This is a genomic window from Psychrobacter sp. MF31 (assembly GCF_012847335.1).
GTDB lineage: Bacteria > Pseudomonadota > Gammaproteobacteria > Pseudomonadales > Moraxellaceae > Psychrobacter.
In genome coordinates, this window is the sequence record NZ_JABBDX010000002.1 from 173015 (window position 1) to 230685 (window position 57671).

47 protein-coding genes and 4 tRNA genes (2 of these 51 running past the window's edge) are annotated in these 57671 nt (G+C 45.1%); 23 read left to right on the forward strand and 28 right to left on the reverse strand.

Annotation, left to right across the window (positions count from 1 at the left end; genetic code table 11):
- The 10 genes from tuf to HF322_RS03990 form a co-directional block, all read right to left on the reverse strand.
- Positions 1-395: the 5' portion of an elongation factor Tu gene (tuf, locus tag HF322_RS03945; RefSeq protein WP_169392111.1), read on the reverse strand. The gene continues 796 nt to the left of window position 1, outside the view; only the first 395 of its 1191 coding nucleotides appear in the window; its start codon is at positions 393-395; the stop codon falls past the left edge of the window.
- 267 nt (positions 396-662) lie between these two features.
- Positions 663-737 (reverse strand) — tRNA-Thr (locus tag HF322_RS03950).
- Positions 738-837: 100 nt separating this feature from the next.
- Positions 838-911 (reverse strand) — tRNA-Gly (locus HF322_RS03955).
- 60 nt (positions 912-971) lie between these two features.
- Positions 972-1055, reverse strand: a tRNA-Tyr gene (locus HF322_RS03960).
- Positions 1056-1101: 46 nt separating this feature from the next.
- Positions 1102-1177: transfer RNA gene (locus HF322_RS03965), tRNA-Thr, on the reverse strand.
- 160 nt (positions 1178-1337) lie between these two features.
- Complete coding sequence (trpE, locus tag HF322_RS03970) at positions 1338-2834, reverse strand: anthranilate synthase component I (protein ID WP_169392298.1); 1497 nt, start codon at positions 2832-2834, stop codon at positions 1338-1340.
- A 450-nt stretch (positions 2835-3284) separates the two neighbouring features.
- Positions 3285-4766, reverse strand: a complete 1482-nt coding sequence (locus tag HF322_RS03975; RefSeq protein ID WP_169392112.1) for an FHA domain-containing protein — start codon at positions 4764-4766, stop codon at positions 3285-3287.
- A gap of 111 nt (positions 4767-4877) precedes the next feature.
- Positions 4878-5708: an RsiV family protein gene (locus HF322_RS03980; RefSeq protein WP_169392113.1), complete on the reverse strand. Its 831-nt coding sequence runs from the start codon at positions 5706-5708 to the stop codon at positions 4878-4880.
- Between the two features lie 227 nt (positions 5709-5935).
- Positions 5936-7543 carry a peptide chain release factor 3 gene (locus HF322_RS03985; protein ID WP_169392114.1) on the reverse strand — a complete coding sequence of 536 codons (1608 nt, stop codon included), beginning with the start codon at positions 7541-7543 and terminating at the stop codon, positions 5936-5938.
- Positions 7544-7749: 206 nt separating this feature from the next.
- Entirely contained in the window at positions 7750-8682 is a 933-nt protein-coding gene (locus tag HF322_RS03990; protein ID WP_169392115.1) for a hypothetical protein, read from the reverse strand.
- 280 nt (positions 8683-8962) lie between these two features.
- Between HF322_RS03990 and HF322_RS03995 the strand changes: the two genes are divergently transcribed.
- From HF322_RS03995 to HF322_RS04010, 4 genes are all read left to right on the forward strand, one after another.
- Positions 8963-9376 (forward strand): Ohr family peroxiredoxin, encoded by a 414-nt coding sequence (locus HF322_RS03995; RefSeq protein WP_169392116.1) that lies wholly within the window; start codon positions 8963-8965, stop codon positions 9374-9376.
- Positions 9377-9522: 146 nt separating this feature from the next.
- A complete protein-coding gene (gene polA / locus HF322_RS04000; RefSeq protein ID WP_169392117.1) occupies positions 9523-12468 on the forward strand; it encodes a DNA polymerase I in 2946 nt (981 codons plus the stop codon).
- Positions 12469-12564: 96 nt separating this feature from the next.
- The gene (locus tag HF322_RS04005) at positions 12565-13353 is read left to right on the forward strand and encodes an SDR family NAD(P)-dependent oxidoreductase (protein WP_169392118.1); all 789 of its coding nucleotides are present in this window, start codon (positions 12565-12567) and stop codon (positions 13351-13353) included.
- A 185-nt stretch (positions 13354-13538) separates the two neighbouring features.
- Complete coding sequence (locus tag HF322_RS04010; RefSeq protein ID WP_169392119.1) at positions 13539-13871, forward strand: hypothetical protein; 333 nt, start codon at positions 13539-13541, stop codon at positions 13869-13871.
- A gap of 35 nt (positions 13872-13906) precedes the next feature.
- Here the strand turns inward: HF322_RS04010 and HF322_RS04015 are convergent, their stop codons facing one another.
- From HF322_RS04015 to hemH, 3 genes are read right to left on the reverse strand one after another with little or no spacing between them, the layout of a single operon-like run.
- Positions 13907-14863 (reverse strand): hypothetical protein, encoded by a 957-nt coding sequence (locus tag HF322_RS04015; protein ID WP_169392120.1) that lies wholly within the window; start codon positions 14861-14863, stop codon positions 13907-13909.
- A gap of 27 nt (positions 14864-14890) precedes the next feature.
- On the reverse strand, positions 14891-15730 hold the full coding sequence (locus HF322_RS04020) for a BPSS1780 family membrane protein (protein WP_169392121.1): 840 nt from the start codon (positions 15728-15730) through the stop codon (positions 14891-14893).
- 43 nt (positions 15731-15773) lie between these two features.
- Positions 15774-16793: a ferrochelatase gene (gene hemH, locus HF322_RS04025; protein ID WP_169392122.1), complete on the reverse strand. Its 1020-nt coding sequence runs from the start codon at positions 16791-16793 to the stop codon at positions 15774-15776.
- Positions 16794-17137: 344 nt separating this feature from the next.
- On the opposite strand from hemH, the gene HF322_RS04030 reads away from it, so the two are divergent.
- The 4 genes from HF322_RS04030 to HF322_RS04045 all read left to right on the forward strand — a co-directional run bounded on the left by HF322_RS04030 (position 17138) and on the right by HF322_RS04045 (position 21119).
- Positions 17138-18394, forward strand: coding sequence for a homoserine O-acetyltransferase (locus HF322_RS04030; RefSeq protein ID WP_169392299.1), 1257 nt, complete (start codon positions 17138-17140; stop codon positions 18392-18394).
- Positions 18391-19002, forward strand: a complete 612-nt coding sequence (gene metW / locus HF322_RS04035; protein WP_169392123.1) for a methionine biosynthesis protein MetW — start codon at positions 18391-18393, stop codon at positions 19000-19002. Before HF322_RS04030 ends, metW begins: the two co-directional genes overlap by 4 nt.
- 325 nt (positions 19003-19327) lie before the next feature.
- A complete protein-coding gene (locus HF322_RS04040) occupies positions 19328-19909 on the forward strand; it encodes a tetratricopeptide repeat protein (RefSeq protein ID WP_169392124.1) in 582 nt (193 codons plus the stop codon).
- Positions 19910-20078: 169 nt separating this feature from the next.
- Positions 20079-21119, forward strand: a complete 1041-nt coding sequence (locus HF322_RS04045) for a rhodanese-related sulfurtransferase (protein ID WP_169392125.1) — start codon at positions 20079-20081, stop codon at positions 21117-21119.
- A gap of 130 nt (positions 21120-21249) precedes the next feature.
- Here HF322_RS04045 and uraH read toward each other — a convergent pair whose 3' ends face one another.
- Positions 21250-21687 carry a hydroxyisourate hydrolase gene (gene uraH, locus HF322_RS04050; protein ID WP_223193158.1) on the reverse strand — a complete coding sequence of 146 codons (438 nt, stop codon included), beginning with the start codon at positions 21685-21687 and terminating at the stop codon, positions 21250-21252.
- 215 nt (positions 21688-21902) lie between these two features.
- Positions 21903-23129: a phosphoglycerate dehydrogenase gene (serA, locus tag HF322_RS04055; RefSeq protein WP_169392126.1), complete on the reverse strand. Its 1227-nt coding sequence runs from the start codon at positions 23127-23129 to the stop codon at positions 21903-21905.
- Positions 23130-23454: 325 nt separating this feature from the next.
- Here serA and HF322_RS04060 point away from each other — a divergent pair, with 325 nt between their 5' ends.
- Positions 23455-24906 (forward strand): FAD-binding oxidoreductase, encoded by a 1452-nt coding sequence (locus HF322_RS04060; RefSeq protein ID WP_169392127.1) that lies wholly within the window; start codon positions 23455-23457, stop codon positions 24904-24906.
- A 116-nt stretch (positions 24907-25022) separates the two neighbouring features.
- On the opposite strand, the gene HF322_RS04065 is transcribed toward HF322_RS04060, so the two are convergent.
- Entirely contained in the window at positions 25023-25637 is a 615-nt protein-coding gene (locus HF322_RS04065) for a BLUF domain-containing protein (RefSeq protein WP_223193159.1), read from the reverse strand.
- Between the two features lie 518 nt (positions 25638-26155).
- Between HF322_RS04065 and HF322_RS04070 the strand changes: the two genes are divergently transcribed.
- Complete coding sequence (locus tag HF322_RS04070; protein ID WP_169392129.1) at positions 26156-27799, forward strand: carbon-nitrogen hydrolase family protein; 1644 nt, start codon at positions 26156-26158, stop codon at positions 27797-27799.
- A gap of 111 nt (positions 27800-27910) precedes the next feature.
- Positions 27911-28450, forward strand: a complete 540-nt coding sequence (locus HF322_RS04075; RefSeq protein ID WP_169392130.1) for a protein disulfide oxidoreductase — start codon at positions 27911-27913, stop codon at positions 28448-28450.
- A gap of 81 nt (positions 28451-28531) precedes the next feature.
- Here HF322_RS04075 and ald read toward each other — a convergent pair whose 3' ends face one another.
- A complete protein-coding gene (gene ald, locus HF322_RS04080) occupies positions 28532-29647 on the reverse strand; it encodes an alanine dehydrogenase (protein WP_169392131.1) in 1116 nt (371 codons plus the stop codon).
- 666 nt (positions 29648-30313) lie between these two features.
- Here ald and ileS point away from each other — a divergent pair.
- Genes ileS through HF322_RS04095 form a run of 3 tightly spaced genes read left to right on the forward strand, consistent with a single transcriptional unit; the run spans position 30314 to position 34463 of the window.
- Positions 30314-33139: an isoleucine--tRNA ligase gene (gene ileS / locus HF322_RS04085; RefSeq protein WP_169392132.1), complete on the forward strand. Its 2826-nt coding sequence runs from the start codon at positions 30314-30316 to the stop codon at positions 33137-33139.
- Entirely contained in the window at positions 33132-33830 is a 699-nt protein-coding gene (gene lspA / locus HF322_RS04090) for a signal peptidase II (protein ID WP_169392133.1), read from the forward strand. Before ileS ends, lspA begins: the two co-directional genes overlap by 8 nt.
- Before the next feature lie 33 nt (positions 33831-33863).
- Positions 33864-34463 carry an O-acetyl-ADP-ribose deacetylase gene (locus tag HF322_RS04095; protein ID WP_169392134.1) on the forward strand — a complete coding sequence of 200 codons (600 nt, stop codon included), beginning with the start codon at positions 33864-33866 and terminating at the stop codon, positions 34461-34463.
- Between the two features lie 23 nt (positions 34464-34486).
- Here the strand turns inward: HF322_RS04095 and HF322_RS04100 are convergent, their stop codons facing one another.
- Entirely contained in the window at positions 34487-35170 is a 684-nt protein-coding gene (locus HF322_RS04100; protein WP_169392135.1) for a cold shock and DUF1294 domain-containing protein, read from the reverse strand.
- 209 nt (positions 35171-35379) lie between these two features.
- On the opposite strand from HF322_RS04100, the gene fkpB reads away from it, so the two are divergent.
- Positions 35380-35877 (forward strand): FKBP-type peptidyl-prolyl cis-trans isomerase, encoded by a 498-nt coding sequence (fkpB, locus tag HF322_RS04105; protein ID WP_169392136.1) that lies wholly within the window; start codon positions 35380-35382, stop codon positions 35875-35877.
- Positions 35878-35924: 47 nt separating this feature from the next.
- On the forward strand, positions 35925-36965 hold the full coding sequence (locus HF322_RS04110) for an NADP(H)-dependent aldo-keto reductase (protein ID WP_169392137.1): 1041 nt from the start codon (positions 35925-35927) through the stop codon (positions 36963-36965).
- 118 nt (positions 36966-37083) lie between these two features.
- Here the strand turns inward: HF322_RS04110 and HF322_RS04115 are convergent, their stop codons facing one another.
- Complete coding sequence (locus tag HF322_RS04115) at positions 37084-37896, reverse strand: 1-acyl-sn-glycerol-3-phosphate acyltransferase (protein WP_169392138.1); 813 nt, start codon at positions 37894-37896, stop codon at positions 37084-37086.
- Positions 37897-38177: 281 nt separating this feature from the next.
- On the opposite strand from HF322_RS04115, the gene hflX reads away from it, so the two are divergent.
- The 3 genes from hflX (at position 38178) to HF322_RS04130 (ending at position 41142) form a co-directional block, all read left to right on the forward strand.
- Positions 38178-39581 carry a ribosome rescue GTPase HflX gene (gene hflX / locus HF322_RS04120; RefSeq protein ID WP_169392139.1) on the forward strand — a complete coding sequence of 468 codons (1404 nt, stop codon included), beginning with the start codon at positions 38178-38180 and terminating at the stop codon, positions 39579-39581.
- Positions 39581-39841: an LrgB family protein gene (locus tag HF322_RS11775; protein WP_169392301.1), complete on the forward strand. Its 261-nt coding sequence runs from the start codon at positions 39581-39583 to the stop codon at positions 39839-39841. The genes hflX and HF322_RS11775 overlap by 1 nt, the downstream gene beginning before the upstream one ends.
- Before the next feature lie 503 nt (positions 39842-40344).
- Positions 40345-41142: a lytic transglycosylase domain-containing protein gene (locus HF322_RS04130; RefSeq protein ID WP_169392140.1), complete on the forward strand. Its 798-nt coding sequence runs from the start codon at positions 40345-40347 to the stop codon at positions 41140-41142.
- A gap of 126 nt (positions 41143-41268) precedes the next feature.
- On the opposite strand, the gene tsf is transcribed toward HF322_RS04130, so the two are convergent.
- The 9 genes from tsf to HF322_RS04175 all read right to left on the reverse strand — a co-directional run bounded on the left by tsf (position 41269) and on the right by HF322_RS04175 (position 53313).
- The gene (gene tsf / locus HF322_RS04135; RefSeq protein ID WP_188211218.1) at positions 41269-42147 is read right to left on the reverse strand and encodes a translation elongation factor Ts; all 879 of its coding nucleotides are present in this window, start codon (positions 42145-42147) and stop codon (positions 41269-41271) included.
- Positions 42148-42278: 131 nt separating this feature from the next.
- Positions 42279-43070, reverse strand: a complete 792-nt coding sequence (gene rpsB, locus HF322_RS04140; RefSeq protein WP_169392141.1) for a 30S ribosomal protein S2 — start codon at positions 43068-43070, stop codon at positions 42279-42281.
- Between the two features lie 318 nt (positions 43071-43388).
- The gene (locus tag HF322_RS04145; RefSeq protein WP_169392142.1) at positions 43389-43838 is read right to left on the reverse strand and encodes a chemotaxis protein CheX; all 450 of its coding nucleotides are present in this window, start codon (positions 43836-43838) and stop codon (positions 43389-43391) included.
- Between the two features lie 47 nt (positions 43839-43885).
- Entirely contained in the window at positions 43886-44335 is a 450-nt protein-coding gene (locus HF322_RS04150) for a chemotaxis protein CheX (RefSeq protein WP_169392143.1), read from the reverse strand.
- 29 nt (positions 44336-44364) lie between these two features.
- Positions 44365-44727 (reverse strand): response regulator, encoded by a 363-nt coding sequence (locus tag HF322_RS04155; protein WP_169392144.1) that lies wholly within the window; start codon positions 44725-44727, stop codon positions 44365-44367.
- A 20-nt stretch (positions 44728-44747) separates the two neighbouring features.
- Positions 44748-46862, reverse strand: coding sequence for an ATP-binding protein (locus tag HF322_RS04160; RefSeq protein ID WP_169392145.1), 2115 nt, complete (start codon positions 46860-46862; stop codon positions 44748-44750).
- 570 nt (positions 46863-47432) lie between these two features.
- Entirely contained in the window at positions 47433-48608 is a 1176-nt protein-coding gene (locus tag HF322_RS04165; RefSeq protein WP_223193172.1) for a multidrug effflux MFS transporter, read from the reverse strand.
- 256 nt (positions 48609-48864) lie between these two features.
- Positions 48865-49677: a crotonase/enoyl-CoA hydratase family protein gene (locus HF322_RS04170; protein ID WP_169392147.1), complete on the reverse strand. Its 813-nt coding sequence runs from the start codon at positions 49675-49677 to the stop codon at positions 48865-48867.
- A 111-nt stretch (positions 49678-49788) separates the two neighbouring features.
- Positions 49789-53313: an ATP-binding protein gene (locus HF322_RS04175; RefSeq protein ID WP_223193160.1), complete on the reverse strand. Its 3525-nt coding sequence runs from the start codon at positions 53311-53313 to the stop codon at positions 49789-49791.
- A gap of 269 nt (positions 53314-53582) precedes the next feature.
- On the opposite strand from HF322_RS04175, the gene cysM reads away from it, so the two are divergent.
- The 4 genes from cysM to HF322_RS04200 form a co-directional block, all read left to right on the forward strand.
- On the forward strand, positions 53583-54545 hold the full coding sequence (gene cysM / locus HF322_RS04185) for a cysteine synthase CysM (RefSeq protein WP_169392148.1): 963 nt from the start codon (positions 53583-53585) through the stop codon (positions 54543-54545).
- A gap of 32 nt (positions 54546-54577) precedes the next feature.
- A complete protein-coding gene (locus HF322_RS04190; RefSeq protein ID WP_169392149.1) occupies positions 54578-55414 on the forward strand; it encodes a 3'-5' exonuclease in 837 nt (278 codons plus the stop codon).
- A gap of 80 nt (positions 55415-55494) precedes the next feature.
- Entirely contained in the window at positions 55495-57009 is a 1515-nt protein-coding gene (gene rlmD / locus HF322_RS04195; protein ID WP_169392150.1) for a 23S rRNA (uracil(1939)-C(5))-methyltransferase RlmD, read from the forward strand.
- A 243-nt stretch (positions 57010-57252) separates the two neighbouring features.
- Positions 57253-57671: the 5' portion of a bifunctional (p)ppGpp synthetase/guanosine-3',5'-bis(diphosphate) 3'-pyrophosphohydrolase gene (locus HF322_RS04200; protein WP_169392151.1), read on the forward strand. 2122 nt of this gene lie beyond the right edge of the window; only the first 419 of its 2541 coding nucleotides appear in the window; it begins with the start codon at positions 57253-57255; its stop codon lies beyond the right edge, outside the window.

The following is a 57671-nucleotide window of genomic DNA, read 5'->3' on the forward strand; positions in this document are numbered from 1 at the left end:
ATGATGTACGGTACACCAACCTGACGAGACAATAGGATGTGCTCGCGGGTCTGTGGCATTGGGCCGTCAGTGGCTGATACCACGAGGATTGCGCCGTCCATTTGAGCCGCACCGGTGATCATGTTTTTAACATAGTCGGCGTGACCTGGGCAGTCGACGTGAGCATAGTGACGCTCTGGGGTGTCATATTCAATGTGGCTGGTGTTGATGGTGATGCCACGCGCTTTTTCTTCAGGGGCGCTGTCAATGGCTGCGTAGTCTTTGGCTTCGCCGCCTGAGGTTTTTGCAGCAACGGTTGCGATCGCTGCAGTTAGGGTGGTTTTGCCATGGTCAACGTGTCCGATGGTGCCGACGTTGACGTGGGGCTTGTTGCGTTCAAACTTGGCCTTTGCCATGGAGTTTTCCTCTTTATTGTTGAATCTTTAAACATCAAAGATTGATAAATAGCTGATTGACGGCTTATGATTCCAACCATCAAACCGTTGACGCTATGGGTAAAGCTGTTCTTACTAAGAATAAATCTAAAAAAGCATTCTGACAGCACTAAAAGGCAACACCTCGGTGTTACCTTAAAATTCTTTTTTGCCGAGTGATCAAGATGCTATTCAATATTAATCAAAGCTTAATTTTTAGGTGAAATAAAAATGTCACTTTACAAAATTTGGAGCTCATATTGAGAATTGAACTCAAGACCTCTCCCTTACCAAGGGAGTGCTCTACCGCTGAGCTATATGAGCTTGATTACTATAATCAATAAATTATAGTTTAAAAAAATATCACTCGCAGTAATTTATAAACTGTGGTGATATTGGGTACTGATAGTAACTGCGTTCTTATTGGAGCGGGCGGCGGGAATCGAACCCGCGTCATCAGCTTGGAAGGCTGAGGTGTTACCATTATACCACGCCCGCGATACTTAAATTATCTGGACTCTTTTGTGAGTATGGATAACAAAGAACGTCTTAAAAAAATGGTGGTGGGGGAAGGATTCGAACCTTCGAAGCTTTCGCGACAGATTTACAGTCTGTTGGGTTTGACCGCTCCCCAACCCCACCGAATCATCATTTAAAATATAAACTTTTAAATGATCGCTTTAAAAGATGGTGCCGACTGCCGGAATCGAACTGGCGACCTACTGATTACAAGTCAGTTGCTCTACCAACTGAGCTAAGTCGGCGTGATCTCTTAAAGTGGGGAGTATTCTAGCAAATATTTGATAAAACGCAACCCCTTTTTTTAACTTTTTAGCAATTAATTTCAATATAATCATTAACTGATTGATTACTCTGTGAATTTAATTGCAATTTTTTTTACTGCCCTTACTTGTCTTTCCTATTTTAACGGATTCTTAAGCCATCGCAAGCCATTTTTACCGCTTTCACAAGGGCTAAGGCTTTTTTATTGGTTTCATCCCATTCGGATTCAGGAATGGAGTCGGCAACAACCCCTGCCCCTGCTTGAATATGGATTTTGCCGCGGCGCATCACGGCGGTGCGAATAGCAATGGCGGTATCCATGTTGCCATGCCAACCAAGGTAACCCACCGAGCCGCCAAAGACGGTTCTGCGAACCGGCTCGACTTCGTCAATAATTTGCATAGCGCGGATTTTGGGCGCTCCTGATAACGTTCCTGCGGGGAAAGTTGCACAAAATACGTCTAACGCGTCTTTATCTGGCAATATATCACCCTCAACATTGGAGGCAATGTGCATGACTTGCGAGTAGCGCTCAATAAACATTTTTTCAGTAACTTTAACGCTGCCAAATTTACAGACGCGACCGATGTCATTGCGACCTAAGTCAATGAGCATGACGTGCTCGGCGATTTCTTTGGTGTCCGCAAGCAGCTCTTGCTCCAGTGCTAAGTCCTCGGCTTCATCTTGACCGCGTTTTCGTGTTCCGGCAAGCGGACGAACGGTAACCTTACCATTTTCAATCCGTGATAAGATTTCAGGCGACGCCCCAATAATATCAAAGCGTTTGTGATCATTGAGCGTATAGCCGTGGACTAAAAATAAGTAAGGTGAAGGATTTAAGAATCGGAGCGCCCGATAAACGGCTAAGGAATCTCCTGAATAATTGGCGGTCAATCGCTGAGCTGGAACGACTTGCATAACGTCGCCTGCAAGAATATAATCTTTGATTTTATTCACATCGTCGCAATATTTTTGCTGACCGGTTTGCGAAACAAATTTAGGCGTCGGCATAATTGGCGCACTTAAATCGGGCATTTCGGCAAGCTTATCTTCAATTTTTTCAAGCTCGCGAATGGCGGCGCTATAACCATCCTCAGCATTGCAATCGGCATAAACGATGATGGAAAGCGTGTTTTCTAAATTATCAAAAACGATCACGCTCATCGACAGCATCAGCCACATATCAGGAAGCATCATTGGGTTTGGTGCGTCAGATTTGCCCACGCTTGGCTCAATTACCCGAACCAAATCATAACCAAAATAGCCGACTAAACCACCGCTAAAGCTTGGTAAGGTGGGAAGGTCGTCCGAACTTGGCATTTTATACTGCGTCATTAAATTGCGAATAAAGTCAAACGGGTCATCAACGGCGCTGATTTCGATGTCACATTCTTTTTTGACCATCATTTGACCGTCGCCAAACTGCAAAATCAAGTCGCTACCAAGACCAATCATCGAATAGCGTGCCCAACGCTCACCGCCCACCACCGACTCAAACAAATACGCCGAGCCGCTCAAATCGCGAACTTTAGAGAATACAGAAACAGGTGTTTGGGCATCCATCAAGCGCTTTTTTACCAAAGGCGCATGGCTAAAGCCTTTTTCTTTAAAGGTTTGATAGTCATCAAAAGTCATCATAGTCATCGGTCTCAGAGCCAACGCTTGGCAAGGTCAGCAAGCTATCGGGTTTACCATTAACACGCTAAAAGGGCAAACCGTTACTGTAAAAGATATTAAAAAATAAAAAGAGGGTTAGGGCGTGTCCTCATTTTAAAATGGTGATAAATTGCTGCCAAACAAGGAAAATAGCGCCGATAATATCAAGACATTAGCGAGCTAGTTGACGCAGTTTGACAAAATTTAGTCCTTTTTTAGCCCATTTAGAGAGCATCGTTTGAATTAAAGACGTCCTAAAGCACTATTAAAAGTAAAAGCTAAAAATAAAAGCGCTTATCTTTGGGTTACTACGAATTTTAAACGCAATAAGACCTACCAGTATAACAAAACTGGCGGTCTCATTGAGCGCTTAGATGTTGTTTGGCAAAAAATTTAATGTTAAAAATGACTTAGCATTTTAAATTTTGCGCGTTACATCCCGCCCATATTGAATAGCCAAATTGCCGCACCAATGATAATGATGACAATAAATACCCAAATAAACCAACTGCCGCTTGGTTTTTTGGTTTCCAAATGATCAGGGTTAGCAGGATTATTTAATGCTTGATCAAGCGCATTATTGCCCTGAGTGCCAACATCACGCGGCGCTCCTAAGTTTGCCGTTCCGGTAAACTGTCCCGTTGCCGCTTGCTTGGCGCGTAAAATATCGGGGTCAGCTTCTTCTTGTAGTGGCGTGGTGGTCGTTTTGTCGTGATCGCTTGCAAGTTGCGCGCTTTGGCTCATATTTTCAGGAACAATCGGCGCCGCATCAGGCTCTGCAATCAGTGGCGCTTCAAGAACTGGATCGCTAATTAATGACTCCTCAACAACAGGAGTTTGGGCAGACGAAGGCGTTTCCAAATTTACTGATTGAGCAGGAGCGCTACTGGTCAACGCTTCATCGTCATCTAATTTTGGCTTTAAGCTTTTCACTAAATGGTCATCCTTAAACGGTTGCTCTTGAACAGGCGATTCATCGGCGATGGCGGGAGTTGAATCTGCGACCGAACCTTCTTGTAACGGATCAGGAAGACTGTCTTCAAGCTCGGCGCTGTCACTTGATGCCGGATGAACCTGAGATACGTCATTAAGCTGCTTGTCATAGTCGTTCATGATATCTTTTTGCGCCGACTCGGCAACGGGTTGAGTATCTGCGATACCTTCTTCTAACGGATCAGGAATGCTGTCCTCAAGCGTTGCGCTCTCAATATGATCCTCTGTGCCATTTGGTTGAGTTGCGTCCTCAGCTGCCGATCGAACTTCTAAAATGTCCACGCGATCTTCATTTTTAACCACAACCTCAAGCGGCTCGGCGGTGGTATCAGTCGCAACTGGCATTTGCTCATGACTGTTCTTATCGTGATCATGAAGCGGGATGGCTTCAATCACTTCCGGTTCTAAGATGTTAGTTGGGGCTTGTGTATTGTCCGCTGCTAAATCAGTTGGTAAAACATCAGCATCCAAAATCTCGCTTGGTTCAATAATATCTGAATCTTCTGGCGCTACTAAAATTGGCGTAGGCTCAGCGTCTTGAAGCTTATTCACATGAAAGCCAAAACTTGCAAAGCTGATCGTATCTTCAGGCTTTAAGTATTTTGACTTGTTGCTTTCGATGCGCTGATCGTTGATAAATGTGCCGTTTGAGGAGTCCAAATCTTTGACGTAAAGCTTGTCATTTAGCACGCTTAAAATTGCATGATTTCGCGACACTTCTTTACTGCCCAGCACCACATCGTTGTCACTGCCGCGACCGACCGATAGGCTGTCAGTTACGGTCAATTGCAGTCTGCCAAGCGCTTCTGATATCGCGCTCAGCTGCCAAGTTGAACTTAACGCCTCATCACCAAGCACAGGCGTATCGCTTGCGTCTTGAGAATTTATATTATTATTTAAAGGATCGGCAGATTGGGTCATGATTTGGTGCTCCTAATTTTTGTTATGACAGTTTATTGTCTTAAGCTCATTATCGTTGTGTCGTTATAATTATTGCGCAGGTTTTAAAAAATGATTAATTTTAACTTTAGCTTATTTAACCACATATTGCGGCTTAATAATGCCATTTAATTGCTGATAAGGGATGGTTAACGTTGGCATTCCTGACGCATAAGGCGCAATGGCATAAGGCTGATATAAAAGATCAACACCTTTATCTGTCAGCATAATGTTGTCACTGAGCGAAAACGGCCAATTTTTCTCATAGTTTTTTAGATCTTTATCAAAGGTTGCCACCCATTTTTTATAAGCATCATAAGCTTGCGCTTCAAATTTAGGCTTTTTACCTGTGATTAAAATATCATTCAATTTAATTTGGCGTTTGAGTTTTTGATCAAACATTAAATTTTCGCGGTAAGGTATGCCATGAGCGCCACCAGTGAACTCATAGCTGTCGATTTTAATCAGCTCAACATCATTTACGTGACCCACATAACTTGGCGTCACGCTCAGCTCATACGACCATTTGTAATCGCGCGGCGCTTCTTTAAACTGCGCTCGGCTAAAGGCATCCAGCGCCGTTTTGGTCGCTTGATTGCTGGTTGCTGTGCTTGCAGGTTTATCACTAATACCGTGGTTAATTACCAAGTTATTCACGCGTTTATTAACCAAAGTATCAATCCAGCTTTGGTTGCTTTTTAAATGCTGAATTTCAATATTGGGGCAGTTATTTTTATCATTGCAACGCTTTTGAACGTCAGTGGGCAGCGAATAACTAAAATACTCCGTTTCACTGATGAAATTTGCCGCTTGCGCTGGAGCAAAGCTTGCCGCAAGCAAAACGGAAACAGCGGCTAATGGCAAAGACTTAGTCTGCAAAAGGTTTTTTGCTTTAGCTTGAGAGGCTGACGAACAGGTTATCATGATTTGCTCCACGTTACTTGACTCTAAAATACTTGACCCTAAAATGCTCACAAAGGCTGCAAGCTCAGCTCTAATTTTAGCGTAAGATATTTTGGCAAATGTTGAAACAATGTTTAAGTTATATCATGATTGTATGGCAATTTAAGCTGACTTGAAGCAAATTTTGGCAAAATGACACAAAAAAGCATGGTCAGCCGCGCCATGCTTTTTTATTGAAGCTTAAGCGATTAATGCTCGCGGGTGTTGCTAAAGGTAATTTCCGGATAGCGCTCTTGCATCAACTGCAAGTTAACACGGGACGGCGCAAGATAGGTTAAATAACCGCCGCCATCGATGGACAATTGGTCGTGAGCTTTTTTCTTAAATTTGGCAAGCGCCACTTCATCATCACAATGAATCCAGCGCACCGTCGCAATCGATACCGGCTCAAAAATACATTGAACTTTATACTCTTCTTTTAACCGGTGAGCGACCACCTCAAACTGGAGCACCCCAACGGCGCCTAGGATTAAATCATTATTAATCTGCGGCATAAACACTTGGGTTGCGCCCTCCTCCGAGAGCTGCTGAAGCCCTTTTTGCAGCGCTTTGGATTTTAGGGGATCTTTTAACACCACTCGGCGAAACAGTTCTGGCGCAAAGTGCGGGATGCCGATAAAGTTGAGCTCCTCGCCTTCGGTAAAGCTGTCACCAATCGAAATCGTGCCATGATTATGAAGCCCGATAATGTCGCCGGGATAGGCTTCCTCAAGCGCCTCGCGGTCGCCTGCCAAAAAGGTGAGCGCGTCAGCAATGCGAACATCTTTTTGAAGCCGGACGTGCTTCATTTTCATGCCTTTTTCATATTTGCCGGAACAAACGCGCAAAAAGGCAATTCGGTCACGGTGGCGTGGGTCCATGTTGGCTTGGATTTTAAACACAAAGCCACTAAAGCCAGTTTCGGTTGCCATCACTTCGCGCTCAGTGGTGGCGTGAGATTTTGGCGGCGGCGCGTAGTTAATCAACGTATCAAGCACCATGTTCACGCCAAAGTTGCCAAGCGCTGTCCCAAACAGCACAGGCGTCATCTCCCCTTTTAAAAAGGCATCCACGTCAAAGTCTTCAAGCGCCATTTGCACAAGCTCTAAAGACTCCTCAAACGCTGAAAACATGAGCGACCCTAAACGCTCGCGAACGTCGGGATAATCGTAGCCTTCACGAGTTTCAATGACCGTCATTTCGCTGCCGTGACCTTTTTCATAAAAATAGGTCTTGTTTTCGGTCAAATGATAAACGCCAACAAAATCTTGACCCATGCCGATTGGCCAAGTGAGCGGAATACACTTAATTTTAAGAACGGTTTCGATCTCGTCAAGCAGCTCTAAAGGATCACGGATTTGGCGATCCAGCTTGTTCACAAACGAGATGATCGGCGTGTCGCGCATCCGGCAGACTTCCATGAGCTTAATGGTTCGCTCTTCAACGCCTTTTGCGCCATCGACCATCATAAGCGCGCTGTCAACGGCGGTTAGCGTCCGGTAGGTATCTTCGCTAAAATCAGCGTGACCGGGGGTATCAAGGAGGTTGACGATATGGTCTTGATAGGGAAATTGCATCACTGAGGTGGTGATCGAAATGCCGCGCTCTTGCTCCATGCTCATCCAGTCGGAGGTCGCATGACGGTCATTTTTACCGCCTTTCACCTCGCCTGCCACCAAAATCGCTTGCCCCCAAAGCAGCAGCTTTTCGGTCATGGTGGTCTTACCGGCATCCGGATGCGAGATGATGGCAAAAGTGCGGCGGCGCGCCACTTCACGGGATAACTTGCTGGCGATAGGTTTAGACTCTGCGCTCATAATGGGGATTTTCGCTTAACAATAATTCAAACAATAAAAAGGCAATCGGGTAGTATTTTACTGCGCGTATTGTAGCCGAATTATGAGTTAGATGCTATTTTTGCCATAAAAACATTGGGGTATAAAAAAAGGAAGAAAAAGCAATAAAGCCAACGAGATGCTGGCTTTAGGATTAAAAATTTTGACACTAAACTTGATCGCAAAATTTAATAATATTGTTGAATTTTTTGCTGTAAAAAGTCGGCGGCAGTGTCGTTAATGAGCGTGCAATCAACGACGCCCACGTTATTATTAGTATTGGCTTGGGTTTTTCCGGCTGACCAATAGTTAAGGTTATCATAGACACGGTTTTTATAATCAATACCGTAATAAACGTACTCAGGGTCTCGGCTGTCGGCAGCAAACTTGATTTGCTCTGAGCGATATTCGTTTTTATTGCCAACATCAAAGCGCTGCTGCTGCGGTTTTTTACTGTTACCAAAAAGGTTTTTGGTGTCATTGATCCAATCATTGATTGAGCCTTGAATGGGTCGGCTGTCTTTATCAAATAACCAGATATTTTTATCTGTCGTTGTCACTGGAATATAGCAAATTGAGCCATTAGGAAACGCGGCGGTATTTGGAATTTTGACATAATCATTAAGCGCCGTTCGAACTTTGCGGCATTTATTATTAACGGCATTGTCGGCAAAGTCGCGAGCTTGGCAACCAGCTAAATCATAAGCCTCATAAGTGGTGCTAAATTTTAAGCTACCGCTGCCATTGGTACTAGTATTGATATTATCAATCGGCTGCTCAACCGTTCGCCCTGAAACCGTGATATTTTTATTGGCTTGCAACCCTTCAAAACCTTCTGCCACCACAATGTTGTCCGCGCTGCTTGGAACCACCCCATTGTAATTGCGAACAATATTTGTTCGAGTGACGCGGTACTGACCTTGGCTAAAATTACGCTCAATTTTGGCAATAGCAATATTGCTCGACGTTTTATCATAACTGTTTACAAACTCAAAAACACTCAATCCACGAGAGCTACTGCCACCTGAACCAAAAAAATTATCATCATCACTGCCGCAGCCACTTAGTATGAGCGCAGCAAGACCGATCGGCAATAAATAAGTCAGTTTGGCAGTAGGCATCATCTGATCCTTATGAAAAAATATGCTCAAAATACAGAGCGTAAAAATATAACTTTAAGTTTAGCGCACTATTATCGCTAAAAATAGCTTGAGATTGTACAAAAGTTTTTAAAATGAGCTTATTAAGATAAGCGTTTTAAATAACCTTTTTAAATTACAAATTTATCGTAGAGCTTTACGGTTTTCTTGTATAAATGCCAAATTTAGGTTTGTTAAGCTGAGTTTGGTTTTAAAATTTTCAACCCTTTTAATTTCATTTAAAAAAGGAATAATAACTCAAATGAAAACATTATATTCAACCAAAGCGACGATCAAAGGCGGTCGTCTTGGTACGGCAAGCTTAAGCGATAGCGATTTGACCATTAAAATGACCACGCCCGGAACCGATAATGAAGGTAACAACCCAGAGCAGCTTTTAGCCATGGGTTATGGTGCTTGTTTTGATGGCGCGCTTGGTGTGGTTAAAAAAATGGAGCAAGCCAGCTTTGGTTCAACGACTTATACGACCGTTGATTTGCTTCAAGGCGAGGCTCATGAATACAAACTTGCCATTAAAATTCACGTCGTTGCCGATCATACCGATTTATCCGCCGATGAGATTCAGCGTTTGGTCGAAAAAGCGCATGAAGTTTGCCCCTATTCTAAAGCCACCCGCAACAACATTGATATTGAAGTGACGTCAGAAGTCCAATAACTGCTATTAAGAACGTTTAAAAAAAGAGCCTGAACTTGACGTTTAGGTTCTTTTTTTAGCTCACACATCGTAACTTGTCGCCATTCGGCAACCTGACCAATTCGCGCTATAATAACTGACTATATGATTGCTGATATGTGACTTTTATGACCGAAAACGACCACAATTCACACGCGCCGCTGGACCCAAATAGCTTGCCAAACTTTGCGACCATGACCAATGTCGCTACCATGGACACGGGCGGCGTGAACAAAGATGCGCCGCCGTTTATTTTGGTGGATGGCTCGTATTATTTGTTTCGCAACTTTCATGCCCTGCCCAAGATGACCACCACCAAAGGGCTGAACACCAACGCCATTCGCGGAACGCTTAACGCGCTACTAAAACTTATGCGCCGCTATCACCCAACGCATATGGCGGTGGCGTTTGATACGCGAGCGCCAACGTTTCGCCATCAGTTATCTAGCGACTATAAAGCTGCGCGACCACCGATGCCGCCAGAGCTTGCCGAGCAAATCCCTTATTTGCATCATTTAATCAGCGCGCTTGGCATTCCATTGTTGCGAATTGAAGGCGCGGAAGCTGACGACATCATCGGAACGCTTGCCCACCGCGCCGTTGCAGAAGGTCATCACGTGGTGATTTCAACCGGTGATAAGGATATGGCGCAATTGGTGAATGACTGCGTGATTTTGGAGGACAGCTTTAGCAATAAAATCACCGATAGCGACGGCGTGGTGGCTAAATTTGGCATTCGCCCTGAGCAAATGATTGACTTTTTAACGCTCATGGGCGACTCGTCCGACGGGATCAAAGGCGTCCCCGGAATTGGTCAAAAAACCGCCAAAGACTTGCTCAATAAATACGGCAATATCCCCAATATTTTAGCCAATGTCGCTGATATCAAAGGTCGCGCCGGCAAAAATTTGGTTGAATTTGCCGAAGATATCCCGCTGAATGCCAAGCTTGCCACCATTATTACCGATTTAAACATTGGTCAAGATTGGCGCGATTTAAAAATCAATACCGACCCTTGCGCCCATAGTGATGAGCTGCGAGCGCTTTATACCACCCTTGAATTTAAAAACGAATTGGCGTCGCTTGATCACCCAAACCATCCGGCAAATGGTGCAAGATCGGTTGCGGACAGCCAAGCGGATGCTGAATCGCAAGCGCAAATCGTCAAATCGTTGCAACAAACGACGATTAGTAATATTAAAAACAGCAAAACCCACGATAAGTCTTGGCAATTGGTGTTAGATAAAGCTGCTCTTAATGAACTCATTGCCAACCTTGAAACTCAGCCGCATTTTGTGATTGATACTGAAACGACAAGCATCAATTGGCAAAAGGCGGAATTGGTCGGTATTGCGATTGCTTTTGAGGCGCACAAGGCGTTTTATATTCCGCTTACCCATAGCTTAGAAAATGATGACAAAGTTACTCAGCAACTTGATTTAACTGAAACCCTTGCTGCACTTAAGCCCATTTTGGAAAATCCAAATATCGGTAAAATCGGTCAGCATTTAAAATATGACGCTCATATTTTAAGCCGTTATGGTATTGATTTGATTGGCGATGTTCACAGCCAACCAAACAATTGGGCGATGGATACCATGCTAGCAAGCTACGTGCTTAACGCCGCCGTCACCCGTCACGGCATGGACGACTTGGCGCGACATTATCTGCAAACGCAAACCATCACCTTTGAAGATGTCGCTGGCAAAGGCGCAAAACAGGTCAGCTTTGATCAGGTTGCCATTGATATTGCTCGTGATTATGCTTGCGAAGATGCCGACATTACCTATCAGCTGTTTGAGTTGTTCCGGCAAAAGCTTGATGAGAACAACGCTAAGCTGTTACATAAGCTTGAAATCCCCATCGCGCAGATTTTATGCCAAATGGAAGCCAACGGCATTTTAATTAAGCGACCGTTTTTAAAAGAGCTGTCCAAGCGCTTTGATGAAGAAATTATCGAGCTTGAAAAACGCGCTTTTATAGTTGCCGACCAAGAATTTAACTTAGGCTCACCCAAGCAGCTTGGTGAGATTTTATTTGATAAGCTTGGTATTGCTGGCGGTAAAAAGACCAAATCAGGTCAGTATTCAACCAGTGAAGCGGTGCTTTCCAAAATTGACCATCCATTGGTTGATATCGTTCTTGAATACCGAAGCCTTGCCAAGCTCAAAAGCACCTATACTGATGCGCTTGATAATGTTGCCGATGTGGACACCGACCGCGTTCACACCAGCTACCATCAAGCCTTGACCAGTACGGGGCGCTTGTCCTCAACCGAGCCGAATTTACAAAATATTCCGATCCGAACTGAAACGGGGCGCTTAATCCGCCAAGCCTTTATCGCCCCTAAAAATCGCGTTATTTTAGCCGCGGACTATTCGCAAATTGAGCTTCGGCTGATGGCGCATTTTTCAAAAGACGCGACACTTACCCGCGCCTTTAACGAAGGCTTGGATATTCATACGGCAACGGCGGCAGAAGTTTTAGGCAAAAGCGTTTCGGAAGTTAGCGCCACTGAGCGGCGAAACGCCAAAGCCATTAACTTTGGCTTGCTTTATGGTATGAGCGCGTTTGGGCTTGCCAAACAATTGCAAATGGGTCGCAGCGAGGCGCAAGAGTATATCGACCGCTACTTTGATCGCTACCCAAACGTCAAGCGCTACATGGTCAGCACCCGCGATAGCGCCGTTAATCATGGCTTTGTTGAGACCATTTTAGGTCGCAAACTATTCACCCCTGACATCAATAACAGCAACCGAATGGTTAAGCAAGCTGCCGAACGCGCCGCCATTAACGCCCCGCTTCAAGGCTCAGCTGCCGATATTATCAAGCTTGCCATGATTGCCGTTGATGCGGTATTACCAAAACAGCACGCCAAAATGCTGCTTCAAGTCCATGATGAACTGGTCTTTGAGGTTGATGCCGACCGCGCGGACGAGATTGGCAGCTTGATTAAAAATGCGATGGAAAATGTGCTGTCGGTGACTGCCAAAAACATGGGCTGGGATATCGATTTTGCCGTTCCTCTTTTGGTTGAAACCGACACCGGAAGCAATTGGGATGAGGCGCATTGATCGACAATGGGTATTTAGCTTGCTGTTTAAAAAGTAGTTGCAGTAACGGTAAAAGCGGTTTGAAGGCTTATTAAATTCATAATAAAGGATGACAATATGAACGTATTAATCACAGGAGCATCGCGCGGGATTGGACTTGCCACAGCAAAACGCTTGATCGCCAAAGGCATGAGCGTGGGCTTATTTGATATTGATGATAATGAGCTTGATCGCGCGATCAATGATAAAGCCTTTAAAAAAGCGCTTGAGGACAATCAAGTCATTAAAGGTCATTTGGATGTGACCGTTGAGAGTGATTGGGATGACGCCATTGCGCAGATGCAAAAAAGCTTTGGCAGCATTGATGTGCTGATCAATAACGCGGGCGTGATTGTCAGCGGAACTTTACCGGAAACTGACCTTAAAAAGCAGCTTGCCCTTATTGATATCAACTGTAAAGGCGTTCTGATTGGCTGCTATAAGCTTGCGCCGCATTTGGCAAAAAGTGATAACGGTAAAATCATTAACTTATCCTCAGCTTCTGCCATTTATGGTCAATCAGAAATCGCCCCGTATTCAGCAAGTAAGTTTTTTGTCCGCGGCTTAACTGAAGGCTTAAACATCGAATTTGCCGATTTGGGCGTTAAAGTGATTGATGTGATGCCGCTTTGGGTCAAGTCCGATTTGACCAAAGATATCAAGGTTACCAGTATCGACCGATTAGGAATTAATTTAACGGTTGATGACGTTGCCAAAACGCTTTATAGCTTGGTGAGCAAACCCAATAACAAAATCCACGCGACCCACTATCCGGTTGGCATGCCTGCTAAAGTCTTGCAAAAGCTATCGCAAGTCTCCCCTGACCCCATCATGCGCTGGATCAATACCAAAGTTGGCGCTAAATAAAACTGCCTTAAGCAATGATCAACAAAAAAAACGGTAATCTTATGAGTTGCCGTTTTTTATTACACATTTTGAACATGCTGTCACAGCTTACTACTATTGAGCAAAAGCGATTTGCGGCAAACTAACCTCCAAAGCATAAGATTCAAAGCAAATAACAACCAATAAAAAATAATAAGGATACTATGATGGAAAGCTCAGCTGACAACTCAAAACTGCCCCTTCCCGATGAGATGGATTATTTAGAAGGCGAAGATGATCAAATGGTCGATTTAAATGACCCGATGCTTCAAACCATCGACGATGAGCCGCTCATTAGCGATGACCAAGAATTTAGCAACTCACGCGTTGGCAGCTCAGAAACCATTCAAGGGGAAACGCCCATTTATCGGCAAAATATTGACGAATCAAGAATTGATGAGCTATTGGTAGAAGAAAATCTTGATGACGCCGATTATCCTGATATCGTTGATATTGCTGATAGAGATGCTGCAAAAAACAGTTTTAATGATGATTTATAGTTTTTTTATTAAAGTTCTAAGAGCACACTATTTAGTTAGTTGTGCTTTTTTTTTGCAAATAAAATATCAGCCGTTTTATAAATGACAATATCATTGCCGTCGTGACAAGGCTTACTGCCGCAAAGCTGAATGAAAATATAATTGTCGTTTAGATATTTGATTTGAAAGCGCTCGCTGCCATAATCTTCATGAACGACGCTTTGAATTTGTTCGACATTTTTAAGATTGTAAGGGATCAACAAGCGATCATTTAAATAAGTGATGAGTCCAAAAATAAATATCAGCCCTGAGAGTGCCAAAAATATCAAATAGGCGTCTAAAAATAAGTGACCGCTTTGAGATTGACCGCGAGTCTTTAAACGTTGTGAGGAATCGATTAAATAGCCCGATTTGATGATGAATATCAGCGCTTTATTGACCAAAACGATAAATCCGGCGATTAAGGTCAAAATAATCAACACAGGGCTTTGATTAGATAAATAGTCAATACTTAACACAATCAGCGCAATAATGGCGATCAGTAGCAAAGTAAATTTGATCAAGGCGCGAAAAAAATAACGCTTTAAACTTTGGTCATAATCGTTTGCAAACGCCTTGGCGCGCTTTTTGATCGTTGCCAAATCCGAACCGGTAAAACGCAAGTAAATTTTATAAAATACAAACCCAAGCAGGGCAATAAAAATCAGCAGCGCGCCATCGACCGGAACTTGGCTGACCGAAAAAAACCGAATATAAGATAAATTTAGCCGAGCCAGCGCAATAATTTGCCAACTGGCACCAAAAAAAGTCGGAATGAGCACAATAAGTGAGACATTATCGCGCAAAAAATCAAGCCAAAAGCGGATGGAATTGTGCCGATGGATGCGGTGCTGATGCAGCTTTTTAAGGGCGGAGGGCGTATCCGTATCAGGAAGGATCAAACCGCTTGGCTGCTTATTCCAGCCTTGCTCAAGCGGTTTGCAATCGTTATCAGGATTGCCCTCGTTATTCATCACTGATCGCCGATGCTAACAGCGGGATTAATGCGCATTTAACGGCTGATCCGTCCAAACGTCGCGGTAGCTGGTAAAATAGATCAGCAGTAAAATAGGCAAAATGACAAAGATTCCAAGCCCTAAAGTGAAAAAGACAACAACGGGAACGAGCAATAAGCAAACCAAGCCAAAAACAAACATCGGCATCAGGTTTTGTTTGCTGCCTTCAAAGCTTTTTTTCATTGCCGTGACCGCATCAACATCATGAAGCACAATCAGCGCAGGCGCAAACCAAATCGCCATGGTCAAAGGGATAAACAGCAGCATACTTATCAAATAACCAAAGATCACCGCACTGATCGATAGGCTTCCGACCGTGCCATAGTCACTGTTAAATAACGCAAACATCATACTTCCCATCGCAACAAACATGGGAATCATACAAACAATCGTCCCGACCAAATACCAAAGCCCAAGCATCAATAACGGCTTTAGATGGGATTTGAACCCTGAAAACAAATGGTCAAAACGCAGCTCATCGCCTCGCGACTGCGCGGCAGCGCCTTGAATGATACCGCCGCTAAAGACAAAAACGACCATGACCATCAAGACATTTAAAAAGGGAATTGACGCCAAAACGCCCAGAATAATAAGTAGTGTCGCCCCCATTGCCAACCACAATAGCGGCTGGCGCTGAAACAGATTCACCGCTTGAACCATCCACATCACGCCAGCACTGGCATCACAGCGCCTTGGGGTGGCAAGCAGCCTTGGCAAAATTGAGCCGTACTCATCCGTTGGCGGGATGGCAGGTGGCGTAATTTGCGGGGTTGGCTGTTTTTGTAAGTTAATCATAGACGGCTGAGATGGCTCGCTTGAATTCATACTGACCTCAAATTTAACCTTTAAATAGAATAGAAAATAATCCCTATTCCCAACCCGTAAGCGTCCCCGCCCAACCTTGAACCAAAGGCGCTGCAAGGGCTGCCATCAAATCAATGTGCGCGTCATCAATATTGAGTGCGGGAATATAATGATAGTCTTTGCCGCCTGCGTTAATAAAGTTATCGCGGTTTTCAATTGCCAATTCCTCTAGGGTCTCTAAGCAATCGGCTGAAAACGCGGGGCTGACCACTTGAACGGATGCTACGCCTGATTTTGCCCAGTCATCGAGCACCACATCAGTATAAGGCTTTACCCATTCTTGTTTGCCAAATCGCGACTGAAAGCTGATGATCCACTCATCCTCACCAAGACCAAGCTCACGTGCCACTTGCGCCGCCGTACAGCGACAGCGCTTTGGATACGGATCGCCCTTTTCGGCATACGGCTGCGGGATACCATGAAAGCTGAACATCAACTTTTCAGGTTTGCCATGCTTGGCTTGAAAGCGGCGAATGCTGTCAGCTAAAGCTTTAATATATAACGGATGGGCAAAGTAATCTTTCACAATCGTTAAATTGGGAATATTGCGCTGAGCCAATGCCCATTTATTCACCGCATCAAACGCCGCTCCCGATGACGTTGCCGAATATTGCGGAAATAAGGGCAACACCACAAAATGGTCAACGCCTTCAGCGCGAAGCTTATCCATTACCGCAGGAACAGCAGGATTACCGTAACTCATCGCCGCGTGAACCGACACGCGAAACGGCGCAGCAACGCTTGCAAGTTTTGGCTCAAGCAATTTTACCTGCTCATTTAAAATATTGCGCATGGGCGAGTCGCCATCCCAAATGCTGGCATAAGCTTCCGCCACGCGCTTGGGGCGACTTGGGAGCACGAATAAATTTAAAATAATTGCCCAAACAAACTGCGGAATCTCAATCACCCGAGGGTCGGATAAAAACTGGCGCAAATAGCGGCGAACGGCAGGAGCGGTTGGCTCGTCGGGTGTTCCTAAATTGACAAGGATCACAGCAATCTTTGGCGGTAAGGCAGGCTTCATAGGGGGCAAAAAACCTTGATTAAACGGATAAATAAAAGCATTTAGTGTAGCACTTTGGCGCAATTATAATAGTGCCAACGCGTAATCAAAATGCGCTTTTTCAGCGATTTTTTTGTGGGTGGTTGTGCTCAGCTCCCCATCGCCCTACAATAGAGTCGCCGTTTGATACGTCGATTTTGATTCTTTTTTTCCAGTCTGGTTTATGCGCACGCTTTTGTGAGGTTATTTTGAACACACGCCCAATCTCTTCTGACGCTCCCTTTGATAAAACGGTATCTCAAGATGAGCGCGCGGACATGATGACAATGAATAACGACCATCATTTAAACGCCGATCAACTGCCCATGACAGCTCAATCAGGCAAAGCCAACTATTTACAAGCCAAAGCGTATTCCACCACTGAAGGCTCTGTGGGTATTGTCGCGCCAAAAGTATTTCATTCTAAGGCGCCCTTGACCTTGGTTTGCAACCGGATTTTGCCGTCATTTGACTTGGTTTATGAAACTTACGGTCAGCTTAACCGCGATAAAAGTAACGCCATTTTAATTTGTCATGCGTTGTCCGGAAGTCATCATGCGGCAGGCTATCACAGCGTGGATGACAAAAAAGCGGGCTGGTGGGACAATATGATCGGTCCCAACAAAGCCATTGATACCAACCGCTTTTTTGTGGTTTGCGTGAATAATATTGGCAGCTGCTTTGGCTCAACGGGACCTACGACTCTCAATCCTGAAAGCCAAAGTAACGGCGAAGCCGCCATCCCTTATGGTCCTGATTTTCCGCTCGTGACGATTAAAGATTGGGTCAAAACCCAAGCCATGCTGTCCGATTATTTGGGGATTGAGGTTTGGCATGCCATCGTTGGCGGCTCAATGGGCGGCATGCAAGCGCTGCAATGGTCGGTCGATTACCCAGAACGGCTCAAGCGGTGCGTGGTGATTGCCAGCACCCCCAAACTGTCCGCGCAAAATATCGCCTTTAATGAGGTGGCTCGGCAGTCGATTTTATCCGACCCTGACTTTAATCATGGCAGGTATTTGCAGGCAGGAACCTACCCTCGTCGCGGCTTGATTTTAGCAAGGATGGTCGGTCACATCACGTATTTAACCGAAGATGCGATGATGACCAAGTTTGGTCGGGATTTAAAATCGGGCAAATTTATGTACGGCTACGACGTTGAGTTTCAGGTGGAAAGCTACCTTCGCTATCAAGGCGAGCGCTTTAGCGAAAACTTTGACGCCAACACCTATTTATTAATGACCAAAGCGCTCGATTACTTTGACCCTGCCCGCGATTTTGACGGTAAAGATGCCCTTGCCAAAGCGTTATCGGTATCAAAATGCCAATATTTGGTGATGTCCTTCACCACCGATTGGCGCTTTGCCCCTGAACGCTCACAAGAAATCGTTAATGCGTTAATGGCAACCAAAAAGCCAGTCAGCTATTTAAACATCGATGCGCCGCACGGTCACGACTCATTTTTATTTGACATTCCGCGTTATATGACCGCGATTAAAGGCTTTTTGAGCGCGCCGTTTATCCATGATGCGCCAACTTTTCAACCCAATCAATCGACAAAACCTGCCGGAGCGCCGCTATGAGAATGGATCACCAATTGGCTGAGCGCTGGATCGCCCCAAAATCGAACGTATTAGATTTGGGCTGCGGCAATGGCGAGCTGCTAGCGCACTTGCAATCAAAATTTGGTGTGACCGGCTACGGACTTGAAATCGACCCTGATAAAATCAACGAAGCCATTGCCAATGGGCTCTCCATCATCGAGCAAGACTTAAACGACGGTCTTGCCCGATTTGAAGACAACAGCTTTGATACGGTGATTATGGCGCGCGCCCTGCAAGCGGTGATGACGCCCGATAAATTGCTCCTTGATATGCTTCGGGTCGGTCGCGAGGCGATCATTACTTTCCCAAACTTTGCGCATTGGCAAAATCGGCTGCATTTGGGCATTAAAGGCTTGATGCCGGTATCAGAAGCATTGCCTTATGAATGGTACGACACGCCCAACATTCATCTTTGCACATTTAAAGATTTTGAAGCGCTTTGTGCCAATCACAATATCCAAATCTTAAGCCGATTTGCCGTTAGCGACTCCACTCGTCATTCAAGCGCGCTTCGAACGCTGCTTATTCGCCAAGCCCCTAACCTATTGGCGGATGTTGCCATTTATCGGGTGACCAAATCTTCATGAAAGTCACAATAATATTAAGGATTTTGTAACTTCTCTTTTCCAATTTAGCTTTATTAAACCTTACTGCAATGTAACATTATGATTTTGTTAGCTTCTCTTTGGCAAATTTTGGCGTAAATTTGCGTAATTAGTATTTGAGTTTCGTAAGTTTGGGTGGTAAGCTTACAAAATATTGTCAATGACCCCTTAATTACAACCGCCTATCTGTTGCGTTAGCGTAAGGAATTTTGGTTACAAAAGGTTAATCAGTCCAAAGTTTTAACGCTAATAACGGCATCGGTCAATTCAACGTCATGGTTATATTTTTATCTGATTTGGAGCTGGTATGAAATTTTTAAAAGCCGCCTTATTCACTGCTGTATTGACCACGGCAAGCCTTGCCAATGCCGACTTGGTTGCCAATATCCCACTTGATACCTCACGCTATGAGATGATGAACGTCAGCGAGCTGTCCTCACATGCTGCCCAAGGCAACGATCACGCTCAGTTTTATCTCGCCAAGCGCCTACAAAAAGGTCAAGGCGTGGCTAAAAACACTCAGCAAGCCGTCCAGTGGTATACTCGCGCGGCGGAACAAGGCGTCGCTCCTGCTCAGTTAAACCTTGGCATCATGTACCTTCGCGGTGAAGGCGTCCAGCCCAACCTTCAGCAAGCCCGCAAATGGCTAGAAAAAGCCGCCATGCGCGGCGACAATCGCGCAAGCTACACCTTAGCGCTGCTCGATGAAAAACAAAAAAACCTCGTTGACGCTTATAAATGGTATGATTTGGCTGCCCGCGATGGCATGCTTGATGAAAAAGTTCGCAGCAAAGCTCGCGGCAAAATCGGTCAGTTGGCATTGAACTTATCGAACTCTGATATCGCAAGCGCTCGCAACCAAGCGGATCGCTGGTTCCAAAGCAAATAAGCCTTAAGAAGCTTGACCATTTAAAATCCCAGCTCATACGTTGGGATTTTTATTTTGATTCAAAAATTTTATAAATTTTGGTAAACTTACCGCGCAATTAGCATAATTTGCCGATTTTTCTTTTATTTATCATTGCTCTAGGATTACGCCCTAGCCCGCAGGAGATAGCATGAGCCACGCCCCTTATGATGCTACTACCAACAATATTGTGGTAGCTGCCCTTTATAAATTTACCCCGTTTGCCGATTTTGAAAACTACCGCGAGCCGATTTTAAACACTATGCTTGATAACAACGTTAAAGGCACGCTATTAATCGCAGCGGAAGGCATTAACGGTACGATTTCAGGAAGCCGCCAAGGTATTGATGCAGTGCTTGCGTTTTTACGACAAATTCCGGCGATTGGCGAGTTCGTTTTTAAAGAATCTTACACCCACGAGCAGCCGTTTTATCGAACCAAAGTGAAGCTAAAAAAAGAAATCGTCACCATGGGCGTTGAAGGCATCGACCCGCTGCAATCGGTTGGACGCTATGTTAAGCCTAGCGATTGGAATGCGCTAATCTCTGATCCTAACGTTATCCTTGTCGATACGCGAAATGATTACGAAGTTCAAATCGGCACCTTTAAAAATGCGGTGAACCCAAACACCAAGACCTTTCGCGAGTTTCCAGAGTTTGTTGCGCAAAACCTTGACCCAAATCAGCATAAAAAAGTGGCGATGTTTTGCACCGGCGGCATTCGCTGCGAAAAATCGACCGCGTTTATGCGCGAGCAAGGTTTTGAAGAGGTTTATCATTTAGAGGGTGGCATTTTAAAGTATTTGGAAGAGGTGCCAAAAGAGGAGTCGCTTTGGGAAGGTGACTGCTTTGTGTTTGACAATCGTGTTGCGGTCAATCACGATTTAGAAAAAGGCGATTATGAGCAGTGCTTTGCTTGCCGGATGCCGATTACGCTTGAGGATATGACCTCTGCCGCTTATGTCAAAGGGGAGTCGTGCCCGCATTGCATCGATAAAGCGACTGAAGAACAAAAAGCGCGCTTTCGGGAACGTGAACACCAAATCAATCTTGCCGCAAAGCGCGGTGAGGAACATATCGGCGGCAATGTCGTTGAGGTCATCGAAAAGCGCCGCGCGGCTAAAGTTGAAGCAAAGCAGCAGCAAGAAAACGCTCAAACTAAATCCAAAAAATCAAAGCAAGCTAAAGCTTAATCCAGTTAGCACTAATTTTAGTTAGCAAAAGTTTCAGTTACCGCCAATTTTAGTTAGCACTAATAAAAAAAGAGGCAAAATCTGCCTCTTTTTTTGACTTTTTAAATTGTGTTTTATTATCAGCAACTTATTAGCTACCGCGATAAGTGCTGTAGCCATAAGGCGATAAGGTAATTGGAACGTGATAATGCTGAGTGCCTTCAATGTTAAAGTTGACCTCAACATAAGGATAAAATGATTTTACGCCTTGATTGTAAAAATAGGGCGTAGTTTCAAAAATCAGCTTATAAACGCCATTGTGACCTGAGCTGCCCTCATTGGGTAAAAAATCAGGAATTCGACCGTCATTTCCGGTTTTTTTGCTGTCAATCAGCTTCCAGCTGCCGTTTGATTGCTGCTGCATCAAGCGAACGTTGACATCTGGCGCAGGCTTTCCGGTGCTGATGTCCAAAATATGACTGGATAACTGATAGGTGGTATCGGCAGCAAGGCTTGGTACGGCGCTTAATAACATGGCGCTGCCTACCAAAGCAGACGCGGCTATTTTTCGATTGAGTGTAAGTTTCATGGAAATTCCTATAACAAGGATTTTTATTGTTGTTGGGGTTGATAGGAGGTAACGCACTTTTCCCTAGCGATGTTTATATTATCTTATCAATCACGCTTTATTATTAATTAAATGTTATGGTTTGTTGAAAACTGTTAGTGTTGTTATCAAAATAAAAGCCAAAAAAAACAGCAGAGTTATCACTAACGCTGCTGCTTTTAACGCTGAAATTTAAGTTAAAACAAGACGCGAACTCGAACGGTTTCCGCCACATCATTGAGCATATCAAGCGCCGCTTTTGAATCGCTATAATCCACATCCATCACCAAATAGCCGATATCGCCTTCGGTCATGAGGCTTTGGGCTATAATGTTGATGTGAGCTTCGGCAAACAGGCGGTTCACTTGTGACAGGACGCCGGGGACGTTTTTGTGAATGTGAAGCAATCGGTGCGTGCCTTCTTTAAACGGGATGGAAACGTTCGGGAAGTTGACCGCAGTGATGGTATCACCTTGATCCGAATAGCGGACGAATTTTTCGGCGACTTCTAAACCGATATTAGCCTGAGCTTCTTGGGTGGAGCCGCCAATGTGCGGGGTCAAAATCACGTTGTCAAATTTGCGCAGCGGCGACTCAAACTCTTCATCAGCAGATTTTGGCTCTTTTGGGAACACGTCAATGGCGGCGCCCAAGATTTTGCCCGATTCAATCGCGGCGGCTAAATCATCAATATCTACGCAAGTTCCGCGAGCGGCGTTAATAAAATAGCTGCCGTCTTTCATCTTATCAAACTGCTCAGCTTTCATCATATAGCGCGTGCTTGGCTCATCAGGAACATGCAAGGTGACAATGTCGGCGTTTTCAAGCAGCTCATCAAGGCTGCCAACTTGGCTTGCATTACCAATCGGCAATTTGGTGACCACGTCATGATAAATGACATTCATGCCAAAACTTTCAGCTAAGACCGACAACTGCGAGCCGATGGAGCCATAGCCAACAATCCCGATAGTTTTGCCGCGAACCTCATGCGAGTCTTTTGCGGACTTGCCCCAACCTCCGCGATGAACGGCAGCGCTTTTGGCAGGGATACCGCGATACAGCATGATGGCTTCGGCAAGTACCAATTCGGCAACCGAGCGCGTATTTGAATACGGCGCGTTAAAGACCGGAATACCAAGCTCACGAGCGGCATTTAAGTCCACTTGGTTGGTGCCAATACAAAAGCAGCCAATGCCGATCAATTTGGGCGCTTGCTCAAGCACCTCACGGGTCAACTGCGTTCGCGAGCGAATGCCAATAAAGTGCGCGTCTTTAATTTTTTCAATCAGCTCATCAGTATCAAGTGCTTGACTTAAGCTTTCGATATTATGATAGCCCCCTTGAGTCAACACTTTAACCGCGTTGTCGTGAACACCTTCGAGAAGTAAAAATCGGATTTTGTCTTTTTGCAGGGAGAGCGCCATGGAAAACCTATCCTTTGACTTTGGTGAATGAATCAGCAAGCTTCTTATCTTACACAAATTGCCAAGTGTTGTTTTACTATTTATTTAAATAAATAGTTACTATTTTTTAATCTCATCATGAAAAAAATTCAGGGCGGCAGTAGTTATTTGAATTTGCTTAAAAAATAAAAGTTCTTCAAAATTTATCAACTAGCCGCTCCCTTAAAATCACGATACACTATATTATTCTTGAAAGCTTGCTTTATGATTTTATTTTGACCCGTTTTATTTTAACCCGTTGTTGTTCACCTCCCATTGCCCAAAACGATGCTGCCTTGAGACGATTATGACTGAATTGACCACGCCCCAACCGACTTTGGAAACTTTGCAATCAACCCCGACTGCCACCTTGCTCAATGCTTTGCTTGAAGATTGCGGCTTTGATGCCAGCCAAATCAAAACCGACAGCGAAAGCTTGCTGCACTGGGGCAAAGACTGGACGAAGCATTTTTCGCCAAACGCCTCAGCAATCGTGTTTCCAAAATCGACCGAGCAAGTTCAAGCGGTGGTAAAACTTGCTAATGCTCACAATATCGTTCTCACGCCAAGCGGCGGTCGAACAGGACTGTCAGCAGGCGCCGTTGCTGCTAATGGTGAAATCGTGGTCAGCCTTGATAAAATGAATAAAATTGGCAAATTTTATCCGGCAGACCGCTTGGTGGAGATTGAAGCAGGGGTGATTACCGAGCAGCTTCAGCAGTTTGCCCAAAGCCAAGATTTATATTATCCGGTCGATTTTGCCTCAGCAGGGTCAAGCCAAATGGGCGGCAATATCGGCACCAACGCCGGCGGCATTAAGGTCATCCGCTACGGCATGACGCGGCAATGGGTCATGGGGCTGACAGTGGTGACCGGTCGCGGCGATATTTTGGAATTAAATCGCGGCATGATTAAAAATGCCACAGGCTATGACTTACGCCAATTGTTTATCGGCAGTGAAGGCACGCTTGGGCTTGTGACCCACGCGCAAATCAAGCTTGAGCGACCACCAAAAGCGCTCAGTGTTATGGTGCTTGGCATGGACAGCTTTGATGATGTGATGAATGTTTTGGCCGCCTTTCAAGCCAAAGTTGACTTAACCGCCTTTGAGTTTTTTGATGATGTTGCCGTTGACAAACTCATGGCAACGGGTCACGTTCAAGAGCCGTTTGAATCCAAACCGCGATTTTATACCTTGCTTGAATTTGAAGCGCCTTATGAGCCGATCATGGATGAGGCGATGGCGATTTTTGAGGACTGCATGGAAAACGGCTGGATTGTCGACGGCGTTATGAGCCAAAATATGACTCAAGCGGCGGAGCTTTGGAAGCTTCGTGAGTTTATTTCCGAGACCATTTCGGTTTTTACGCCCTATAAAAATGACGTTTCGGTATTAATCAGCCACGTTCCAAGCTTTATTCACGACATTGAAACTATCGTTCAAGACAAGTACCCAAGCTTTGAGGTGTGCTGGTTTGGTCATATTGGTGATGGCAATTTGCACTTGAACATCTTAAAGCCTGAAACTATTAGCAAAGACGAATTTTTTACTGAATGCCAAATCGTTAACCAGTTTGTCTTTGAAACCGTTCAAAAATATGGCGGCTCGGTATCGGCAGAACATGGCGTTGGCATGACCAAAAAGCCCTATTTGCAATTTAGCAAAACTGAAACTGAAATTGATTATCTCAAAGCCATCAAGCGCGTTTTTGACCCCAACAACATCATGAACCGCGGCAAGATTTTTGATTTGGAGTGATAGTTAATAAAAAATAATGGTTAATAAAAATGAGGGTTAACAAAAATTAAGCCCTAAAAAATAAAAAAAATGACGTCTTAGAGCGTCATTTTTTATTGCCTAGCGAGTTTGAAATGTTACCACCAAAGCAATGATCCTAACGCCAAAATCACGAGCAAAAGCAAAATACCTTGAACCAATAAAAAGGCTTGATGCGGGGCGGTGACATAGCGAACCATATTGCCAAGGGCATTGTAAGTGATGCCCGCCGCTTTGATGTGCGGCGGATGATCAAACGCTTGAATGACGGCTAAAAACTGCTGAGTCCGCGCGCTTGACCACCCTTGCGGCGCAAACGGTAAAAAGGGCGCTAAATTTTGCGCTTGTGCCTTGGTGGCATCCGACCAAAGCCAGCGCTCCAAAAACAGCATCCGCATTCGCCAATCTTTAAAGCGCTGATGGCTGATCGGCTGAGCTAATAAGATAGTTAGCTGCTTATGTCGCGGATCTTGCGAAATGCGCTGCAAAAGCGCCAAAATCTGCGCTTTTTTACCTTCAATACACTGCAAAAACTCGCCATTGCCATAGCATAAAATGCCCGTAATGCCTTGCTGCTGATTGTAGCGATACGCATGATGGGCAATATCATCAAAGATTTTTGAATCAAAACGCCCCTTAAGGCTCAACGTGCTGGCATACACCACTTGGATCAGCGCATCATCTGCCAGCGGTTCAATTTGGTCAAGGGACATCATAATAAACCTTTATCATCCATTTTATTGATAGTTAAGCAAAAATTTTGGCATCGCCAAGAAAATCCAAGTTTGATGGCACGGTCACAAAGACACCACCGCTAATGGAGGTATAAAGGCTCAGTAAATAAAAAGGAGAAGCTCAAGATAATCTCACAAAATCATAGCAATTGGTTACTTCTCTTACGCTGATATCACGACGTTGGCTTGCTATGATAAGCATTAAAAAATGATCGCAAGTTGAAAAGATAAGCGTAACCTGTGACGCTATCTTATGGCAGCAAATAGCAGAAGCGTAAATCTGTCAAAACATAATCGAGCCTGCCAAGATTTCAAAAGACTTTTAACGTGGCTTTAACTTTTAACTTAGCTTTAACAAAAGCATCGATCGTGACAAATTTTGCTTAAAATTAACTATAGCATAGCATTAAAGCGATAAATTTTTTAAGATTTTTTTATGAGTTTTGATACCATTTTTTAGTGCCAAAACCGCAAGCTAACCTTTGAATAGGATTGATATGAGTAAGAACGATAAGATCGATGATTTTCATTTAACGATTGCTGAAATTAAGAAAAAAGACTACCCGCAATTAAAAGTATTGATGGATCGCGTTTATGCCAATTTGGGCGGCGCGTGGTCAAAAACGACCATTCATACGCTCATTGATGCCTTTCCTGAGGGTCAAATTGCGCTGTTTGACCATGACCAAATGATTGGTTTTGTGCTGTCGATGCGCGTGGATTATGCCAAATTTTCCAACCCCCATACCTATGATGATTTGATTGGTCACCGCGAGATCATCAAGGATAACCCTAAAGGCGATGCCATTTATGGCTTGGATGCGCTGATTGATCCCGATTATCGCGGTTATCGCTTGGGTCGCCGCCTTTATGATGCTCGTAAAGAGCTTTGCCGGCAGATGAACTTTCGGGCAATTTTAGCGGGTGGTCGAATCCCTAATTATTACAACCATCAAGATTTAACCCCTGGTGAGTACATTGATGCGGTTGAGTCGCGCGAAATTCATGACAATGCACTGTCGTTTCAATTGTCCAACGGTTTTATTGTCAAACGGATTTTGACCGGCTATTTGCCTGACGATGCGCAATCAAAAGGCTTTGCCACCTTACTTGAATGGTCAAATATTTATTACGAGCCGCAAGATTATAAGCCCAATGCTCGCAAATCTGAAGTTCGCATCGGCGGCATTCAATGGCAAATGCGTGAGGTGGAATCGCCAGAAGAATTGCTTCAGCAAGTTGAGTTTTTTGTCGATATCATGGCAGATTACAATTCCGACTTTGCTTGCCTGCCAGAGTTTTTTAACGCGCCACTCATGGGACTTTGTGAATCCACCGACCAAAATATCGCCATTCGCTTTTTAGCAAGCTATACTGAATGGTTTAAAAATGAAATCTCGCATTTAGCAGTCAGCTATAACGTCAACGTGATTACCGGCTCGATGCCGCTGCTTGACGAGGAGGACGTGCTGTATAACGTCAGCTATCTTTGTCGCCGTGATGGCACGGTTGAGGAGCAGCGCAAAATCCACATCACCCCGCACGAGCGCAGCGCTTGGGTGATTGAGGGCGGCGATAAAGTCCAAGTCTTTGACACCGACGCCGGTCGCGTTGGCATTTTGATTTGCTATGATGTTGAATTTCCTGAGCTTGCCCGCCTCATGGCACTTGATGACATGGACATTTTGTTTGTGCCGTTTTGGACGGACACGCAAAATGGCTATTTGCGCGTCCGTCACTGCGCCCAAGCCCGCGCCATTGAAAATGAGTGCTACGTGATGATTTGCGGCTCGGTCGGTAACTTACCGCAAGTTGAAAGCCTTGACATTCAATACGCTCAGTCGTCTATTTTTTCGCCGTCCGATTTTGCATTCCCGCACGACTCCATCATGGCAGAAACCACGCCCAACACCGAAATGGTGTTTTTCTCTGATTTGGATTTAGATAAGCTGCTTCATGTTCGTCATGAAGGCTCAGTTCATAATTTGCTTGATCGCCGCGATGATTTATTTAGCCTGCGCTGGAAGAAAAAATCAAAAGTTCCGGCAAATAAACTAAGCGAAGCCGAGCGCCTTGACAATTCTGGAAGCGTTCGTGAGGGTGATCCGCTGCAAGACCGCGCCGCAAACCCTCGCAGTTAGCTAAACCTTTATTTTAATAAGACTTTTTTAAAAACGGCTGCAAACAGATAACTGCTCAGCCGTTTTTTGTTAGACTAGCGATTCACTTTAAATGTTATTAAAAAATATATTATGACGGAAACTGCTCTGCCCCTTACCAAATCACCAAAACAAAAGCTATTTTCAGCGATTAAAACCATCTTGCTTTATGGCGTGATGTTTATCGTCATTTATAGCGTGGTCAATTGCTGGCGACAGCCGGTCATGCCTGCCAATCCGGAGCTTAGCCTAACCGATTATCAAGGTCAAACCGTTGATTTGGCAACTTTAAGCCAAGACCAACCGGTTTTGGTCTATTTTTGGGGAACGTGGTGTCCCGTTTGTAAAACCACCTCCCCTGCGGTCAACAGATTGAGCCAATCGAGCAACTATCCGGTGGTGACCGTTGCGGTGAAATCTGGCAGTAATCAAGAATTAGGCAGCTATTTATCACAACATAATTATCGCTTTACTACCATTAACGATGAAAATGGCAATATTTTTGATGATTGGCAAGGTCAGGTGACACCATCGTTTGTCATTTTAAAAGATGGCAAAATGAAACAAGGCTTAACCGGAATTCAGCCGGAATGGTCATTGAAACTTCGACTTTGGCTTAGCTCATTAGGTTAATCTTAAATGAGGTTTCGCCATTAAAAAACCGATTGAGCATTGCCAATCGGTTTTTATTTTAAAGCGTTTTTAAAACAAATATTAGCTTAAAAGGCTTGCTAACTCTTGATACTCTAACCCAAGCTCATCAGCAACAGCCTTATAAGTGACAAAACCTTTTGCAGTGTTGACGCCTTTGGCAAGCGCGCTATTGTCAAGGCAAGCTTGCTTAAAGCCTTTATTGGCAAGCGCCATCACGTAAGGCATGGTGACGTTGGTCAGCGCCATGGTTGACGTTCTTGGCACCGCGCCTGGGATGTTGGCGACCGCATAATGGATGATGCCGTGCTTGGTGTAAGTTGCGTCGTCGTGGGTGGTAATTCGATCGGTCGTTTCAAAAAGCCCGCCTTGGTCGATGGCAATGTCAATGACGACGCCACCCGGCTGCATGGATTTGATCATCTCCTCAGTCACAAGCTTTGGCGTTGCCGCGCCCGGAATCAACACCGCGCCGATGACCAAATCGCTGTCTTTGACGCTTTTGGCGATGTTTTCTTTGGTGGACATGAGCGTTTGAATGCTGCTACCAAACATTTCTGACAGCTCTTTTAAGCGCTGCGAGCTTAAGTCCAAAATGGTCACATCCGCACGAAGTCCAATGGCAATTTTGGCGGCTTCCGTTCCAGAAACGCCACCGCCAATGATGGTCACTTTACCCTTTTGAACGCCCGGAACGCCGCCTAATAAAATACCTTTGCCGCCATAAAACGACTGCAAATATTGAGCGCCAATTTGGGTACTCATTCGACCTGCAATCTCACTCATTGGGGTCAATAGCGGCAACGCGCCATTGCTCAATTGAACCGTTTCATAAGCGATTCCCGAAACCTTATTTTTTACCAACACTTTGGCAAGCTCAGGCTCAGCCGCCAAGTGCAGATAAGTAAACAAGACCAAATCTTCTTTTAAATATTGATATTCCGCGCTTTGCGGCTCTTTGACTTTGATGAGCAACTCGACATCCCAAGCTTCCGCCGCGCTATTGACAATGGTCGCGCCCGCGTTTTTATAGTCGTCATCGGTGAACTGCGATCCCATTCCGGCATCTTTTTCAACCAACACCGTATGACCGTTATCAACCAAGGCACTGACGCCATCAGGGGTCAGACCGACGCGATTTTCATTATTTTTAACTTCTTTTGGGATTCCGACTTTCATAATTTGCTCCTTGCAAAATGGTAGCTAACCTGTTGAAATTCTAAAAATTAACTTAAACTTAATAAAAATAGAAATTCTTAAAAGATTGGCATGATAAATTAAGCAGGTAATCCTGCTGATTATTTTAAAAAGTGGTAAATTTAAAAGGTGATAACTTTAAAAAGTGGTAAAAAGGTATTAAAAATTTGCTAATTCAGCAAATAAAGGCTTAACTAGGAAGTTGTAAATAGGCTTAATGCAATCGCTAATGCTTTATAAAGGCGAGCGACGCTATCCCAAAGCTTGAGATTGACGACTGGCGACATCATACAGGAAAAATACGCGCTCAAAGCGAGCATTGATAACCAAAAAGACGCTATCATTAAAAATAGTTTAAAATAAGTTACCATAATAATGGCGTGATGTTAAGCGTTTTAAAATCAGGTTTTGATAAAAGCGGATGTTTTTTGCGCCACTGATTGCGCGACTAAACTACCGTAACTCTTTTTACCCCAAGCAATTTGACATATAATATGCCGCGATATGATAATTTTTACTTAGGCGCTTTGAGGATCAATCGCGCCGCGCCTCACATTTTGGTCGATGCTTCTATTGACCTAATGACTGTTATTTTTTCTAGCGCTTGTTTGCACCCCTATTTTTCACTTAACTTAAAGAACTGCTTTTATGACTGACCAAAACGCTCAACATCCGACCGTCATCGACTATAAAGACACCTTAAACTTAGCTGATACCGCGTTCCCAATGCGCGCAAATTTGGCTCAGCGCGAGCCGGATTGGCTCAAAGCTTGGGAGGCGGACGACGTTTACGGCAAAATCCGGCAGGCACGAATCGGCGCGCCAAAATACATTTTGCATGATGGTCCTCCATACGCCAACGGTCAAATTCACTTAGGTCACGCGGTCAACAAGGTGCTCAAAGACATTATTGTCAAATCAAAAACGCTGTCAGGATTTGATGCGCCTTACGTCCCCGGTTGGGATTGTCACGGATTGCCGATTGAGCAAAAAGTGGAAGCCAAAGTTGGCAAAGTCGGTCAAAAAGTCTCCGCAACCGAGTTTCGCGGACTTTGCCGCGAGTATGCCAAAAGCCAAGTGGCGCTACAAATGGCGGACTTTAAGCGCTTAGGCGTCTTTGGTGATTGGGACAATCCATATTTGACGATGAATTTTAGCCAAGAGGCCAACATCGTTCGCGCCTTGGCTAAAATCTATGACAACGGTCACGTCACTCGCGGAATGAAGCCGGTCAACTGGTGCTTAGATTGTGGTTCAGCCTTAGCCGAAGCCGAAGTTGAATATCAAGATAAAGTATCGGATGCCATTTATGTGGGCTTTGATATTGTTGACGCAAAAAATATCAAAGCGTTCAATGGTGCGGATGATATTCAAGCAGTGATTTGGACAACAACGCCTTGGACACTTCCTGCGAACCAAGCCATTTCAGTGCATCCGGAGCACGATTATAGTATCGTTGCTACCGAAAAAGGTCATTTACTATTAGCAACTGACTTGGTTGATGCCGCATTAACCGCACTCAAACTTACCAACCAAGGCATAAAAGCTACCGTTTCCGGTCGTGACCTTGAAGGGCTCAAAGCTCAGCATCCACTTATTAACGAGCGTCAAGTTCCGCTGATTTTAGGCGATCACGTGACCACTGATAGCGGAACGGGATTGGTTCATACTGCGCCCGGTCATGGTTTAGACGACTATTTGGTTGGGCTAAAATACAACTTACCGGTTGAAAATCCAGTCAGCGGCAGCGGCGTTTATTTAGAATCGGCTGCCGTGTTTGCAGGCGAGCACATTTATAAAGCCAATCCAAAAATCATTGCAGCGCTTAATGACAGCGGTCATTTATTAAGCCACACGAGTATCGAGCACAGCTACCCGCACTGCTGGCGTCACAAATCGCCGATTATCTTTCGGGCAACGCCGCAGTGGTTTATCAGTATGGAAGCCAAAGGGCTTCGTGAGCGCGCACTGGGTGACATTCCAAAAGTCACTTGGACGCCAGCTTGGGGTCAAAACCGAATTGAGGCGATGATGAGCGGTCGCCCTGATTGGTGTATTTCACGCCAGCGAACTTGGGGCGTTCCCATTACCTTTTTCACTCATAAAGACACCGGCGAGTTGCACCCAAAAACGCTGGAACTCATGGAAATTGCCGCGAAAAAAATTGAGGCAGGCGGCGTTGAAGCTTGGTTTGATGCCAGTTGTGAAGACTTTTTGGGCGCGGAAGCAGCGAATTATGACAAAGCTACTGATACGCTAGACGTTTGGTTTGACTCAGGGACGACCCATTTTGCCGTTCTTGAACAGCGTGATGAGCTGACCAATCCTGCCGATATGTATTTAGAAGGCTCCGACCAACATCGCGGCTGGTTTCAAACCTCGCTGTTAACCTCAGAAGCCATGTACGAGCGACCCCCATTTAAACAAGTGCTGACCCATGGCTTTGTGGTCGATGAAAACGGTCGCAAAATGAGTAAATCACTTGGCAATATCATCACCCCGCAAGATGAAATTAACAAAACTGGCGCGGATATGCTCAGACTTTGGATCGCCTCAAGCGACTACCGCTATGAGATGAGCGCCGGCAAATCAGCGTTTAAAGGCGCGATTGACATGTATCGCCGAATCCGCAACACCTTGCGCTTTTTACTTGCCAATACCGATGACTTTGACCCCAGTACTGACAGCGTTCCGATGGATAAGCTCATCAGCCTTGACAAGTTTATCTTAAAGCGTGCAAGCGATGTTCAACAAGATATCGTTGCCGCTTATGACGCGATGGACTTTCACCAAGTCACCCAGCAAGTTACCGCGTTTTGCTCGCAGGATTTGGGCGGCTTTTATTTGGACATCATCAAAGACCGTCAGTACACCACCCAAACCGATGGCAACCCACGCCGCTCGGCACAAACGGCAATTTATCATATCGCTCAAGCGATGATTCGCTGGATTGCGCCGATTTTGACTTTTACCGCTCAAGAAGCTTGGGAAGTGCTCAAAGGCACGGACGGCTACGTGTTTACCCAAGAGTGGTACGAGTTCCCCGAGTTTCAGTTGAATGAGATTAGCAGTGACGATTGGCAATTTATCCTGCGGGCTAAAGAATTGGTCAATAAACACATTGAAACGGCGCGTGAAAATAAACTGATTAACGCCAACCTTTCAGCAAATGCCACCCTGTTTGCGGACGGTCAAATGTTCGATAGCCTTGCAAAATTGGGCGAAGAGCTGCGCTTTGTGCTTATCACCAGTGGCGCGGCGTTAAAACCCTTGAGCGAAAGCAATTTAGAAGCGGAAAAATCAAGCGATGAGGACAATGACTTAATCGTTGACATCACGGCCGCTCAAGGTGAAAAATGCGTTCGCTGCTGGCATATCCGCGAGGACATTGGCGCAGATCCAAGCCATCCTCAGCTTTGCGCCCGCTGCGTCACCAACGTGGCCGGATCAGGTGAGGAGCGCCATTATGCCTAACTCCAGCCCTCCAAATTCGCCGCGACCGACCAAGGATGATTTGGTAAAAACGGACGACGTTGTAAAAGCTAATGATGTTGAAACTAAATCGGTCGCGCAGGTCAGCAGGACTGAAACCTTAGCCCCTGCTCATGTGACCACAGGAAGCTCAACCACGCCAAAAAGTCGGCTTGCTAGATCCTCAAAGCTGGTGGCAAATGGTCGCGGGGCATTAACGTGGTATGGCGTGGCGTTGCTGGTGCTCATCATCGACCAAGCCACCAAATGGCTTGCCCAAACTAAGCTTACCTTTCATGAGCCGGTTGCAGTGATTGAGCCGGTGCTTAACTGGACGCTTGCGTATAACTACGGCGCGGCGTTTAGCTTTTTGGCGGACGCCGGCGGCTGGCAAAAGTGGTTTTTTGCAGGGCTTGCGCTCTTAATGGCACTATTTTTAAGCGCTTATTTGCCAAGAGTCCCAAAGCAGGCACGATTGTTATCACTAGGACTTGCGATGATGCTTGGCGGCGCGGTTGGTAACCTCATCGACCGCTTACTTCATGGTCATGTCATTGATTTTATTCACGTTCATTATTATGATGTTTGGCATTATCCCGTATTTAACGTTGCTGATATGGGTATTTGCTTTGGTGTGGCGCTTATCGTGATTGACATGTTATTTTTAGAAAATAAGCGTAAGGTGGGGAATTAATCTAAAAAATTGATCGGCAAAAGGAGTTTGATGATGACAAGAACAGACGATTTTGAAATCAGCTTAACGCTAAAAGATGACTTGGGAAATGAGCATCATGTCGCCCTTGCCGTGATCCAAGCCGACATCACCAAACTTCACGTTGATGCCATTGTCAACGCTGCCAATTCAAGCTTGCTTGGTGGCGGCGGCGTGGATGGGGCAATTCACCGCGCTGCTGGTCGACAATTGGTCGAGTATTGCCGAACGCTAAACGGCTGCAAAACGGGCGATGCCAAAATTAGCCCTGCCTTTAATTTGCCAAGCCGCTTTGTCATTCATACCGTAGGTCCCGTTTGGCACGGCGGCAACCAAAACGAGCCTGAACTATTGGCAAGCTGCTATCGGCGCTCGCTTGAGCTTGCTGCCCAAAACAATTTGCAAAGTATTGCATTTTCCGCCATTAGCACCGGCGTTTATGGCTTTCCAAAAGACAAAGCGGCACGCATTGCCGTTGATACCGTTCAAAAGTTTTTAAAAAATAGTATTGAGCAAGAACAAGACATTTCAGTAAACAAGGTGATATTTTGCTGTTTTTCAAGCTCAGATGCAGCGCTTTATCAAGCTATTTTAGCGAATATCGTGTCAGAGTAACTTTGAGGCTTACTGCGGTTTGACTAAAGCGATAACAGACCGCTTAGTTTGCCCTCGCCCAGCGTTAGTACAGCAAGCAATAATGCTAAATTTACCACGACGGTAAAATAATAAACCAAGCGAAACTCTGCCTTTTGCGATTTATGGCGCAAATAAGTTTGCGCCACCATCGCGCCAACCCAGCCCCCAAGCGCGCTTAAGACATGCAGCGTTGACTCAGGCGTTCGCCATTCCCCTTGCTGCGCTGCGGCTTTGTCTTTGGCGTAACTCAAATAAGTGATGACCCCCAAAACCAAATACCATCCCACAAAAAGCCAAGACAGCTTTGTGGTCGCTGCAAGTAATACCAAAACCCCATAAAACGCCGCCCCTAAAAACAGCCGCTTTTTTTGACCCGCTTCAAACTCCGCTTGCTGACTTTTTTGCTGGTTTCGGCGGCGGATTTGGGCATTTTTTTGGGCTATTTTTTCTTGAACAAAGCCAAGCTCTTGAATCTCACAAGCTTGCAGGCGACCTTGGTTATCGCGTTTGCTACCAAACACCACCTCATCACCAACTTTAGGTCGGCGTGGCGGCAAATACTCACTGATATGAAAAAACAGCTCATCATCACGACCTTGATCTTGAACTTTAATAAAGCCAAAACCTTTATGATCATCAAAGCGGACGATCACGCCTTGTTGTTTGTTCATCCTAATCTGCGACATGATAACGCCTTCAATCTTAGTGATCAGCTCACTACATTTAAAACTGCTGACAAAAATCAGGCTATGATACACCGATTGCGCGAAGTTTTGTTACATGTTTTTAACCGATTGGCGCTTACAGCTTCGCGCAATTGGCTTATCATGGTCAGTGATAAGCGAAAATCACTTTTACCCGTCTTGCAAATTTTTATTTTTTAAATGGCATTGATATGATCCCAACTGACTTTACCACGCCAAATGAAGACACTCGAATTGAGCACGGCAGTCAAGTGCTGCTGCATTTTGAAGTAGCGCTTGAAAATGGCACGGTGATCGACTCCACCTATCCGCGTCCTGATCCTGTCAGCCTGACTATCGGGGATGACAGCTTGCTGCCTGGATTTGAGCAGGTGCTCAATAACCTTCGAGCAGGCGACACGCGAACGGCGCTGTTGACCTCCGAGCAAGCGTTTGGCGAGTGGAATCCGGATAACATTCAGCATTTTAGCCCAGCGCAATTTGCTTTGGTTGCAACAAATCCTGAAGTTGGCATGATGATTGAATTTGAAGACAAAGGTAAAAACACCTTGCCCGGCGTGATTACGGCTATTGATGAAGACGGTATTGAGGTTGATTTTAATCATCCGCTTGCAGGTCAGTCGGTGCTCTTTAAAGTCACGATTTTTAAAGTGACCCCGCCCGGTGTCACGGGAATTCAGCTCATTTAATCTTAAAATTAATGATGCAACATTATGAGTAATAAAAAGGACATCTCATGCGCTATGAACGCTTGCCGCAGCTTGATACCAACGTTTCTAAAATTTGCTTGGGAACGATGACTTGGGGTCAGCAAAATACGGAAAATGACGCCCACGCTCAGATGGATTTGGCGCTTGATTTGGGGGTCAACTTTTGGGATACGGCGGAGATGTACCCCTCCCCGCCGGACAAAGACAAGCAGGGCACAACTGAGTGCTTTATGGGAAGTTGGCTTGCCAAAACCGGTCGCCGTGATGAGGTGGTGATTGCCAGTAAAATATCACCAATGTCGTTTTTACGCGGCGGTCAAACGCGGTTCAATAAAGACCATATTAAATCGGCCATCGATGACAATTTAAAACGGCTGCAAACCGATTATATTGATATTTATCAGCTGCATTGGCCGGAGCGGCAAGCCAATTTTTTTGGCAATCGTGGTTATGATGATCAAATGAGCGCTCAAGATTTAAGCGAATTAACGCCATTTTTAGAGACGATTTCGGCGCTTAATGATGAAATCAAGCAAGGTCGCATCCGCGCTTATGGCTTATCGAACGATACGGCTTGGGGCGTGATGCGCTACCTTTGGGAGGCTGAAAAAAATAATTTAATCGCGCCCATCACCATTCAAAATCCGTATAGCTTATTAAATCGTCTTTATGAAATCGGTCTTGCTGAAATCTCGCACCGCGAAAATATCGGGCTGCTTGCCTACTCGCCGCTTGGTTTTGGCGTATTGTCCGGCAAATACTTGGACGGCAAACGACCGAAAGGCGCGCGATTGTCACTTTATGACCGCTACGATCGTTATATTAATGAGGAAGCTAAACGTGCGACCCAAGCCTATGCCAAAATAGCTCAAGACTTTGATTTGGACATGGCGCAAATGGCGCTAGCGTTTGTGAACTCAGAACCCTTTGTCACCAGCAACATCATTGGCGCCACCACGCTTGATCAGTTAAAAAGCAACATTGACAGCATTAATCTTAACTTAAGTGATGAAGTTTTGGCGGCGATTGAAAGCGTTCATCAAAAAATTCCAAACCCATCGCCTTAATGGCAACAGATTTGGAATCCTGTTATCAAGCCGTAAGTAATCAAGCAGCAGGTTTTTAAAATCAGCGTTTAATAGCAAACGCTGATTCAAGGTTTTTTAAAGCATAAGTTTTAAAAGCCTATTTTTCTAGCAGCTCAAGTCCAGCATCGCTTAGCACTCGCGAATGTAAATCGGCAAGACCGTCTTGCAAGCGTTGCTGCAATAAATTGGTCAGCTCGCTTTTGGTTTTGCCATCAGGGGTGATCGGCTCAAGCGGCAACACGTAAGCGCAAACATCACGGCTGTCCAAAACACGCTTGATGCTCTCTTTCATGGTAAGCTTACCAAAATACGGCAGCTCACTGCTTAGCGTGCCATCCTTATTGACGTAAGCAATAACCAAAGGTCGGATGGGAACGCCAGCATCAATCGCCGATTGCAAAAGCGTGCCATGAATGCGCTTGATTTTTTTACCGCTGGTGGTCGTTGCCTCCGGAAAAAAGATGATCGAAAACCCATCTTTTAAAAAATTGGCAATCTGATTGGCAACGGAACCGGCATCACCTGAACCGCGCTCAATAAATAATGTTCCGCCAGCTTTAGCCAGCTTACCAAAGATTGGCCACTCACCAATTTCAGCTTTGGATAAGAAAAACGCGGGGCTGACCGTTCCCACCACCGGAATGTCCATCCACGAGATATGGTTTGACACCCAAAGCCCGTGGTACTGCGGGACACGCTCAACTTGGACGACTTTGACGCCAAAAGAGCTTGCCATTTTTTGGCAAAAGGTCTGAATATAGCGCGGCAATTGCTCACGCGGCGGTTCTTGAAAAGCACCAATTTTTTTAGCCGCTCGGATGCCGCCGGCAATGGTGGAGGTCATCCCAGCGATTTGCTTGCCGCGACCTAATTGTCGCCGGATAGAAAACTTGGACTTAAGCAGGCTCATGATTGATCCTTAATGGTCATTTTTTATCCCTTCATTTATGGTTATGGCGATTTAGTATAGCAAAATTTTAAATGGGCGTAAGGGTTTGTTGATCGCTCAAAACAGCAATTGCATAAAGATAATCTGGGAGCAATTTTAGCAAAATGCTTTAATCTTGCTGATTTGCCCTTATATTATAGTCATTGGGGGTTGCCGCTAATTTTGCCTGATCGCACAACTTGCTAAAATGTGGTAATCCCTCAAATTATAACTGATAACAATTTAACTATAGGTGAGACTCTTTGGAATATTTTGAACGATATGAAGGTGGCGAGCGCGCCATTTTGGTACATTTGGACATTCGCCAATTGCAGGACCCTGATGACTTAAATGAGTTTGAGCTGCTCGTTGATTCAGCAGGCGCTGAGCGTTTGGCGCTCGTTGGCGGCTCTCGGCTCAAGCCTGATGCCAAATATTTTGTCGGCGCAGGGAAGGCAGAAGAAATCGCGGAATTGGTTCGCGAGTATGACGCCGATATTGTGATTTTTAACCACAGCTTATCACCCTCGCAAGAGCGCAACCTTGAGCGCTTAGTTCAATGCCGCGTTCTTGACAGAACGGGGCTGATTTTAGATATTTTTGCTCAGCGTGCGCGAACGTATGAAGGTAAACTTCAAGTTGAGCTTGCTCAGTTAAACCATTTATCAACGCGATTGGTTCGCGGCTGGACGCATTTGGAGCGCCAAAAAGGCGGTATCGGGCTTCGAGGACCAGGGGAGACTCAGCTTGAAACGGATCGCCGACTTTTGCAAGTCCGCGTCAGCCAGCTTAAAGCCCGCCTTGCTAAAGTTAAGCAAACCCGCGCTCAAGGTCGCGCCCAGCGCCAAAAATCGGACGTTCCGACCATCTCTTTGGTGGGATACACCAACGCTGGCAAATCAACCTTATTTAACCGCTTGGTTGATGAAAATATTTATGCCGCCGACCAATTATTTGCAACCCTTGACCCAACGCTGCGTCGCTTGGACTGGCAAGGCGTGGGTCGCGTGGTGCTTGTCGATACGGTCGGCTTTGTTCGCCATTTGCCGCATGAGTTGGTTGAGTCATTTCATGCCACCCTTGAGGAAACGCTTGAGGCAGATTTGTTGCTTCATGTGATTAATTCGGCAAGCGAGGACATGCACGAGCAAATCGAGGCAGTAAAAGCAGTGCTTGCTGAGATTAATAATAACGTTCCGGTGTTAAATGTCTTTAACAAGATTGATTTGAGCGGTGAGCCTGCCCACATTGGTTACGCATCCGAAGGCGTTCCAAACCGCGTTTATGTCTCAGCGCAGAAAAACTTAGGCATTGAAGAATTGTCCCTTGCCGTTCAGCAACTGCTTACAGGAGCGCTGACGACCTTTGATCTAACTTTGCCCTATCATGCCGGTCAGCTTAAAAATGCCCTTTATGAGCTTGGGGTGATTCAAAATGAAAGCTATGATGATTCGGGTCATGAATGTCTGCAAATTCGCCTGCCAAGCGATAAGCTCAAGCAGCTTTTGGGTCAAGCTGGATTGTCACCGCGTGACGTGTTGCCCGAAGCTCAGGCAACGTTACTCATGCCGGTGCTTGAGCCGTTTGAGCAAGCGCTGATCGCCGCTGAAACGTCAAATGAAACTTTTGATAACGCTATAGATAGCCTTGAAGATTTAGAAGATTAATTCTAAAGGGGGCATACCTATTTGACCTCAGTCACGATACCATTTTAGCTTTTGCCACGCGCTCAGTAACCATCCCAATCGGTCTGAGTGCGGCAAGTTTAGTTCAAGCACCTTTAGCCCTTGCCAACCTCGTTATTATCATTTCAGGATTGACGGTCGCGATCTTTGCTCGAATTTTGTTTATAAATATCTCTGACAATTGCGATAAAGGATTAGCGTTAATGCTTGTCGCTCACGCATTTAGAACGCTTAAAGCTTAACAAATAAGCCCAATCGCCGATCGCTACTCTGCCTTTGATTTTACCGTTAATGGCTTATTAGCCACCGTTTGCGCTTCCATCTTTGTCAGTGCCTTTCGCATCTAGCACATGATTTTTTCAATCTATCCTTTCTCTGATTTTCATTTGGGCAGCCTTGCTATCAGCTGATAGCAATCTTTTGCGCCTTTTTTTAAGTACTAATTTATTTTCTTTTTTGTTATATTCACTTTTAGCCATCTAAGTGTTACTAATTTTCAGCAAAGTAATATTTTGATTTGGTTAATTTTTTTAACAAAACTACCCTACAATATTAGGATTAAGATAGGGAAAAATATTTTTTTATGATATAGTAAGCAACTATTATCTTTTGTATCTTTTACCATGATGTTTCGTGATTAATGTCGTTTATTCTTAATAACGATGACTCTTGATTTACGCCTTAATTTAGCCCTGTCTTTTTTTCTAGGGCAAAGGGCGATAATTTGATAAAAAGTGATATTTTTATGATAACTGTTGCTCCACTTTTCCGCCGCTATTTGCCCTCAGCTTTGATGAGCGGTATGATTTTAGCGACCGCTGCCACCAGCTCTCAAGCCGCTAACATAAACTTCTATAAAAATAGAAGTGGACAAACATTGATCACTAACAGTGATAATCCCCAAGGTAGTTTTTCTGATTTTAATAGAAAAGTAAAAACGACCTATTATAAAGATTCTATTGCTCAAAAAGCGACTTTCACCAGCAATTACAACCCCACTTACACGCCATCGACCAGTTCTGGAAGTCGTAGCACTTATGACTCGTATATTGTTGCGTCCGCTGGGCGTCACGGCGTTGATCCGGCGCTATTAAAAGCGATGATGCACACTGAATCTGCTTTTAATCCCAACGCCCGATCTCCTGTAGGCGCTCAAGGATTAATGCAGTTAATGCCCGCCACCGCGCGCCGCTTTTCAGTAAGCAATCCTTGGAACCCTGCTGAAAATATTGAAGGCTCAGCGAAATATTTAGCTTGGCTTTTGCGCAAATTTAATAACAAAGTCGAATTTGCAGTTGCAGGCTATAACGCTGGCGAAGGCAATGTGATGAAATACGGCGGCATTCCCCCCTTCAAAGAGACGCGCAATTATGTTCAGCGCGTCATGAGCCGCTATAACACCATTTATAAAAACGATGCAGGGCTGTTTGCTAACAATTCGCGCTCATCAAACTCTGGAAGCTATTCAGCAACGCCCGTCAGCTATGCCACCAGCAGCAATAGCGCCAGTTATGCCAATGCCGCTTATAACGCCCTTCGTTAAATCTTGATTTATATCACTTGCTTTTATTGAATAGAAATAAAAAAGCCCCTCTTAATAAGATGGGCTTTTTTTGCGAATTATTTATTGCTAATTACTTATTGCTAATAAGCAATAAATTGCCATTCATTACTGATTGGCAGAAGCTTGAGCTGCTGCAACTTCAGCTGCAAAGTCTTCTTGTTTTTTCTCGATGCCTTCGCCAACTTCAAGACGTTTAAAGCCAAGAACTTTAACACCTTCTGCTTTTAATACGTCGCCAACTTTTTTGTCGTTGTCCATAACGTAAGGCTGACGAAGTAAAGTTACTTCATCAAGATATTTACGCAGACCGCCTTCGATCATTTTTTCTACGATATTGTCAGGCTTGCCAGACTCACGAGCTTTGGCTTCGATGATGTCTTTTTCGCGCGCCAATACGTCCGCAGCAACGTCGTTGTCATCAACCGCAACAGGGTTAAATGCGGCAATGTGCATGGCAAGGTTTTTGCCAGTTTCAGCACTGCCACCTTCGTAAGAAACCACTACACCAATGCGCAAACCGTGACGGTAAGCAGCTAGGTTGTCGCCTTCAATGGTTTCAACGCGGCGAACTTGGATGTTTTCACCGATTTTTTGAACCAAAGCCACGCGGGCTTCTTCAACGCTTTGACCATCGCCGTAAGGAAGTTCAGCGATTTTAGCCACATCAGTTGTGCCGTTTTCTAGGGCAAGGTTGGCAACTTTTTCAGCAAACGTGGTGAAGTTGTCGTCTTTTGCAACAAAGTCAGTTTGGCAGTTGACTTCAACCAATACCGCTTTACCACCTTGTTGGGCGATGATGATCGCGCCGTCAGCCGCGATGTTGCCCGCTTTTTTGGCAGCTTTTGCTTGACCTGATTTACGCAAGTTGTCGATGGCAAGCTCGATATCACCGTTTGACTCTTCAAGGGCTTTTTTGCATTCCATCATGCCAAGACCGGTGCGGTCACGAAGCTCTTTTACCATTTTGGCAGTTACTTGTGCCATAAAAATTACCTCAATATCAAAATGAGTTGCTTAAATTAAAAAGGAAAACAAGAAGGCATGACGAGAGATCCTACATCATGCCTAAGCTTGCTAAAACGCCTTAAACTTAAACGCGTTTATCGAAATGACAATTAAGACTCAGCTTGTTCTTCAGCTGGAGCATCAACGGCTTGCGATGCGTCATCGTTTTGAGCTTGCTCAGGAGCCGCTCCTGATTGAGTTTGCGCGTACTCTTTTCCTGCAATGATGGCGTCAGCTACAGCAGTCACGTACAAGCTTACAGCACGGATTGCGTCGTCGTTTGCTGGAATGACGTAATCAACATTGTCTGGGTTTGAGTTGGTATCAACGATACCAATCACAGGAATGCCCAAGTTTTTAGCTTCTTTGATAGCGATTGCTTCGTGATCTACGTCAACCACAAAGATTGCATCAGGAAGACCGCCCATGTCTTTGATACCACCCAGTGAGCGCTCAAGTTTTTCCATATCGCGGGTACGCTCTAGCGCTTCACGCTTGGTAAGCTTAGCAAAAGTGCCATCTTCTGCTTGTTTTTCAAGCTCTTTTAGACGGTTGATTGACTGGCGAAGGGTTTTCCAGTTGGTCAACATCCCGCCAAGCCAGCGATGATCAACATAAGGCATGCCAGCGCGAGCAGCTTGCTCACGGATGATACCGCTTGCCGCACGTTTAGTACCTACAAAAAGCACTTTATTCTTTTTTGATGCCAAGTTGTTCACGTAGTTAAGCGCTTCGTTAAACGCTTTTACGGTGTGCTCAAGGTTGATGATGTGAATTTTGTTGCGAGCGCCAAAAATGTAAGGTCCCATTTTTGGGTTCCAAAAGCGAGTTTGGTGACCGAAGTGAGCGCCAGCTTGCAATAGATCGCGCATTGAAACTTGAGTTGGGTTTTGATTTGCCATAAAGGTGTCCTGATGGTTGGGTTATGCCTCCACATCACAAAACCTGCCGATTTGATCACACGCATTTGTCTTAACTAAGTTGAGCAGACAAATTAATCAAGTGATCAAACACCCAGCAGCTTTTTGCCGTGATGTGTGTGTCATTGGTTGAAAATTAATGCATTATTTTCATTCAAAAATAATTGCTCGATATTTTATCATAAACGCAGCGGTAAGCTCCAGCGATATTGTTAATATGGTGCTTTTCATTGCAATAACAAGTCGTAATCGTGGTATTAGCGCTCACTTGTAATTGACTTTTAAGCTAACGCCACGCGATTACGCAATACAAATGCCAACGACTGCTTGATAACCGCGCCAATTAATGGGCGTGATATAGCTTTGGCGCTCTTTTGGTAAAAACGTATTGCTTGGGGCGCCATCGACAATCTTTGGCGGCGCAATGATAAAATGAGGACCAAATTCAGTTCGCGCGTTTCCTGAGATGGTGTTTGCCATCTCCCCAAGCAAGTCTTTCATCATGGTCAATGAATTGTCCGGCTCTCGCATCACACTTAGCACCTCGCGCAGCATCATGGTCGGGGCGCTGACATAAACGTAACCCTCAAGCGGTCCCGAAATTTTGATGATGCCGCTGTAATCAAAGCCAACTGAGTTTTTATTGCTGTGCAAATAAGGCGTGTCGATCGCCACCGGCGAGTCATCAATTTGAGCAAAAAAGTCGCTGATTGAGCTTAAAAACACCTCTAACTTTTCTACTTTTACCATACGTAATCTCTTTTAAATCTTAGCGATTGTTGTTTTCATCACAAAAATTAGTCTTGTAAACAAACCACGATTTCGCCCAATTGATGTTGCCATGTGACCGGAATGATAAAGGAGCGCTCATTTTTAGGCAAAATGATGCTTTGCGGCGCGCCTTTAAATACGATGGGCACTGAGATATGAAACATCGACCCGAACTCTTTGCGCGCATTTCCTGAGATGGTGTTTGCAACCTCGCCGGTCAAATCAATTAAATTGTCTTCGCCTTGGTCGCTTTCACCCATGCTGTCTAAAATTCGCGACAGCAGCGGCGTGGTGGCTGTAAAATAAACCACGCCTTTTTGAGCGCCTGAGATGCCAATCACGCCGGTATAATCATGGACTTGCGGCTGTTTATTTTCTAACAAATATGGGGTATCGACCACCAATTCATCTTCGCCAAAAAGACCGAAATAATTGCTAATGATGTCAACAAAGACTTGTAATTTTTGTTCTTTCATAATGTCCCTACTGTGATTATTTTGGCGAATTAATCTTGAACCAGCTCATAAAGCGCTTCAACCAACTCTTCTTCTGAAAATGGCTTACATAAAAAGCCGCTTGCGCCAAGTGATAATGCTTCAATACCTGTGGCTTTATCTGACAATGCCGAAACCACCAAAATTCTCACCTCAGGGTCAATGGCAATAATTTTTTCGATACATTCAAGACCATCCATTTCAGGCATGGTCAAATCCATCGTAATCACATTTGGGCGATGGGTGTTAAATTTTTCAAGGGCGCTGACGCCGCTGGTAGCGGTGGCAACCAGCATAAATTGTCCTGAATCATAAGCGCGCTGAATGCGGTTGCGAATGATATTGGAGTCATCAACAATCATTAGTTTATGCATGATGGTTTGTTATCCTAAAATTAAGAATGGGGTAAAGTGATGATAAATCGGGTCATTTTGCCAAGCTCGCTGTTGATATTAAGCTTGCCGCCAAGCTCTTGAACATGAGCTTTGATGATATCAAGACCAACCCCGCGGCCGCCGTCCTCATCTGAGTGCTCTTTGGTGCTAAATCCTGAGGAAAACAGCTGACTTAATAGCTCATTGCGATCCATTTGCTGAACGGCATCTTTGGTAAATTTGCCCATTTGAACCAAGCGGCTGCGAATATTGTCGTAATTGATCCCGCGACCATCATCTTGCAGGGTTACCACAATTTGACTGTCCTCTTTTTTGACTTCAACATCAATTTGACCGGCTTCAGGCTTTCCTGCGGCGGCGCGCTCATCTGGCGTCTCAATGCCGTGAACGATGGCGTTTCGTAACAGTTGAACGGTGATCTCATTGACCACTTGATTTAAGCGCTCAGGAATGACCACTTGATTGAGCGTTTTTGATTGCAGCTCAACTTGCTTGTTTTGACGCGCGGCAATTTGTCCGGCAAAGTCTTGGTAGTAAGCCAGCTGCGAGTTTGAAATCGTCGTTTTAGGCGTGTGGTTGATTTCAAAATCTGATTTGTCGCTAGTCTCAGTAACCGCTGCTCCTTGATTGATCCGAGCGCCTAATTTACTGATTGTATTTGACAGTGTTAGCAGCTCATCTAAATGAACGGCTAAGGCTAAAAAGTCATTTCCTGCAAGCTTGCCTTGGTTTTGTAGCGCTGCCAATTTGTCTTCAGCTTCTGAAGCAATTTTAGTAAAGCTGTGCAGTTTTAGCGCGGACGCCTCGCCTTTTAAGCTGTGCATCTCGCGATAAATAGCGTTGAGCTTAGTTTCAAGCTCATATTGCGAGCTTCCGGGATTTTTTAAGATGTTGTTCATCTTATCAATTCGCGATTTGGTCGTGTTAATGAACTCATTAATCATTACCGGATTGACGTTCAAGATTGTGGTAAGCATCTCAATTTGCATGTCGTTTTGGGCGCGCTCTTTTTCTAAGCGCTGCTCTAAATAAACGGCGTCGGATACGTCATTTACGTTCACCAAAATTCGGGCAATGTCTTTGTCTTCATAAACGCGCGAAAATTTAAAATCCAAAAAGCGATTGCTGGTGTCTTGATCATTTGAGGGGTCATGAAGCATGACTTTATTGAGCGGATTGAGAGAGTCGACCAAGCGCTCTTTAACGCGCGGATTATAAAGCTGCTCAATAAACTGCCGCGTGGTGGTCAAGTCTTTATCTGAGATACGACCGCGAAGCACACTGGCAAAGTTTTGCCCTGCAAGCTTATCTGACCCCATGATTTTGCTTAACGCTTTTGAATGTTGCTGACCGATATTTAAGTCTTTATCAAGCAAAAACAGTCCCGTATTGACCGTTTCCATAATCTCTTGGGTTTCGCGGCGCGCCACCATCAACTCTTCGTCCGACTTTTTTAAGCGGCGAACAAAGTACGAGACGAAAATGATGAAGTATAAAATCGCAAATGAAATGCCAAAGATCTGTAAGTTACGCAAGAAGGTTGCGCGGCTGCCGTTTTCAGCGTTTAAGCTGTTGGCTAAGCTTGAAGCATTATCATAAATTTGGCTGGTTGGCGCGCCAAATTGCTGCTCAAGGTCTTGCGTGCTCAGTGCCGAGTTTGCCGCTAAAAAATTATTGGCGTTGCTGTGATAACTGTTCCAAGCTTGGCTTGCCCCTTGAACAAAGCCCATTTGATCAGCTTGCGATACCGCCACAAAAGGCACTTTTTCATCGCGAATGTTAACATTGCCACCTTTTTCGAGTACTTCAATGTCAGCGTCAATTTGCTTGGTCATCTTGCTGACTTTGGTGGTGATCGCTTGAATGGCTGCGGCGTCCTCATTGCGAGCGCGCATGCTGTTGAGTAAATAAATTTCTTTAGTGAGCGTTGGGATATCGCTTCGCAAGTTTGAGCTTAATAGCGTTCCTGCGCGTAAATCACGGATTTTAAGCGAGTTATAAATACTCGTCACCAAAACGCTTGAGGTGAGCAATAAGAACACCACAACCGAGACAATAATTGCCGTATATCGGCTTTTGGCGATGGGCAAATGAGAGCGTGATGGGGCTGCCATAACGAACGTCCTTGTTCAATCAATTAAAAGTTTGACCATGAAAATAATAACTGCGCCAAGCGCAATCCAAGCTTAAAAACATAACGCAATATCATAATTCAGTTAACAACGATATTGACTTATGTCTGGCTCATAATGTAAATAAAACTCATTACTGCTATTAAGATAGCAACAATAGTTGCGACTCTAAAGTTATGGCAATAAGGTATTATTGAAGTTGTAATAAGGACACTAAAAATGTTAGTTTTAGAATTTATTATAATTTTATTAAAGACTTAATAGCAGGAAAAAGCCATTTTAAAATAACAACAATTGAAACAATCATAGAATATAAATTTAATAAATATTACATAGTTTTACATATAATCATACTTTAGTGAGGTTGTAAAAGCAATGTTTCTAAATTTATTTTATCAACTTGTCAGCGCTAAAATGGGCAAATTTTTATCATTTAATATCTGCTTGAGAGGACTGCTGGTTTATAATTGCTTTTTTTTATTTCTTGCCATAAAAAAAGGGCTAAATCAATAGCCCTTTTTACATGTTAACTTTTTTACATTTTAAATAGGATCATTCTGCGTCTTCTAAATCAAGATTTGAATCGATGCGCCAAATTAAAAAGCAGCCGATACTCATCAAGATCAGCATGGTGATGCCAAGCTTAAATACGGGATTGACGGGGAACAAGTTGAGCAATAAGCCACCAAAGATGCCGACCGAAAACATCAGCGAGCCTTGAAGGGCACTTGCCATTCCGGCGCGGTGTTTTTGAAATGCCAAGGCAATAGCAGTGGAATTAGGCTGAGTCAACCCTAACGCTGAAATACAAAAGAAAATACAAACCAAAACCAGCGGTAACCAAGCATCGCTTCCAAATAATAGCCCTAAAATAAACAGCCCTGCTGCTGCACTCACTTGAATCATCGCGCCAAAACGCAATAAGCTGAGCAGTCGAAAGCGGTTAGTAAGCCATTGGTTCAACTGAGTTAACGCCACAAATCCTGCCGCATTAAAGCCAAAAATCCAGCTAAACTGAGTTGCGGTCACGCCGTAGTTGTCCATTAACAGCTCAGAGGCGGCGCTGATATAAACGAACATCGACCCCATCAATAAGCCGCCGCCAATCGCCGGAAAATTAAAACGCTTGTCTTTTAACAATTCCCAATATTGAACCAAAACTTGCGATACTGGGCGCTGGTTACGATTCTCTTCGGTTAAGGTTTCAAAGAAAAATAGCTTGGTTAACACCAAATTGAGAACCCCAAACGCGGCTAAAAACCAAAAAATCGCATGCCAGCTAAAAAACCGTAAAAACAGCGCCCCAAGTGACGGCGCTAAGATGGGCGCAAGTCCCATCACCAGCACCATAATCGAAAAGGCTTTGGCAGTTTGTTTTGCCGTTAAGCGGTCGCGAATGGCGGCGCGAGTAACCACCGCACCAACACAAGCCCCAAGCGCTTGCAAGGTTCGCCCAAAAAACAGCACAAACTCATTATTGGTCGTAGCACAAATTAAAGATGCCACCACATAAAGCACCATGCCAATATATAAAGGCTTGACCCTGCCCACCCGATCGCTAAACGGACCATAAAACAGCTGACCGAACACCAATCCCACAAAATACGCAGGAACAGAGTTGGCAATAAACGCGGTTGAGACGCCAAAGCTTTTTGCCATGTCAGGAAGCGCAGGCAGATACATATCAATGGATAACGGTCCAACCGCGACCATGAGCCCAAGCATCATAATCCATAAGACGGGTAAATCCGCTGAGCGAACGCGCTCAGAGGGATTGGGCGGCGTTGGTGAGTTGGGTGACGATTGGTTTAAGGCAGGCATAAATCAGACCACTTTTTTGGAAAAAAACAAAGGTTTAACGCAGGTAATCTTTGAAAAAAGATAATGAAGTGGTTAATGACAATCATTAACCAATCAAGTTATATCTTATCTTTGGTAAATTTTTCAATAGTAACCATGAATTTTATAAAGTTTGGCTAATCAATCAGCGAAACTGGCGCGGTTTAAACTTTACAGATGCCTCTTTGGCTTTTTTGACGGCAAGCTTTTGATTGCGACCCAGCATTAATTTTAATTGCCAAAGCTTTTCTTGATAAAGGCTGATTGGATTTGGTGAATAAAGCTGGTTGACCACGCGCTTACTGGCAAGAACGGCATCGGGTGATCGGGCGATGATCTCCTCGGATAAAGCCAGCGCTGCTGCCATCGGATCCTTATGACAATGGGAAATCAGCCCTGCTTTAAGCGCAGTGCTTGAATCAATCACGCGAGCGCTCATGGCAAGCTCTTTTAACACATCTAGCCGGACGATCCCTACTGCTGATTGCGACAATCCCATATCGGGAACCAAGCCCCATTTGGCTTCCATAATGGCAAACTTGCAATCAGGGTGGCTGATTCGGCTATCAAATGCCAGCGCCAATTGTAATCCTGCACCCAAACAGTGACCTTCTAACACGCCAATCACCGGAACCGGAAGATCTTGCCAAATTAAGCACACCTTTTGAAATAAACTTTGCCAAGGTTTTATCAGCTCCCAAATCGCAAACGCTTGGTTTTTGGGAGCATTTAAGTCTTGCAAATCGATCCCTGAGCAAAAGGTATGCTCACTGCCATCAACAATCACGGCGCGGATATATTTATCTGCCGCAACCCTTTTTGCAACCAAAATCAGCTCACGCATCATGGCAAAGCTCATGGCGTTTTTTTTATCGGGGCGATTTAGGCTCAGTATTAAAATACCATGCTGAACGCTCACTTGCAGCGTTTGATATTGATAACTGGCAACGTTATTCATAAGTTGTCCTTGGTCATATAAAGTCAACCGTTATCTTAGCAAGACTGCCAAACTTTGCAGCGGCAATCTTTGACTTTGATCGTCGCTTTTTTATCAATCGTAAATTGACAATCAAATCATTTTCCAAGTCATGTCATTTTCGCTCAGCTTATGGTAATTGAGCTGTGGATAAGGCGACAGATCATGGGATTGCAAATTATCCAGCGCTTGCAATAAGTCCTCAAAAAACGGCTTTAACATGGCAAATTGAGCGGGCGTTGTATGCTGAGAGTTAAGCAAGCATTTGTCCTCAAGATTTTGGCTGACAAAGCGCAGTTGCGGCACGCCCGTATAGCGACTTGCCCCCAAAATCCGGTGGGCAATTTGTGCAAGCTGCGAGCGGTCACGAGCCTCCCAAGCGCTATTTAACGCCTCTTTTTCGGTATTTATGGTATCAAGCATCATCACCATTAAGGTTGCTGCCAGATCGGGTTTGTTTGCTGATCGGGTCAACGCATCTTGCCAGTCAAGAATGGCAAAGCTGTCAAGATTCGTGGTGGCTTCCACAGGTTTTTGCAGCGCGATATCAGCGGTCGCACTTGGCGCCATGGCATCATGATAAAGCTGATGCTGATAGCGCGGCTGGGTTTCGCGGGCAGGCTCTCGAAGATAATCATCGCGCGGCTGGCTGTCACGAAGGTAGTCGTCGCGGATTTTTTTAAGCGACAGTGGTCTTGCGATATTTTTATCTTTGGGCATGGCTACCGATTTTTGCGATCGGCGGATCTCAGCTTGACCGTTGTCATTATTTTCAAGATTTTGCGTTAATAGTGGCTGCTCTACGAGCCGTGGCGATGCTTGAGTTGCCGTTCGACCCAGCCATTTTTGCAGCACTTGAACGAGCTGCGGCTGACTGATGGGCTTGCCAACATAATCGTCAATGCCGCTTGCCATCAGCTTATCACGCTCATCAGCAAGACCATGAGCGGTCAGCGCGATAATCGGTACTCGGTGCTCTGGGTTTTCGATTTTGCGGATTTGCTCGGCAGCGGCGCGACCGGACATTCTTGGCATTTGAATGTCCATAAAAATTAAATCAATGTGGTCTTTATCGTCAATTTTTATTTTTTCTTCAGCGGGATTAAGGCTTGTGGCAGGAAGATTAGCGCGACCTTCAGCTTTTGACAATTGCGTTTTGTTCGATAAACTTTGCTGAATGCCCTTATTGGGTTTGCTATGTTTGGTTTGTTGTTTGCTCATAATTTCGATGGCATCAAAGCCGCTATTGGCGGTAATCACTTGAATGCCAAGCTCGCTTAATAGCGCATCTAATACCAATAAATTGGGCAGATGGTCATCAACTGCCAAAACCGTCACCCCATGCCAGCGCGGCAGTGGCGCGGCAGTCGGCGCTCGCGATTTTTGCGTATCAAGCATGGTATAAAGTTGGCGTTTATCAAGCGGCTCAAATAAAATGTTGGCGTGATAGCGATTAAGTAGCGCTTGGTCAGCGGCAACTTGATAGCCAAAGACCGCAAGTTTGCCTTGATAATGTAGCCGGATTTGCTTTAACAGCGCCATCATATCGTCTTGGGTGTCATTATCGACAATCACCCAATCCCAATAATTGCCATGCTCTTTTAAAGATTCCAAAACGCCAGGCAAGGAGTTGGCTTGGGTTAAATGAATCGGCAAGTTTTGCAAACTGGCTTTTAATACCTGAATCGATGCTGCATGATTAATCCAAACCAAAATATGAAACTCATCCCCCGCGCTTGCCAGCGGCGCAAGTACCGGCGGGCTAATACTTTGACCTGTCGGCGCTTCTAACACATCGACGTGCGTTGGCATCCGAAACCAAAACGTCGCCCCTTGATTGGCAATATTTTCTTGAGCATTGTCATAAAAACCAATATCGCCGCCCATCAATCGCGTGAGCTGCTTTGAGATGACAAGACCAAGCCCTGTACCGCCATATTGCCGCGTGGTTGAAGGATCGCCTTGGCTAAAGCTTTGAAATAACAGCTTTTGGTCAGCTTTTGAAATGCCTTTGCCGCTGTCTTGAACGCTAATCATCAAAAAATTATCTTGATAATCATCAAGGCTGACCCGAACCACCACATCACCGGTGTCAGTAAATTTAATCGCGTTGCCCACAATATTGGTCAAAATTTGCTTGAGTCGCAGCGCATCCCCCATGATTCGCATGGGAACGTCATTGTAAAAAAGTACTGCCATCCGCAGCCCTTTTTCAGCCGCAACAGGGGACAACATATCCACGACGTCATAAACGGTGTCATATAAATCAAAGTCGTGACGGTCTAAAATCAGCTTTCCGGCTTCAATTTTTGAAAAGTCCAACACATCATTGACCAATGCCAATAAATGAGCGGAGGACTTGCGAATGGTTTGAACGTACAAATCTTGCTCGGCGTTTAACTCGCCATGGCGCGCCAGCAAATTGATAAAGCCGTCGATACTGTTCAGCGGCGTTCGCAGTTCATGACTGATATTGGCTAAAAACGCCGATTTGGCTTGGCTCGTTGAAATGGCGGCATCGCGAGCGTTACGGATCGAAATGTTTTGCATTTCCATCTCATCAAAAGCCAATCGCAAATCGTCTTCGGTTTGCTCGGCGTGATTTTTTAATTCTTGAAAGCTTGAATGTAGCCTGCGCAGCGTTTTCACCAAATCTTGCTGAAGTAAGTTCAACTCGCCGTCCGATTCCACCGGAATGGGCTTATAAAGATTGTCCACGTTGGTGCGCTGAAGCTGAAGCCGAAGCTCATAAATCGGCGCAATCCAGCGCTTGGCATAAATATTTAAGCTCAGCAGCAAAATTAAAATGGTAAAAAGTCCGGTAATCACCAGCGCAATGGCGATTCGGTAACGAGCAATATATAGCGGCTCATTGTCCATATCGACCAAAAGCCAAAGCCGTTGATCTTCAAACGTCCCCAAAACACTGCCATAAGCGGTGCCAATGGGCGTTGGCAGCTGTGATAGAAAATTTGCTTCAGGATTAATTTCAGGCCAAGACTCTGCCACCCCGTAGCCCACAGTTGCTAAAACCTGATTGTTTTCATTGACAATGGCAATGCGCTGAACGTGCTGCTCGGACTGCATCCGGCTTAATTTGTCGCGGATCGCCACCAATGAGGCAATTGCGCCTTTGGGGGCGAGCTCTGATTTGCCTTGGCTTTCGTCAACGATGACCGCGCTTGAGGGCGTTGGCGTTTGTACCCCGCCAAGCGCTTCTTCAGACAGCACCGCATTATTTAAGTTGCCACCGCGAGCGACGATATAATGGTCAGAATGAACTTGCGATACGGGCAATTGAGATTTTTTTATGCTGGCATCAAGCGCTGATTGGCTGACGCTTGCCACATCGCCAACGATTTTTTTGGCAGTTTCTTTATTGTCATTAAATTGAACGCGCTCTTGCTCTAACAATTCAGGAATTAGCTCGGTCACCATGGGTTTGTAGCGAATCAATACCGCCTCGGCAAGGGCTTCTTGCTCAGATTCTGAGGCGCGCATAGTTTCATGAAACACCAAAATACCACCGACGGCAGCAAGCACACAAATCGGCAAAAACACCAAAATAATCAGCTGACCATAGGCGCTACTGGTATCAAAGCGCTTTTTAGTTGTCATAAGCTTGCCTGCCTTCACGGATTGATTGTTGCCGACTGAACGCTATTTTAACAGCATTTTTCATCTGCCGCCTTTTAGTCATGCGTTTTATAAACTCAGCTTTTATTTACTGAGCTAAAAACCCATAAAGCGCTGCACGAAGATAACAACAAAATGATATAATAAGCGCATTTTTTATAAAGGGCTGCATGAAGATAACGCTTGCTGATCCCAGCGCGTTTCAAAAGCTTTGCTTTATAAGCGACCCAATAACATCACAAGGATGCGTTATGTCATCGCAAGATTCAAAAGCTTCATTTATCAGCCAAACGGTGACCTTAGCCGACTGCGTTGGCAAAACCCCGCTTGTGGAATTGACCACGTTGCCAACCTTAGAGGGCGTCAGCGGCGCAAAATTATTAGCAAAGCTTGAAGGCAATAATCCGGCAGGGTCAGTTAAAGACCGTCCGGCGTTTAATATGATTTATCAAGCCGAAAAGCGCGGCGACATTAAGCGCGGTGATACTTTGATTGAAGCGACGAGCGGCAACACCGGAATTGCCCTTGCGATGGTCGCTGCCATGCGCGGTTATCCGTTGACGCTATTGATGCCGACCAACTCAACCCAAGAGCGTAAAGACGCGATGGCAGCTTACGGCGCAACGCTCATTGAAGTTGATGAAGGCATGGAAGCGGCGCGCGATTTGGCACTGCAAATGCAAGCGGACGGCAAAGGCGTCGTTCTTGACCAATTTAACAATCCGGACAATAAGCAAGCGCATTATTTGACCACCGCTCCTGAAATTTGGGAGCAAACAGAAGGCAAAATCACCCATTTTATCAGCTCAATGGGGACGACCGGAACGATCACCGGCGTCGCGCAATTTTTAAAAGAAAAAAATCCGGATATTAAAATCATTGGGTTGCAGCCGGACGAAAATGCGTCGATTGCCGGAATCCGCAACTGGCCAAAAGAATACCTGCCAGGGATTTTTGAGCCAGAATTGGTTGATGAAATCCTCGATATTGACCAAACGGACGCTGAAGTTTACATGCGCAAACTTGCCAAAACCGAAGGCATTTTTGCAGGGGTATCTTCAGGAGCGGCGGCTTGGGCGGCGCTAAAAATCGCTCGCGACAATCCCGATGCCGTTATCGTATTTATCGTTTGCGATCGCGGCGACCGATATTTATCAACCGGACTTTATAGCGTCAATGACGACGCAAAAGCCGCTGATAACGCCACGCCATAATTTAGCAAGCTGATTTCCATTTAGGATGGTTTATGAACAACGCCCTGCCCTTTGACCCAGTATTGGTCTTTGATATCGAAACTGCCCCAGACGTTGCTGCGGCGCGGCGCATTTATCCTGAGCTTGCCGACTTAAACGATGATGACGCGTTAAGCGCCCTTACCGCCCTGCGAACTCAAGAATCAGGTCGCAGCTTTATGCGCTTACCGCTTCAGCGCATCGTTTGCATCTCGTTTTTATACATCAAAAATGGCGCGATGAGTTTGCGATCTTTAAGTGCTGAGCAGTTGTCCGAGCAAGAGATTTTGCAAACGTTTTTTCGCGCTTTTAATGATTTTGACAGCTTACCGCAATTGGTCAGTTGGAACGGTTCAGGGTTTGATATTCCAGTATTGCTATACCGCGCTATGCTTTATGAGTTAAGCGTTCCGCTGCTTTTTGAAGAAGGCGACCGCATCCAAAAAATGCGCTTTGATAACTATGTCAATCGCTACCATAGCCGCCATTTGGACTTGATGGACAGATTTAGCCAGTTTGGCGCAAGCCCGCGCCAATCGATGGATATCGTGGCAAGCCTTTATGGGTTACCGGGAAAAACTGATGTCGATGGCAGTATGGTCGGCACGTTGGTTACAAACGATGATTGGCAAACGCTTACCATTTATTGCGAAAGTGACGTGCTAAACACTTGGCTCATTTATTTGCGCTGGCTGCGATTAACCGGCAAAGTGACGTTTGATCAATTTAAACTTTGGCAATCGCAGTCAAAAACTTATCTGCAAAGCTTTCAAAAAGATGACAGTGATGTCAGCCGCCATCATGAGTTTTTAGAAGATTGGGAATCAAGCGCCCAAAATCTTGCACGTTAATTGTGAATTGATCGCAGCTTTACCTTTATTGATATTAAGCTGCGCGTATTATCGTTTTATTTTTTTATTAAGGCAGGATTATGACTCCCACCGACCATCCCAACAGCAATGTCAGCGCCATCACCACCCCACCAAGCAAAAAAAAATCTAAGCCCTCCTCAAAAACGCGCCGCCGTTTAAAAGACGCCGAACCTGTGCCCTTTGTGATTGATGGCTTATCGCATGACGGTCGCGGCGTGGCAATTTATGGCAATGGCTTTGATGAAAAAGACGCTCATATCACAGACAAACACGGCAAAAAAGTCTTTGTCAGCTTTGCGCTACCCGGTGAGACGGTCAATGTCAAAATCACCAACAGCCGAGCAAGCTTTGAAGAAGGCGACGCGGTAGACGTCCTTGCTAATCCCAACGCGCATCGCGCCGTTCCGCCCTGCCCGCATTTTGGCGTTTGTGGCGGTTGCAGCTTGCAGCACTGGCAACCCGATTCCCAGATCAACTTTAAACAATCGGTATTAGCCGAGCTGTTACGTCATCAAGCAGATATTGAGCCGGATCACTGGCTTGAGCCTATCATTGCTGATCGCTTGGCGTATCGAACCAAAGCTCGGCTTGGCGTTCGCTATGTTGCCAAAAAAGGCACAGCGCTCGTTGGCTTTCGTGAGCGCTCAAGCAACTTTTTAGCCGAGTTAAATGAGTGTCATATTTTGGATGCGCGAATTGGCTTTGAGATTGAAAATTTAAAAGCACTGATTGCAAGCCTTGACGGTCGCGACCAAATTGCTCAGTTAGAGCTTGCTATGGGCGAGCTGTTGCCTGAGCTTTTAGATGGCAATCAGCCCGTTGCTTTAATCGTTCGCAATTTATCACCGTTAACAGATGGCGATTTGGAAAAGTTAAAAGCGTTTTTTCGCGAGCGTAATTGGCAGCTTTATTTGCAGCCTAAAGGCATGGACAGCATTGAGCGCATTGCTTTGCACGACGATGATAATTTAACTGAGCAATTTGGTCGCCTTTATTATCAATTGCCAGAATTTGATTTGACGTATGAATTTATCCCAACCGATTTTACTCAAGTTAACTTGTCCGTTAACCGCAAAATGACCAAGCTTGCTTGCGATTTGTTGGATTTAAAATCAGGTGAGCGCGTCTTGGATTTGTTCAGCGGTCTTGGCAACTTTAGTCTGCCAATGGCAAGGCTTGTTGGCGAGTCAGGACGGGTGATTGGTGTTGAAGGCAGTGACGCCATGACGGCTCGCGCCTCAACAAATGCGCGCCGAAACAACCTTGCCAATACTGAGTTTTATGCTCAAGATTTGACCCAAGATTGCTCAAATGAGCCGTGGGCAAACCAAGGTTTTGATGCGCTTCTCATTGACCCGCCGCGATCAGGCGCTTGGGAAATCATGCAATATCTGCCAAACTTTAATGCCAAGCGCATCGTTTATGTGTCGTGCAATCCGGCAACGCTTGCCCGCGATACCAAAGCCTTATTGGATAATGGCTATCGGTTAACTCATGCTGGGGTCATGGATATGTTTTGCCACACCGGTCACGTTGAGTCGATCGCACGCTTTGAAAAAATTGCCGACGTTTAAGCCATTTTTACAAACTTAAGTTTATGTGATTTAGGACTTATGTTACTTTTAATCATAGCATTATTACAGTTACTCGCTTGAATTGTGGTGGTGAGGTGAGATAATACCGCATAATAGCAACGGTATTTTTAATCATAAAACTTAGCCAAAATCCGTTGTAAAAAGGCTTTTTGAGAGCTTTATAGGCAGTGGTTGGCAACTTAATTGTCACCCATTACATTTTTTTGTGATAAGGAGCCGGCTATGGTGAAGATTCGTGAAGGCTTGCCCTTGATAGATGGGCAGACCACACAGGTCGATAGCGCCGCTGTGGCCGCCCAACTGGTTGCCAATCAGCGCTCGCAAGGCTCCGCAAACAGCTATGCTCAGCTGCCGCTAGATATCAAGCAGCAGCTTGCTACTCATAAGCTGCACACCACGTTTGATCGGACGCCAAATTACAACTATCCTGATGAGCTGTATTTTGATAACGATTATTTAGACAGTGCTTTATTTCATGAAGCGCAATTGATTGATAGCGAAGGCTTAAGCCTTGAGCAAGCCAATATTGATATTCCCGTTTGGCTTGACAATGTTGCTCGGCGAATCGGTCAAGCCAGCGTCCCAAAGCTGACTCAAGCTTGCGAGTTTATCCGCAGTCGAATGACAACCGATGAGTCTGA

Bases quoted from the DNA above. Each gene is read 5' to 3' on its own strand.
- trpE (WP_169392298.1), bottom strand. From the start codon at position 2,834: ATGATGACTTTTGATGACTATCAAACCTTTAAAGAAAAAGGCTTTAGC.
- HF322_RS03975 (WP_169392112.1), bottom strand. From the start codon at position 4,766: ATGACCCAATCTGCCGATCCTTTAAATAATAATATAAATTCTCAAGAC.
- HF322_RS03980 (WP_169392113.1), bottom strand. From the start codon at position 5,708: ATGATAACCTGTTCGTCAGCCTCTCAAGCTAAAGCAAAAAACCTTTTG.
- HF322_RS03985 (WP_169392114.1), bottom strand. From the start codon at position 7,543: ATGAGCGCAGAGTCTAAACCTATCGCCAGCAAGTTATCCCGTGAAGTG.
- HF322_RS03990 (WP_169392115.1), bottom strand. From the start codon at position 8,682: ATGCCTACTGCCAAACTGACTTATTTATTGCCGATCGGTCTTGCTGCG.
- HF322_RS03995 (WP_169392116.1), top strand. From the start codon at position 8,963: ATGAAAACATTATATTCAACCAAAGCGACGATCAAAGGCGGTCGTCTT.
- polA (WP_169392117.1), top strand. From the start codon at position 9,523: ATGACCGAAAACGACCACAATTCACACGCGCCGCTGGACCCAAATAGC.
- HF322_RS04005 (WP_169392118.1), top strand. From the start codon at position 12,565: ATGAACGTATTAATCACAGGAGCATCGCGCGGGATTGGACTTGCCACA.
- HF322_RS04010 (WP_169392119.1), top strand. From the start codon at position 13,539: ATGGAAAGCTCAGCTGACAACTCAAAACTGCCCCTTCCCGATGAGATG.
- HF322_RS04015 (WP_169392120.1), bottom strand. From the start codon at position 14,863: ATGAATAACGAGGGCAATCCTGATAACGATTGCAAACCGCTTGAGCAA.
- HF322_RS04020 (WP_169392121.1), bottom strand. From the start codon at position 15,730: ATGAATTCAAGCGAGCCATCTCAGCCGTCTATGATTAACTTACAAAAA.
- hemH (WP_169392122.1), bottom strand. From the start codon at position 16,793: ATGAAGCCTGCCTTACCGCCAAAGATTGCTGTGATCCTTGTCAATTTA.
- HF322_RS04030 (WP_169392299.1), top strand. From the start codon at position 17,138: ATGACAGCTCAATCAGGCAAAGCCAACTATTTACAAGCCAAAGCGTAT.
- metW (WP_169392123.1), top strand. From the start codon at position 18,391: ATGAGAATGGATCACCAATTGGCTGAGCGCTGGATCGCCCCAAAATCG.
- HF322_RS04040 (WP_169392124.1), top strand. From the start codon at position 19,328: ATGAAATTTTTAAAAGCCGCCTTATTCACTGCTGTATTGACCACGGCA.
- HF322_RS04045 (WP_169392125.1), top strand. From the start codon at position 20,079: ATGAGCCACGCCCCTTATGATGCTACTACCAACAATATTGTGGTAGCT.
- uraH (WP_223193158.1), bottom strand. From the start codon at position 21,687: ATGAAACTTACACTCAATCGAAAAATAGCCGCGTCTGCTTTGGTAGGC.
- serA (WP_169392126.1), bottom strand. From the start codon at position 23,129: ATGGCGCTCTCCCTGCAAAAAGACAAAATCCGATTTTTACTTCTCGAA.
- HF322_RS04060 (WP_169392127.1), top strand. From the start codon at position 23,455: ATGACTGAATTGACCACGCCCCAACCGACTTTGGAAACTTTGCAATCA.
- HF322_RS04065 (WP_223193159.1), bottom strand. From the start codon at position 25,637: ATGTCCCTTGACCAAATTGAACCGCTGGCAGATGATGCGCTGATCCAA.
- HF322_RS04070 (WP_169392129.1), top strand. From the start codon at position 26,156: ATGAGTAAGAACGATAAGATCGATGATTTTCATTTAACGATTGCTGAA.
- HF322_RS04075 (WP_169392130.1), top strand. From the start codon at position 27,911: ATGACGGAAACTGCTCTGCCCCTTACCAAATCACCAAAACAAAAGCTA.
- ald (WP_169392131.1), bottom strand. From the start codon at position 29,647: ATGAAAGTCGGAATCCCAAAAGAAGTTAAAAATAATGAAAATCGCGTC.
- ileS (WP_169392132.1), top strand. From the start codon at position 30,314: ATGACTGACCAAAACGCTCAACATCCGACCGTCATCGACTATAAAGAC.
- lspA (WP_169392133.1), top strand. From the start codon at position 33,132: ATGCCTAACTCCAGCCCTCCAAATTCGCCGCGACCGACCAAGGATGAT.
- HF322_RS04095 (WP_169392134.1), top strand. From the start codon at position 33,864: ATGACAAGAACAGACGATTTTGAAATCAGCTTAACGCTAAAAGATGAC.
- HF322_RS04100 (WP_169392135.1), bottom strand. From the start codon at position 35,170: ATGTCGCAGATTAGGATGAACAAACAACAAGGCGTGATCGTCCGCTTT.
- fkpB (WP_169392136.1), top strand. From the start codon at position 35,380: ATGATCCCAACTGACTTTACCACGCCAAATGAAGACACTCGAATTGAG.
- HF322_RS04110 (WP_169392137.1), top strand. From the start codon at position 35,925: ATGCGCTATGAACGCTTGCCGCAGCTTGATACCAACGTTTCTAAAATT.
- HF322_RS04115 (WP_169392138.1), bottom strand. From the start codon at position 37,896: ATGAGCCTGCTTAAGTCCAAGTTTTCTATCCGGCGACAATTAGGTCGC.
- HF322_RS04130 (WP_169392140.1), top strand. From the start codon at position 40,345: ATGATAACTGTTGCTCCACTTTTCCGCCGCTATTTGCCCTCAGCTTTG.
- tsf (WP_188211218.1), bottom strand. From the start codon at position 42,147: ATGGCACAAGTAACTGCCAAAATGGTAAAAGAGCTTCGTGACCGCACC.
- rpsB (WP_169392141.1), bottom strand. From the start codon at position 43,070: ATGGCAAATCAAAACCCAACTCAAGTTTCAATGCGCGATCTATTGCAA.
- HF322_RS04145 (WP_169392142.1), bottom strand. From the start codon at position 43,838: ATGGTAAAAGTAGAAAAGTTAGAGGTGTTTTTAAGCTCAATCAGCGAC.
- HF322_RS04150 (WP_169392143.1), bottom strand. From the start codon at position 44,335: ATGAAAGAACAAAAATTACAAGTCTTTGTTGACATCATTAGCAATTAT.
- HF322_RS04155 (WP_169392144.1), bottom strand. From the start codon at position 44,727: ATGCATAAACTAATGATTGTTGATGACTCCAATATCATTCGCAACCGC.
- HF322_RS04160 (WP_169392145.1), bottom strand. From the start codon at position 46,862: ATGGCAGCCCCATCACGCTCTCATTTGCCCATCGCCAAAAGCCGATAT.
- HF322_RS04165 (WP_223193172.1), bottom strand. From the start codon at position 48,608: ATGATGCTTGGGCTCATGGTCGCGGTTGGACCGTTATCCATTGATATG.
- HF322_RS04170 (WP_169392147.1), bottom strand. From the start codon at position 49,677: ATGAATAACGTTGCCAGTTATCAATATCAAACGCTGCAAGTGAGCGTT.
- HF322_RS04175 (WP_223193160.1), bottom strand. From the start codon at position 53,313: ATGACAACTAAAAAGCGCTTTGATACCAGTAGCGCCTATGGTCAGCTG.
- cysM (WP_169392148.1), top strand. From the start codon at position 53,583: ATGTCATCGCAAGATTCAAAAGCTTCATTTATCAGCCAAACGGTGACC.
- HF322_RS04190 (WP_169392149.1), top strand. From the start codon at position 54,578: ATGAACAACGCCCTGCCCTTTGACCCAGTATTGGTCTTTGATATCGAA.
- rlmD (WP_169392150.1), top strand. From the start codon at position 55,495: ATGACTCCCACCGACCATCCCAACAGCAATGTCAGCGCCATCACCACC.